Source organism: Polaribacter sp. SA4-12, assembly GCF_002163675.1.
GTDB lineage: Bacteria > Bacteroidota > Bacteroidia > Flavobacteriales > Flavobacteriaceae > Polaribacter.
The window spans coordinates 3,123,257-3,180,927 of record NZ_CP019334.1 but is presented as its reverse complement, the minus strand read 5'-3'; the positions used below and the strand labels follow the sequence as shown (position 1 = coordinate 3,180,927).

Genomic DNA, 57,671 nt, shown 5'->3' with positions numbered 1-57,671 from the left:
GCAATTAGATTTACCAGTAGCACGTTTACGAAAAGAAATTTAGTGAAGTTTTATAAATTCATATCAATAATGTTACATCCAATTGTAATTCCTACAATTGGTGTACTATTGTACTTTATATTAATACCTAATGTCTTTAATAGCGATCAACGATTAGCTGTTTTGGGCTTAATATTTGCAACTACTTACATTGTACCTTTAGCAGTTTTAATTCTTTTTAAGAGACTTAAACTAATAAAATCTTTTAAAGCAGATACTATTGGAGAAAGGAAAGTTCCTATTGCAATGATGATTGTGTTATTCTATTTGTTAGGTAATACAATAAAAGGAATTCCTAATCTTACAGACATTGGCTTACTATTTTACGCAACGACTTTAGGTTTAGTATGTGTATATATACTATTCTCATTTAAATTAAAGACAAGTATTCATTTACTTTCATTAGGTATTACTACAGGATTCTTTTTTGTATTAAACGCTATATATAATAAAAATTTGATTGCTGTAATTATATGTTCATTGCTACTTTCTGGTATTCTAGCAAGCGCAAGATTATATTTAAAAGCACACACACAGACTGAAGTCTATTTAGGGTTTATTTTAGGGTTTCTATCTCCAATTATTGTTTTCTATTTTTTATAGAATATAGAAAATAAGTCCAAATTTTAAAATTTTAGTATTAATTTCTTCCCCATCTATCATACTGTTTTTAAAAACAGGCGTTAGACCATAAAACAGATTAATATTGAATTCATCATAACCCGCAGAAAGAGTTAAACCATATTGAAATTTATTGTAATTAGAAATATCCGAATACTTAAAAGTAGTATTACTTGCGTCTTCAAACTGAAAATTATTAGAGATATTATAGAAGAATTTAATCCCTGTATATACTCTCCAAAAATCATATTTATTAGCATTAGAAGTTCTCCATCTTAACTCTAGAGGGAATTCTAAATTATGTGATTTAAATAAATTACCACTTATTGTATCATCACTACTAAAAACAGTTGTATTGTTACTTTCTTCAACTTTTAATTTATGATTAAAAAAATCGACCCCATAACCAATACCAGCTGCTATAGAAATATTTCCTTGTTTATTTAAAATTAAATCTTTTATAAAACCAGCAGATAGGGAATAAGAGAAGTTACTTTTAGAAATTGGTGTTGGTTGATCAAAAAACTGACCATAAGAAACAGCTATATAAACCTGATCATCTGCATATCTATCTCCAATATTTAGTGAATCTTTTTGAGCAAAAGAAACACCTACTAAAAACATAAAGGAAAAGAAAGTGGCTATTATTTTCATGATAAAGTTAAACGTATCATAAAGATACAATATTTCATTTTATAGTTAATAATTCAAAATAAAACATAAAAAAAAGGATAACTCAAAGAGTTATCCTTTTTTTTTATTATAATATACTAATTAATCTGCCGTTTTAGATGCAGAGTAACTAATTTTAAGAGCATTTACATCTCTTAGTTTTAATCTAATATCAACTATAGTACCTACACTAGATTCTTTATCAGCTTTAATAGAAGTTGTCATAAATGGTACTTCTGCATCAGAAACTTTAGATCTTGCATTTATAATAAAGGCAGGAACATCATCTGCAGATGCTATTTTATCATTCAACTGGATTCTATTAAAACTAGTTCCGTATTTAGTATCTTTTGCTTTACCAACGTAAATAGTAGTTACCAAACTTTTATGTTCTAACTTTTTTACTTCTAATGCAGAAGGTAACCTTGGTGCATCAATTTGTAAAGAAGTTTCTCTCATAGTAGTAGTTACCATGAAGAAAAATAACAACATAAAAACAATGTCTGGTAAGGCAGCAGTATTCACTGCTGGCATTCCTTTTTTCTTTTTTCTAAACTTAGACATATTGTTAAATTTTAAAAATTAATTTGTTGGTTCTGCATCTGAAATAATTTGAGGATAACTAGTTTTGATAAACTCAACCTTTTTCTTCAAACTTTCATTGCTCTTATCATCTTTGTAAGCATCTTCAAGTTCAGTAAAAGGTATTTTATACTTAGCCATACTTAACCTATTCCTCAAAGCAGAATAAGCTCTTAACAATTGATCTTGAACTGCTAGATACGTTCCATATTCTGTTAATCTGTCACTCTGTACCGATATAATTGCTTTGTTTGGGTGATCCGAAGAAGATTCACTTCTTTCACCTTTACAATAATTACATGGCCCAGTTGCAACACCATTTTCAACTTTACCTTCACCTCCACCATTGTCTATAAATGCAATAGCAGCTTCTTTTAGGTTTTTAATATCCATTCTTTCGCCTTCAACTAAAAGCTCATTATTTCTATTAATACCAACCTCAAAAATGTTTTTTTCTTTAATAACAGGTGGCACATAATCTGCCGGTGGTTTTTCAGACAGTTTTTTTGAAACTCCTGAATCAACATTCATTGTTGTTGTTACTAAGAAAAAGATTAACAGCAAGAATGCAATATCTGCCATAGAACCTGCATTAATTTCGGGATTCTCTCTTCTTGCCATATTTTTATGATTTTACTAGTCCTTTTAATAAATCGTATACAAAGAATAAACTTGCAACTAATCCTAAAGCAATACTATACCAGATTCCAGTACCAACCCATTGGTTTGTAGTTGAACCCGCTTCTCCTCCTTCAAGAATTTTACCAGCTGTATCTAAAACAGCATTACTATCTGCTAAGAAATAAGCAAATACTAATACTACACCTAAAACGGCAAGTCCTAATAAAGTCTTTTTTAAATTTTCAGGATTTCTAAAAAGCCCAATTAAAGACAAAATTACTGTTGCTCCTACTGCAAAATAAAGCAGTATCGTAGAAAACGAAACGATGTTTCCTACAGAACCATTCAATGCTTCTACATCATCTCCATCAGTCATAAAAATTCTGACAAAGAGAAAAGCACCAATCAAAGCAACTAGTGCAATGAAGATATTTAAAATTTTTGATAAATTATTTTTCATAATATATCTTATTTTTTATATTTTACTAATAAGTCTATTAATTGAATAGATGCATCTTCCATATTATTTACAATACTATCGATTTTAGAAACGATAAAATTATAAAAAATTTGTAAAATAATAGCTACAATTAAACCAAATACAGTTGTTAATAAGGCAACTTTAATACCTACTGCTACAACTCCTGGAGAGATATCATTTGCTACAGCAATCATATCAAAGGCTTTAATCATACCAATTACAGTACCCATAAACCCAAGCATTGGTGCTAATGCAATAAATAAAGACAACCAAGAAATATTTTTCTCTAAAAGTCCCATTTGAACTCCTCCATAAGAAACAACTGCTTTTTCTGCTGCTTCAACTCCTTCATCTACTCTATCTAAACCTTGGTAAAAGATAGATGCTACTGGTCCTTTAGAATTTCTACAAACTTCTTTTGCAGCTTCAATACCACCTGAACTTAAAGCATCATCAACATTTGCTACTAATTTCTTAGTATTAGTTGTTGCCATATTTAAATAAATAATTCTTTCAATTGCAATTGCTAAACCTAATATTAAGGCTACCAATACAATTCCCATAAATTCTGGGCCACCTTCAATAAAACGAAGTTTTAATTCTTGGTGAAAAGTTCTTGCTTCCTCAGTTCCTGCTTCTTGTGCGAAAGTTGATTGAATAGCTCCAAAAAACATAAATCCTGTAACGGATAGGACATTTACTACTTTTTTCATCTTTGTTATAATTAATTTTAATAGTTAACGGATTATAGATATAAATTTTTTAATCTCAAAGAACAGCAGAAAAGCCAATTTCCCTATAATTATAGAAAGATTCAACCTCTTTTGTACTTTTGAGACTGCCAAGTAACAAAAAAATATTGAGGATTTAAAAAAAAAATCAATCTATTTATGCATTAAACGTTGATTTTCTTCAATTATACAACTAAAAATGATATTTATCAGTTAATTCACCTCTTAATGAATTTTCGAAAAATATTTTAAAATCTTCATTTGATAAATCTTCATTTAAAAGATACATCAACTTTGCAATTGCAGATTCTGTAGTAATGTCTTTACCATTAATAACACCTATTTCCCTGAGCAGCAAACTTGTATCATAATGCCCCATCATAACACTTCCACTTTTGCATTGTGTAACATTTATAATTTTAATTCCTTTTTCAATTGCTTTTTTCAATAAAAATATAAAATTCTCTGAATTTGGTGCATTACCAGATCCATAGGTTTCTAACACGACTCCTTTTAAATTTCGAATATTCAAAATACTTTCAACAACCAATTTCGAAATACCTGGAAACAATTTTAAAATAACAACTTCATCTATTAAATTCTTTCGAACAATTAGATTCTTTTCTCTGTTTTTTGGTTGATAAATTAAATGTTCATTAAATTTAAGATGCACACCACTTTCTGCAAGTGGAGAAAAGTTTAGTGATGTAAACGCTTCAAACTGTTCTGAACTTATTTTGGTTGTTCTATTAGCTCTGTATAATTTATATTCAAAATATAAACAAACCTCAGAAATTACTGGTATTCCTTTTTTGTTAGCACTTGCAACTTCTATAGAAGTAATTAAATTCTCTTTAGCATCTGTTCTTAAATCGCCAATTGGCAGTTGAGAACCTGTAAAAATAATAGGTTTTCTCAAATTCTCTAACATAAAACTAATTGCTGAAGATGTGTAAGACATAGTATCTGAACCTGTTAAGACGACAAAACCATCAAAATCCTTATAATTTCCTTCAATGATCTCAACAATGTCTACATAATACTTTGTATTCATATTTGATGAATCAATAGGTTCATCAAAAGAAATACTTGTTATATTACAGTTTAACTGTTGCAATTCTGGAATTTTCTCTACAATCTGACTAAAATCAAACGCCTTTAAAGCATTCGTCTTATAGTCTTTAATCATACCAATAGTTCCACCAGTATAAACAAGTAATATATTTGGTTTGTTTGTCATTTTGTCTTTTTTTATTCCAAAACAAAAATTGGAATAGTTTATGTTGTAAATTTATCAAACAAAAATGAAATACAATTTTAAAACAATATAAATTATGATAGGATTCTATATTTTAATTGGCGCAATATCTTTAGTGAGTTGGTTAATTAGTAATAAATTAAAAAGTAAATTTAAAAAATACTCGAAAGTTCAGTTAAGAAACGGAATGAGTGGAGCAGAAATTGCAGAAAAAATGCTTGCTGATAATGGTATTTTTGATGTAAAAGTAATTTCGACTCCTGGTAGATTAACAGATCATTACAATCCAAAAGACAAAACTGTTAACTTAAGTGAATCTGTTTACAACCAAAGAAATGCTGCCTCAGCTGCTGTTGCTGCGCATGAAGTTGGTCACGCAGTTCAACATGCAAAAGCATATAGTTATTTAACAATGCGATCTCAATTAGTGCCAATTGTTAGTGTTACTTCTAAATTCTCTCAATGGTTAGTGATTGGTGGTTTAATATTAGGAGCTGCCTCTGGAACTGCTGGAATTGGTTTTTACATTGCTATAGCTGGTTTAATTTTTATGGGTTTTGCTACACTTTTTAGTTTTATTACTTTACCCGTAGAATATGATGCTAGTAACAGAGCATTGGCTTGGTTAAAAGGAAAAAACATGGTTTCTCAAGAAGAATTAACAGGTGCAACAGACGCACTTAAATGGGCTGCAAGAACGTATTTAGTTGCTGCCTTAGGTTCTTTAGCAATGTTATTATATTGGGGCTTACAGATTTTAGGTGGAAGAGATTAACATCGCAGATACTTTTAGTCTTTTACGCTTGTAAAAATTTATAAAACACTCTTGATTATTTATCGAGAGTGTTTTTTTTGTAACGTTTTGCCGTTTTAGTGCGTCTTTATATTTATAGGATAAAAATTTAACCAAAATTTTATTGCTAACCAACTCATTTATCCTGATAAAAAATATAAAGATGAAACCAACCATTACAACTGTCTTACTATTATTCTTAGGTCTATTTTCAGCAGCAGCACAAAACACAATTAGTGGAAAAATTGTTGATGAACAAAACCAATCATTACCTTTTGCAAACATTATTTTACATAAAATAGGAAGTGAAGAAATTCCTAAAGGAGTTATTTCTGATGATAAAGGTGAATATAAAATTGAAAATATTTCTTCAGGAAAATATAAAATTGAAATTTCAATGTTGGGTTTTGAAACTCAAAACATAAAAGAGTTTGAATTAAACACCAACAAAATATTTAACTTCACTTTAAAAGAAGAAAGTCAGCTTTTAAATGAAGTTGTTGTAAAAAGTAAACGCCCAGTTATTAAACAAACAGCAGAAAAACTGATTGTAGATTTAGAAAAATCTGAAATGACAAATACCAGTTTGCAAGATGTAATGCGTAAAATACCTGGAGTATTGGTTACTAATAATGGAATTTCAATTGCGGGAAACAGAGGCGTTCGTATTTTGATTAATGGAAAAACTACAGAATATATGGATGTAGAAACTTTATTACGCGATTTTCCTGCGGATAATATTTCTAAAATTGAAGTTGTAGAACAACCTGGTGCAGAATATGAAGCTTCTGGTTCTGGTGCAATTATCAACATTATTTTAAAGAAAAATGTTCGTTTAGGAACTCACGGTAGCACAAATGCTTGGGTTGGTGAAGATGAAGGTTTTGAATACGGAACAGGTTTTTCTATTGCTAGTTACAAGAACAAATTGAATTGGCAATCGAGTGTAAATTTTTCGCAACCAACTTGGAGAGAAGATTTATTTTTAGACAGAACTGTAGGTAATGAAACGTACGATCAAGAAACGATAGAACCTTATAACCCAACAAATTTTAGAATTGGCGGTAGTATAGATTATTATATCAACGATAAACATTCTTTTGGAATTGGTGGACGTATTAGTACAAGAACTTCGGATAGAATTACAAGTAGTAAAACCATTATTTCTGATGTAAACAATACAAATACATTGTTCTCTGAAAATAGATTTGATAGAGATAGAAAGAACTTTAATATCAATCCTTATTACGAATACAAAACTGACACAGATAAATTAGTTATCGATTTTAATTATGTAGATTTTACAAATGATAACACTAATATATTAGCTGATGTTGCTGGTAGTACAATTGACTATGATGACAGAAAATACATTCAAGATGGAAAATATTCTATAAAAACCTACAAAGCAGATTATACAAAAACGTTTTCAGATAATTTTAAATTAAGTGCAGGAACAAGATTAGCAAATGTAGAAACTGATAACGATTTACAATCTTTTAGTCATAATAACAGTGGTGTTTTTGAGTTTAATGAAGATGAAAGTAGTCAGTTTTTAATTAGTGAAAATATTTTCGCCTTATATTCTAAAATAAATGCAACTTCAGGAAAATGGTCTTTTTCTGGAGGTTTACGTTACGAAAACAGTAATACAGATGGTACTTCTATTTATATGTTAAATGGTTCAGAAAAAATTGAAGTTAAGAAAAGACCCATTAAAAAAGTTTTTCCAAGTGCATCAATTAGTAGAAAATTGACTGAAGAATTAGGTGCAAGTTTATCTTACAGTTATAGAATTCAGAGACCTTCTTATAATACTTTAAATTCTTTTGAAACGTATTTAGATCCTTATTCTGCCGGTGAAGGAAATCCGAACTTAACACCTTCTTACACTAATAATTATCAGTTTAATTTAACATATGATGGTCAACCCTTTTTTACAATTGGTTATAGTGAAACTGATGATGTTATTTTTGATCTAATAAGACAAGATAATGCTACAGCACAAATTAGACAGCAAGAAGTAAATGTAGAAAATAATGCAAATTGGAATTTTAGATTATTCGCGCCTTTAAGTTTCACAAAAGGGTTGGAAGGTTATACTGGCGTTATTGTTACGAATACAGATTACAGATCTTCTACTTTTAATGTAGATTTAAATAAATGGAACTTAATTTGGTTTGTTCAGGCGAGTTACGAATTACCTTGGGACATCAATTTTGAATTGAGTGGAAACTACGGAACAGGAGCTTTAGAAGGTCAAATTGAAGTAGATTGGCTAGCTGGCTTAGATTTTTCTTTTGGTAAAAAGTTTTTAGATGATAAACTAAAGGTAAATCTTGGTTTTAACAAAATGCTAAACAGAGGTTTTGTTGGTAATATTGATTACGGAAACGGAATTGCCGCTGTTGAAAGCAATGATTCTAGACAAAATATTCAGTTGAAATTCGTTTATAGTTTTGGTTCTAAATTTGGAAAAAAGAAATCTGGAAGAAACTCTAATAATGATGAAGAAGATAGAATTAGAGATGGTAATTAAGATTACTGCTTTCGCAGGATAAACAAACAGACTGGGAAATAAATATAAACCTGATTGAAATCGTTCGAATAACTGTTGATACTATTAACCTTATTATTGCTTTTTAATATGCGTCATCCTATGTTTGTAAAAATAAGGATCTGTTTTTAAAAAGCTTAAATTAGATTTAATATTTAACAAGAAAAGTAAGGGTAAAGGAAAAGATTATAGTCCGTCATTTGTCATTAAAGACCGTTCGCAATGCTAATCACTTTACCCCTTACTACATAAACTTGAACAGATCATTAGACCATCAAGTCTGTATTTAGGATTGATAAGTAAATGTAGTAATTTTTCTATAAAAACATTTGATATGAGTAAAATTATAGGAATTGATATTAGTAAGCAAACCTTTGATGTTTCTTATTTAGAAAAAGATAAATGGATTCACAAAATTTTTAAGAATCAAAATACAGGTTTTGAGCAATTTATTAAATTGATTAGTGCATCAGACTGGATTGTAATGGAGGCTAGTGGTCCTTATTATGTTCAGTTAGCAACTTTTTTACATGCATCTAGTTTTAATGTATGTGTATTAAATCCTTTGATAATTAGAAGATATAGTCAAACAAGATTATATAGAGCAAAAACAGATAAAAAAGACGCAAAGACAATTGCCGAATATGGTGCTCAATATGAGTTAAAAAGATGGTGTCCAGAGAGTAAACCTAGTATAGAAATTAAACAACTTTACACAGCTTTAGAATTACTAAAAAAACAAAAACATCAAACAAAAAGACAATTAGAATCCTTTGAAGCAACAGGTTTGTTGAGTTCGGATCTTAGAAAAGAATTAAAACAAGTACTAATATTATTAATAAGACGTATTGATAAGTTTGAAAAAAAGGATAGAGCAAATAGGAAGATTAGCTTATAAAGACACGGTTGAAAGAATAAAAACGATACCAGGAATCGGGCTAAAAACGGCTATTATGATGAGTGTTATTACAGATAATTTCACAAAATTTGATAACTATAAACAACTGACAGCTTTTGTAGGATTTAGTCCAAGGCTATATCAATCAGGAACAAGTGTAAAAGGTAAAGGACATATTTGTAAAATGGGCAAACCTCAAATTAGAAAACTTTTGTATTTATGTAGTTGGTCTGCAAAAAGAGTAAATAAAAATTGTATCGAAATGTATGAACGACTTAAAGAAAAAGGAAAACCCGAGAGAGTAATTAAAATTGCAATAGCTAATAAATTAATAAAGCAAATTTTTTCTATTGCGACTAACAAACAAATTTACAATGAAAATCATCAAAACTTATATTTTCTGAAATAAAAGAAATTTTAACAATAAATAATAGTTTTTTAACACAGATCATTGCGAGGAACGAAACAATCTGTTTCTAATTATGAGATTGCCACAGTTTACAAAAAAGTAAACTTCGCAATGACAGCGATAAAAAGAAACAGCTGCAAATAAAAAATTATCTTGATTTTAAAGGAATAACTATTTGTTAGCAAACTAGTCTAGCCCAGAGTAACTCCGCTTTAATATTTCTTTTGAGTCGTTGAATGCTCCGCATTTGAAACGGTTTGTTTGAGCTCTTTTTTATTTCTTTTTAAAATAAAAAAAGCGAGTAGTGAAAGCTGGAAATAGCTTCAAATAAAAAACCTTCTTGATTTCTCAAAAAGGTTCTGTCTTGTATCTTGATTCTAAAAATCTAAACGTCTAAAAATCGAATTATCTAATTTAATCATTCAACTTTAAAACTGCCATAAATGCTTCTTGTGGAATTTCTACATTACCAACCTGACGCATTCTTTTCTTACCTTTTTTCTGCTTTTCTAATAACTTACGTTTACGTGAAATATCTCCACCATAACATTTTGCAGTAACATCTTTACGCAACGCTTTTGTAGTTTCACGTGCAATAATTTTTGCTCCAATTGCTGCCTGAATAGGAATATCAAACTGTTGTCTTGGTATTAATTCTTTTAGTTTTTCAACTATCTTTTTACCAATTGTATACGCATTATCTGCATGTAAAAGTGCAGAAAGTGCATCTACTCCAGAACCGTTTAATAAAATATCTACTCTAACCAATTTAGATTCTCTCATACCAATCGGAGAATAATCGAAAGAAGCATATCCTTTAGAAACTGTTTTTAAACGATCGTAAAAATCGAAAACAATTTCTGCCAAAGGCATATCAAAAGTTAATTCTACTCTTTCTGTTGTTAAGTAGGTTTGATTTGTAATTTCTCCACGTTTTTCGATACACAAACTCATTACTTGACCAACAAAATCTGATTTTGTAATGATAGAAGCTTTAATAAAAGGCTCTTCTACTCTATCTAATCTTGATGGATCTGGTAAATCTGTAGGATTATTTAATAAAAGTAATTCATTTGGATTTTTCTTAGTGTAGGCGTGGTAAGATACATTGGGAACCGTTGTAATAACAGTCATATTAAACTCACGCTCTAAACGTTCTTGAATAATTTCCATGTGTAACATTCCTAAGAATCCACAACGAAAACCAAAACCTAAAGCTGCAGAACTTTCTGGTACAAATACTAAAGAAGCATCGTTTAATTGCAGCTTTTCCATTGAATAACGCAATTCTTCAAAATCTTCTGTATCAACTGGATAAATACCTGCAAAAACCATTGGTTTTACATCTTCGAAACCATCAATAATTTCTGTTGTAGGATTCACTGCATCTGTAATAGTATCTCCTACTTTTACTTCTTTTGCTGTTTTAATTCCTGTAATTAAATAACCAACATCACCTGCTTTTACAGATTTTCTAACAACTTGCTCTAATTTTAAAGTACCAACTTCATCAGCAAAATACTCATTGCCAGTTGCCATAAATTTAATACGTTGTCCTTTTTTGATTTCTCCATTTAAAACACGGAAATACGTTTCAATTCCTCTGTAAGAATTGTAAACTGAATCGAAAATTAAAGCTTGTAATGGTGCATCAACGTTTCCTTTTGGAGCAGGAACTCTATCTATAATTGCTTCTAAAATGTTCTCTACACCAAAACCAGTTTTTCCACTTGCGTGAATAACATCTTCTGGGGCACAACCTAATAAATCTACAATATCGTCTGTTACTTCTTCTGGGTTTGCAGAAGGTAAATCTACTTTATTTAAGATAGGAATAATCTCTAAATCGTTCTCTAAAGCTAGATATAAGTTAGAAATTGTTTGTGCCTGTATACTTTGCGCTGCATCTACAATTAGTAAAGCACCTTCACAGGCAGCAATTGAACGAGAAACTTCGTAAGAAAAATCTACGTGACCTGGAGTATCAATTAAATTTAAAACATATTGTTCTCCTTTATGCTCAAAATCCATTTGAATAGCATGCGATTTTATGGTAATTCCGCGTTCGCGTTCTAAATCCATATTATCTAATAACTGATCTTTCTTTTCACGATCTGTTACAGAGCCTGTATATTCTAATAATCTATCTGCCAACGTACTTTTACCATGATCAATATGTGCGATAATGCAAAAGTTTCTAATGTTCTTCATACTTCGTTTTCTAACTGCGTTCAACTTACAAAGATATGCTATTTACAGACCTTCTCAAATAAAAAAAGTACAATGAGATTCATTGTACTTTTTTTTTGGAAATATATTCTTTTATAAATCTCGTTCTAATTCTTCAATTGCGACTTTAAACTCTTCCCAGTTTATAGTATCATCACTAGATTTATCGTAGCCTTTTAATAGTTCTTTAGCAACAACACCTCTTATAAAACCATTTACTGCAGCACTTTTTAGTAATTTTTTTATCTCAGATTTCTTTAACCTTCCATCTTTGTCTGAGTCAAAAAAACTAAAAGCTTCTTCTGGTGAATCGAATTGATTGGTAATTAAAATTCTAATTTTTCTTAAAATATTTTCTTTTGCCCCCATATTTTTTCTTTTTAAATAAGTAGGGTATTAAGATAATAAATAAAGTTGATTTACATAATAAAAATAAACTATTTTGAACATTTTATATTACAAAAAGAAACAAAGAGACTTGTATAGCTTATAAAACATTAATTTGACGTTCTAACTCATCATTTAAACCAAAACCAATAATTCTATAAATAATAAACCAACTTAAGGTTAAACTTTAAAACCATTTTATCTATATTCTCATAGAATTCAATAAGTTATAATAATTCTCTAATTTTGTAAAAAATAACATTATGAAAAATATCCTATTTTTAATCTTTTTCTCTTTTATAGTTTCTTGTAAACCAATAATTAATCAAGAAACTAGAATTAAAGAAGATGTATTATTTTTAGCTTCGGATAAATTAGAAGGAAGACAAACCGGTACAAAGGGCGAAAAAGCTGCTGCCGATTATATTCAAAAAAGATTTAAAGAGTTAAACTTACAAGCAAAAGGAACGAAAGGTTTCTTACAACCTTTTACTTTTAAACCTAAAACAAACCCACATGATGAAGTGAAGTTTGATGTAATGGTGATGGAACAATTACTGGAAATAACGTTATCGGTTTTGTAGATAATAAGGCAAAAAACACTGTAATAATTGGAGCCCATTTTGATCACTTAGGTTTTGGAGGCGAAGGTTCTTTATACAGAGATTCTATAAAAGCAATTCATAATGGTGCAGATGATAATGCTTCCGGAGTGGCTATTTTATTAAATTTAGTTGCAAAACTGAAAAAGAAAAATACAAAGAATAATTATCTATTTATTACTTTTTCTGGTGAAGAAATGGGACTTCTTGGTTCTAATTATTTTGTAAAGAACCCAACTATTGATACTAAGAAAGTTTCTTACATGATTAATATGGATATGGTTGGAAGATTAAAAAAAGATACTGCTTTAGCTGTTTATGGAACTGGTACTTCACCTATTTTTAAACAAACTTTAAAATCTCATAACGACAGTTTTAAACTAATTCAGCAAGAATCTGGTGTTGGACCAAGTGATCATACTAGTTTTTATTTAGCTGATATTCCTGTTTTACACTTTTTTACGGGTCAGCATGAAGATTATCATAAACCTGGAGACGATGCTGAAAAGTTGAATTACGAAGGGATGGAAACCATCAGTAATTACATCTTTAATATTATTTCTGATTTAAATGATAATGGAAAATTAGTTTTCAAAAAAACAAAAAATGAAGGTAAAAACTCCCCACGTTTTAAAGTTGGCTTGGGTGTAATTCCCGATTATATGTTTGATGGAAAAGGAATGCGAATTGATGGTATCTCTGAAGATAAGCCAGCACAAAAAGCTGGTTTACAAAAAGGTGATATTGTTATTAAACTAGGTGATAGTTTGGTAACTAATATGATGAGTTATATGAGAGCTTTATCTGTTTTTGAAAAAGGAGACAAAAGTAAGGTTATTGTAAAAAGAGGCGAAAAAGAAGTGGAAAAGGAAATCAACTTTTAATTTAAAATGATAAATACAAAGCAAGACTTCATTCATAAAATTCATTTAATAATTTCTGTTCTAATTGTAGTTCCTGTTTCAATATTTTACGGATTTGATCCAAGTTCTCAATTCGACATTCATTTAAATACAATAGATGAGCATAATTTTTTTAAAGCAATTATGGGATTATATATAGGGTTTTCAACTTTATGGATTTTAGGAATCTTTAAACCTACTTACTTAAAAACTGCAATCTTAACAAATATGATTTTTATGCTAGGTTTAGGTTCTGGAAGAGTGATAAGTCTGTTTTTAGACGGAACCCCAACTTTTGGCTATATCTTTGGAACTTTTGCAGAATTATTTTTAGGTTTCTATAGTTTTTGGCTTCTGACAAATAAAAACACTAATTTCGCAAAAAATTAAACAGTTTTGGTAAAAATAGGCAACATAGAACTTCCGGACTTTCCATTATTATTAGCACCAATGGAAGACGTATCTGACCCACCTTTTAGAGCATTGTGTAAAGAACATGGTGCAGATGTTGTGTATACAGAATTTATTTCTTCTGAAGGATTGATTCGCGATGCTGCAAAAAGCATTATGAAGTTAGATATTTACGAAAAAGAACGTCCTGTAGGAATTCAGATTTTTGGCGCCAATTTAGAATCGATGTTAAAAACAGTTGAGATTGTTGAAAAATCGAATCCAGATATTATTGATATTAATTTTGGATGTCCTGTAAAAAAAGTAGTTTCTAAAGGTGCTGGGGCAGGAATTTTAAAAGACATAGATTTAATGGTTTCACTTACAGAAGCCATGGTAAAACACACCAATTTACCTGTTACTGTAAAAACTCGCTTAGGTTGGGATCATGATTCTATTAGAATTGTAGAAGTAGCAGAACGCTTGCAAGATGTTGGTTGTGCGGCAATCTCTATTCATGGTAGAACGCGTGCACAAATGTATAAAGGTGAAGCAGATTGGAAACCAATTGCTGAAGTAAAAAACAACCAAAGAATGCACATTCCTGTTTTTGGAAATGGAGATGTAACTTCTCCTGAAAAAGCTATGGAGATGAGAGATTCTTATGGATTAGATGGTTGTATGATTGGTAGAGCTGCTATTGGTTACCCTTGGTTTTTTAATGAAATAAAGCATTATTTTAAAACGGGAACCTATTTAGCAAAACCAACAATTGCACAACGTGTAGAAATGGCAAGAAGGCATTTACAAATGGCTATTGATTGGAAAGGACCTGTTTTAGGTGTTTTTGAAACAAGAAGACATTACACGAATTACTTTAAAGGAATTCCGCATTTTAAAGAATATAGAATGAAAATGGTAACTTCTGATGATGCAAAAGATGTTTTTGCTACGTTTGATGAAGTTGAAGCTAAGTTTGGGAATACTATTATTCCACAATTTTAAATATTTTACTTTTCCTCTACTTTAAACGATTGCACTATTTTTTCTACTTCGGATAAAAAAACATCATAATAATTATCTAAAGCTGAATATTCGATTGCGTATCCATAGTTTTTGTAAAAAAACAAGAAAGATGCATTTGTATAATTATAAGTTCTAATATCTTTAAATTTCACCAAATAAGATTTACCATATCTAGTATGCTTTATATCAATTATATTATTTTTAAAATCTTTATATTTCCCTTTAAGTTTTACAAATCGCTCTAAATAATCTTCAATACTAATTGGTTTCTGCCAACCTTTATTTACTCGATTGCTATGTATATTAATTGAAACTGTAGAATAATTTGATGGAACACTATCTCCTGCAACTTTTATATAATAGTAAAGCGCTCCAAATTCAGGTGTAATTTTGTTGTGCGACAACCAGTTTTTACCGTCTATTTTAACAGAATAATTTATAATTCTTTTTGTTTTTTTTAAACTATCCAATTTTTCGAATGCTCCATCTTTTTTAATACTATTTTGATTAATAGAAGCACATGAAAAAATCAATAGTAAGCAGAAAAAAAGAATGATTAACTGTATATAATTTTTCATGAAATTATCTTTCAATAAACTCTTTCGTAATTCTACTACTTGCAATTTTAGATGCTATAAAACCTAAAACTGTAATTGTAGCAATCACAATAAAAAGATTAGAAAATCTAAATTCTACTGGATAAGGTAAATTTTGAGTTATCATAAATAATCCAAACTGTTTTTGAATAATAACTAATAAAACGCCCAATGTTAAACCAATTAACATTCCTAAAAAAGTCAGCAAAAAACCTTGCATTACAAAGATTTTTTTAATTTCTTTAATGGTTGCTCCCAGACTAAAAAGGGTTTTTAAGTTTGATTTTTTATCGATAATCATCATAATTATCGCTCCAATTACATTGAATAAAGCAATGATTACAATCAATGTAAAAATAAGATAAGACACAAAATTTTCTGTATTTATCACCTTATAGAAAACTTCGTTTAATTGTTGTTTGGTTTGCACTTTAAATTGACTACCTAATTGTTCTTGAAGTTCTTCTGCAAACAAATCAGCTTCTGAGGTATCTTTTAATTTAATTTCAATTCCTGTAAATTGATTTTCTTTATACTTCAATAGATTCTTAGCGTCATTTATTGAAACAAAAACAAACTTATTTTCAAAATCTTCAGTTCCTGAATATAACCCAACAATTTGTACATCCATTTTATAGAATGCATTATTTGGATTTATAAAACCAACTCCAGGTTTCGGAACCATAATAGATAAAGGTGCTCCAAAATTCAAAATACCTAAAGACAGTTTTCTAGAAATACCGTTACCAACAACTGCTGTTTTTGGCAACTCTTTATCTAACCAATTCCCTAAATTTAAAACGGAATCTATATGTGTAATCGAATTATAATTCTCTTCTACTCCTTTTATAAAAGCGATTTCACTTTTGTCATTATACTCTAAAAAAACACGTTCTTCAACAATTTTAGAAAAAGCATCAATTGAAGTATTATTTTCTAAATTCTGCTGAACATTTTTTGTATACAGAAAGGTTTTTCCTTTACTAGCTGTAATTTTAATATCAGGATCTGAAACATCTAACAAACTATAACTAAAAGTACGCAACCCAGAAAAACCAGAAAGAATTATAAACAAAGCTAAAGCGCCAACAATTACTCCAAAAGAAGCAATTATTGTAATAATGTTTATGGCATTATTACTCGTTTTTGAAAATAAATATCTTTTGGCTATGTATAAAGGAAAATTCAAATAAGTTCTCTGAATTTATTGTTTTTTACGTCTAGGTAAAACACTAGGGTTTTTAATAGGATTCTCGTCATCTCCTTTTAAAGACTTATCAATACCTTCATTATAATCTAAAGTGTCATCACCATAAAACAATAACTCTGGCATTCTACGTAGTTGGTGTTTCGTTCTAGACGCCATTTCATAACGTATTGTAGCAGTATTAGACTGCACACCTTTAATAATATCTTCTCTTTTATCTGAAGGAAAAACACTTAAATATACTTTAGCGATTCCTAAATCTGAAGTTACATGAACTTTAGATACAGAAATAATTACTCCTCTCATACCATCTTGTGCTGCCTTTTGCAGAACGTCTACTAAATCTTTTTGTAATACCCCTGCAATCTTTCGCTGTCTATTCGTTTCTTCCATGCTGCAAATTTACACTTTTTTTATGGAGTGTAAATTTTATTTTTAATAGCATACATGACTAATCCTACTCTATTTTTTACATTCAGTTTTGTAAATAAAACATCTCTATATCCGTCTATCGTTTTTGGACTTAAACACATTCTATCTGCAATTTCTTTATAGGTTAATTCAGAACAAGCATGTTTCATAAAAGTAACCTGTCTATCATTTAATAGAATTTCTTCTTTTCCATTACCAGAAAGTGATTTCATTAATAAATTTGTCACACTTTTTGTGTGATAAAATCCGTTTTCAACTATTTCTACCAACGCACTTTCTAAAACCGCTTTTTCTGTATCTTTTAACAAATACCCAATAGCGCCAACTTTTAGCATTTTTAGAATCGTTGCTTCTTCATCTTCAACAGAAAGCGCCATTACATTAACTTCTTGGTGGTTTTTAGTAATCCATTCTGTAGTTTCAATTCCGTTCATTATTGGCATATTAATATCCATTAAAACTACATCAGGAATAAATTTGGGAGATGATGAAAATTTATCAATTAATTCTTGTCCGTTTTTACAAGTATATAACACTTTAAATTTACTGAATGTATTAACCATTGCAGCTATTGCTTGGGAAAGCAATGTATGATCATCTACAATAACAACTGAATATTTTATCATAACTTATATACTATATTTAAGGATGTTCCTTTATTTATTTCGGATATAAAAACAGCAGTAGCCCCGATTAATTTTGCTCTATTTTTAATATTTTCTAATCCAATTCCGGTAGGTTTATTTTCTTCGGATGAAAAGCCAACTCCATCATCTTTTACTAAAATATATAATACACCTTCATTAAATGATATTTCAACAAATAAATTAGAAGCTTTCGAATGTTTAATCGTATTTGAAAAAAATTCCTGCAATATTCTAAAAATAATAATACTCGCTTTTTCGTTTATCTTTTGCTCTTTACCAGTTACTATTAAAGTTGATTTGATAAAATTTAATCTATTAAATCGGTCAATTTCTAGTTGAACAGCGTCCTTCAGGTTTATATTTTTTATTGCTTCTGGATTTATCAATTTTGATAAAGCTCTTACTTCTGTTAAACCTTTTGTTATCGTTTCAGAAACATCATTCAAATTATCAACTGTAGCACTTTGCAATTGAATTTTTGCCAACGTTAATAACTGACCAATATTATCGTGCAACTCCCAACTAATATTTCTTAGGGTTTCTTCTCTAATCTCTATTTGAGTTTCAGCAATTTCTCTTTCAAAACGTTTTTTATTTTCCGCTTGTTGTTGTAGCAATAAATTTTTCCTTTTTTGAAAAAACCCAAATAACAAAACTATAAAAATAACGAACAATACTATTATTAATGTTGTTGCATAAAGTATTATTTGACTCGCTTTTGACTCCATAAGGCTCCGAATATAAAACAACAATACATAAATATTGTTAAAAAAAATTGAACTTTAATCAAATATATTTTACTTGATTGTGGAATATAATTCAAAAAATTAATTATGCTAGTAAAAGGAATTGTTCCTAAATAATAAAACAACAAACCAAAAGAGATCCAAAAAGAAAGAGTTTTCCTATAATTTAAAATTTTATCAGAATTTAAAAAATCTCTAAAAAACAAAAATATAACTATTGATATTAAAAAACTTCCTGAAATTGACGCAATAGAGTTATAAGTTACAAAATAATCTTCTAACCATAAATAATATATATTAGTTAGAATATAAATAGTATTGAAGATGTACACTATATACAATACTATTTTTTTAATTTTTATTGATAAAATAACCCCTATTAAAAAAAAGAATAAACAATTAAACTCAATAAAGGTAAGGCTGTTATAAACCCACAAATTATCATATCCTAGATATTTAACATACTTCGCAATAACCTCAAGTAAAAACATAAAAAACAAATATGCTGAAAAATATCTTAAATTTATATCGAAAGATTTTCTAAAATAGAAAACGACATAAATTAATGTAGATATGAATGATAATAAATAGATAATATTGATTAACATATTACATTGGTGGTGTAGGATCTAATCTATTTGCTCCAGAACTAAGTAATAATTTAACCTGTGTATTCATAAATGGAATAAAAGAAGCTCTATTAACTTGTTTCGTTTCTTTGCCACTATATTTATCTAAAAATTCTGTAAACTGAATAGGTTGTCCTTTTTCAGAATATAAAGGTTCAAAAGCAACATCATATTTATCACCAATTTTTGCAGTTGGCATAAAAACTAAAGTGTGTCTTCCTCTTAAAGATCTATCTGAATGCTCTCTTGGGTATGCTGCTGAGAAAATTCTTATTCCTGTTAATTTTATTTCTTTTTCTTTTGATAATTTTTCTAAATAAGCAATGTATTGCTTTAAATCATTTAGTTCATAAAAGTGAGAAATACTTTCAATTGCATCTTTAGGATCTTTTGTAAACTCTCCTCTATATTTATCTAACACCTTTTTCTGGCCAATATCGTATTGATTAAACATACTTGCCATTTCTTGATAACTGATTGCGTTAGAAGGTCTAGAATCATTAATTTTATGATCTTCATGATTGCATTCAGTTTTACAACTAAAAATGAATAATGAGATAAATAAGATTGAAAAAAAATTATAAGATGTTTTCATAAATAAAAATTAGATTAATTTCTATGAAAATACAATATAATTAGAACTTACAAAAAATAAAAAATAAAAACACACATAAAACACTATATACCTACACTTTAACCCTAAAAAACCAACTTAACACTTTCTTAAAAAGGGTGTTTTACCTGTTTAATTATCATGGTTTACACTGATGCATTATTGAAGAAGAATAATCAATTTTGTAATAGAAATTAAGAAAAAGTAGTCAGGGGAAATTGCGCAAAAACACCTTACTATAAAAGTGTTTTAATTAAAAAAGGTCTCAAAACATAATTGTTTTGAGACCTTTAATTTATAATTATTTTAAGAATTTAATCTGCTAAAATAATTGCTTTATTATCATTTAATTCTAATGTTCCAGAATTAATAAGTAGTGTTAAAATTTTATCATCAGCTCCATCAGGAATTAACTTTCCATCCAACTCATCTAATTTTAAATTAGTTTGAGAATGAACGTGAATTTTAACTGTTCCTTCTATTAAATTAGAAACAACTGGCGCGTGATTATTTAGCATTTGAAACTCTCCATCTACTCCAGGAACTGATAAAGAATCAACTTCTGATGAAAATAAAATAGCTTCTGGTGTTACAATCTCTAAATACATATAGTATATTTTAAACGATTACTATGCTTCTGCTAACATTTTCTCTCCAGCATCAATTGCATCTTGAATTGATCCTCTTAAGTTAAATGCTGCTTCAGGATATTTATCTAACTCACCATCCATAATCATATTAAATCCTTTAATAGTGTCTTTAATATCAACTAAAACTCCTGGTATACCAGTAAATTGTTCAGCTACGTGGAAAGGTTGAGATAAGAAACGTTGTACACGTCTAGCTCTATGAACTACAAGTTTATCTTCTTCAGATAATTCTTCCATACCTAAAATTGCGATAATATCTTGTAACTCTTTATAACGTTGTAAAATTTCTTTTACAGCCGTTGCAGTGTTATAATGTTCATCACCTAAAATATCAGCAGATAAAATTCTTGAAGTAGAATCTAAAGGATCTACTGCAGGATAAATACCTAATTCTGCAATTTTACGAGATAATACTGTTGTAGCATCTAAATGCGCAAACGTTGTTGCTGGTGCTGGATCTGTTAAATCATCTGCAGGTACATAAACCGCTTGTACAGATGTAATAGAACCTTTTTTAGTTGAAGTAATACGTTCTTGCATTGCCCCCATTTCAGTTGCCAATGTTGGTTGGTAACCTACTGCTGATGGCATACGTCCTAAAAGTGCTGACACTTCAGAACCTGCTTGAGTAAAACGGAAAATATTATCTACGAAGAAAAGTACATCTTTTCCTTGTGCTTCTCCTGCTCCATCTCTAAAATATTCTGCTATAGTTAAACCAGATAATGCAACACGTGCACGTGCTCCAGGTGGCTCATTCATTTGTCCAAATACGAAAGTAGCTTTAGAGTCTTTCATTCCAGGTTTATCAACCTTAGATAAATCCCATCCTCCTTCTTCCATAGAATGCATAAAGTCATCACCATATTTGATAATTCCTGATTCTAGCATTTCACGAAGTAAATCATTTCCTTCACGAGTTCTTTCACCAACACCTGCAAAAACTGATAAACCACCATGTCCTTTTGCAATATTGTTAATTAACTCTTGAATTAGTACTGTTTTACCTACTCCAGCTCCTCCAAATAATCCAATTTTACCTCCTTTTGCATAAGGCTCAATTAAATCGATTACTTTAATTCCTGTAAATAATACTTCTGTAGATACTGATAAATCTTCAAATTTAGGTGCAGATCTGTGAATTGGCAAACCATCTTTACCTTCTTTTTTCAAATTCCCTAAACCATCAATAGCATCACCTGTTACATTAAACAAACGACCATAAATATCGTTTCCAATTGGCATTTGAATAGGACTTCCTGTAGCGACAACTTCTGTCCCTCTACTTAATCCATCAGTAGCATCCATTGAAATAGTTCTAACTGTATCTTCTCCAATATGTTGTTGTACTTCTAGTACTAAAATAGAACCGTCAGCTTTTTTGATTTCTAAAGAATCGTAAATTTTAGGAAGTTCATTTTCAGTATTGAATTCAACATCAATTACTGGCCCTATAATCTGAGAAACTTTACCTGTTATTGTAGACATTATGTATCTAATTAAAGTTATTATTTTATTTACGAGACTTAACTCTCATTTTCAGGATGCAAAGGTAATTTTTTAGAATGAAACTAAAAAGTTTTTTTACTTTAAAACGAAAATTATGAATATAAAAAAAAGCCTCATCAAATTGATGAGGCTTTTAAATTTTATTTAAAAAAGATACTAGTTAGTAACTTTAATCTCAACTCTTCTGTTGTTAGCTCTACCTGCTCTAGTTTTATTAGAATCAACTGGGAATCCTTCTCCGAATCCTTTTGCTTCTAATCTAGTAGCATCTACACCTTTTCTAACTAAGTAATCTCTAACAGCAATTGCTCTTTTATTAGAAATATTTAAGTTAACTGATGCAGAACCAGAACTATCTGTATGACCTCCAATAGCAAATGTTGCTCTTGGGTTTTTATTCATAATAGCTACAATAGCATCTAATTGTTTAGTAACTCCAGATTTAAATGAAGATCTTCCAGTATTAAATAATATAGATTTAGCTGTAAATGCAATTGCTGCACTAGCTTCTTTAGTTATTACTTTTTCTGGACAACCACCCTCAGAAGCAACACCTGCAACATTTGGACATTTATCATCTTTATCTAAAATGCTATCTCCATCAGTATCTGGCCAAGGACAACCTGCATTAGCAGCTGGTCCAGCTATAGAAGCACATTTATCATCTTTATCAACAACACCATCTCCGTCAGTATCAGGACAACCTTTGTTAGCTTTAGTTCCTTTAGAATTAGCACACATATCATCTTTATCAGCTACACCGTCTCCGTCAGAATCAGGACAACCATTCATAGCTGCTAAACCTGCAACATTAGGACAAGCATCATCAGAATCTTTTACTCCATCGCCATCAGCATCAGGACAACCGTTAAATTCTTTTAAACCTGCAACCTCTGGACAAGCATCATCTTTATCATATACACCATCAGAATCAGTGTCTTTTCCGCCAAATTTAATTACTAAACCTAAAGCAGTTTGGTAATGAGATCTAACATTATCAGAAAAACCTACTTTTGTTCCTGTTTGAAAATTTAACCCTAGGTTTTCATTAAACCAAGTATTAAAACCAAAACCTACGTTAGCCATTCCTTCACCATTAGAATCAACAGAAGTATAACCTCCACCTAAATATACATAAGGATCAAACCAAGAAGTATCACCTACTAAGTTATTTAAATCATACTTAACAATTGCATCAAAAGCCCAATAAAGAAAATCAGAATCATCTTCTATACTTACAGTTTCTATTTTATTTATAGACCCAGCTAATTGTAAAGAAAAACCTTTATCTAAATATTTTTCTCCAGAAATTCTAGATATAGAAGGTAAGATATTCCAATCTTTATTCCCTACTAAATCTTCAAGTTGTTTAGTAAAATCATCTCCATTATAGAAATCTACTATGTTTACACCAAATCCTACAGCCCAAGGGTTGTTTTCATCTTGTGCGTTTACGTTACTAACTGTTACCAACGTAAACAAAGCTATCACAGCTAATTTTAATTGTTTCATTATCAAATTTTTAAATTAAAAGTTCGTTATTATTATAAGCAAAAGTAAGTTCTTAAAACTTATCTACAAAGATAAATCTATAAAATATTACTAAAACCGCAAGTTTTTATCTATTCTAAATTATTTTCAACTCCCTACCCACTTCAATAAAGGCAGTAATAGCTTTATTTAGATGATCTTTGGTATGAGCAGCTGATAACTGCACCCTTATCCTCGCTTTTTCTTTAGGAACAACAGGAAAAAAGAAACCAATAACATATATTCCTTTTTCTAATAACTTATTTGCCATTACTTGAGACAATTTAGCGTCATATAACATAACAGGAACAATTGCTGCGTCTGCACCAACTAAATCGAAACCTGCTTTTTCCATTTCTGTTCTAAAGTAATTGGTATTCCATTCTAATTTATCTCTAAGTGAAGTATCATCAGAAATTAAATCGAATACTTTTAAAGTTGCCCCTACAATTCCAGGTGCTAAAGAATTTGAAAACAAATAAGGTCTTGATCGTTGACGTAAAATTTCAATAATTTCTTTTTTACCAGTTGTATAACCTCCCATTGCACCTCCTAAAGCTTTCCCTAAAGTACCAGTTACAATATCAACCCTGTCCATTACATTCTTTAATTCAACAGTTCCTCTTCCTGTTTTCCCTATAAAACCAGTTGCATGGCATTCATCAACCATAACTAAAGCATCATATTTATCTGCTAAATCACAAATCTCATCTAACTTAGCGACAATTCCATCCATTGAAAAAACACCGTCAGTAACAATAATTTTAAATCTGTGATTTTGTTTATTTGCTTCAATCAATTGTTCTTCTAAAGAAGTCATGTCATTATTATTATAACGATAACGTGCAGCTTTACACAAACGAACTCCGTCAATAATTGAAGCATGATTTAAACTATCAGAAATAATTGCATCTTCTTTAGTTAACAAAGGTTCAAAAACACCTCCATTTGCATCAAAAGCTGCTGCATATAATATCGTGTCTTCTGTTGTGTAGAAATTAGCAATTGTTTTTTCTAGCTGCTTGTGAATATCTTGTGTTCCGCAGATAAATCTTACAGACGACATTCCGAAACCATGCGTATCCATAGTATCTTTTGCTGCTTGAATTACTTCTGGATGATTTGACAACCCTAAATAGTTATTGGCACAAAAGTTAATTACCTCTTCGCCAGTAGAAATTTTTATAACTGCATCTTGTGATGAAGTTATAATTCTTTCAGACTTATATAAACCAGCATCCTTTATTTCTTGAATCTCTTTCTTTAGAGTATCTTTAATTTTACCGTACATTTTTTATCAAATTAAGAAATGCGAAGTTACAAAGTTTATTTTTTTTGATTATACTTCAACTACATCAATTTCATTATTAATATATATTAGTATTTTTTTTCCAACTTTATAATTCATCGACATTAAAACTCTTTCATATTTTAAAAGCTGTTGATGATGTTCTGTTGATGGATTTCCTGTCTTATAATCAATAATTACAACTTCCCTTTTTGCAGTAAAAACGAGTCTATCAGGAATAATCACTAAATTGTCTATATCTACAATTTCTCTTTCATTAAAAACCACAACATTATCAGAGAAGTAAATTGCTAAATCTGGGTGATTTACAACATCATAAATACTTTTTTTGATAAACGCTGTTTGATCATCATCTAAAACACCTTGCTGATTGTATTGAGAAACAACACTATCAACATCTTTTTTAGTGATAATTTTAGCAAATATTTCATGAAATAAATTTCCAAAATTAATAGCCTCACCTTGTTCTGTATTCCATAATTTAGAAGAATTCGCTAATAAAACGATATTATGTTCTTGCCAAGGTGTTGAAATAAATTTCTCGTGAATTTCAGCTACAGAAGTTTCTGTTTCATTTTTACTCACTCTTTTTTCATCACCAAAAGAATATTCTAAAACCTCATCATTCCAAAGATCTTGTTGTTTTAAATAATTAATAAAAACACCTGAATAGAAATTTGCATTCTCTTCACCTTTGGAAGATAGTTTTTTCTCAGTTATAACGTGTAATTGCTCTACAGCTCTAGTTAAAGTAACATATAATAAATTAAAATTATCTAGTTCTAATTCTTCTCTTTGATGATTATAAATATCCAAACCTCTTTCGCTCACAATACTTAAACTCTTACTATAATCTACCAAAAGTTCACTAAAACCATCATAAGATTCTGGCAATTCATTTAGCCACGATTTTGGTTTTATTTGTCTATAAATATCAACATCACAAGGAAAAATAACGACAGGAAACTCTAATCCTTTAGATTTATGAATCGTCATTATCTGAACAGCACTTGCGCTTTCTGGCGCAACAATACTCAATCTATCTTTTTTGAGTTCCCAAAATTCTAAAAACTCACCAATATCAGTTCCATTTCTTTGTCGTTCTAAAACGACATCTAAGAAAAACTGAATATAAGCATCCGAAGAATTAACCAAATTAAAACCTCTAATTATCTCTTCTATTTTTTCGTAAAATGGTAATTGATGAAAAGACGAAGCATCAAACGAAACTCCGTAACTTTTTAAATACTCTAAAATAGTTTGATTATCAGCTTTAGAAAATTCTTTAAAAAAATCATTTTTAGGACCTGCTATTTCTAAATGTTGATGTAAAAAATAAAGCATTTCAAAACGAGACTCTTCATCACTTGGGTTTTGAAAAACCTTTAGAATGTCAATAATAAAAGAAACCTTTCCACTATTTTGAAGCAACAATGTTTCTGAAGAAACAATATTCACACCTTGCTTTGAAAGATAATTTGCAACAGCAACTCCATCTTTTCTTGTTCTTGTTAAAACACAGATTTCATTTAAAGAAAAGCTCTCCTTTAATTGATTTATTTTTTCTAAAACTTTCTGTGGATATTTTACTTTCTCAATGTCTTTATCTTCATTTTTATCAAGAAAACTTAACGAAACATAACCACCTTTTTTAGAATTTTCTATTTGCTTATTCCCTTCTACAAACAAATGTTTATACGATTCATTTTGAAGGAAATTAGCAGTATGCTGAAAAAATGTATTATTAAAATTGATGATTTCGGAATAACTCCTGAAATTGGTTTCTAAGTTTTTAATTTCTTTTGAAACATGAAAAGGATTTACTCTATCTGAACCTAACTCAATAAACTGTTCTGCTTTTCCTCCTCGCCATCTGTAAATTGCTTGTTTACCATCGCCAACCAACAATAAATTACTATTTTCTTGCGCTAAAGTATTATCAATTAACGGAACTAAATTTTGCCATTGTAACACAGAAGTATCCTGCATTTCATCAATAAAATAATGTTGAAATCGCTGCCCAATCCTTTCATAAATAAATGGCGCTGGTTGGTCTTTTATGTTATCAGAAATAAGCTGATTAAACTCTGCGTTCAATCGAATGTTATTATCTTCTTTTATAGTTTCTAATTCAGAATTGATATTATTTAAAACAGCTAAAGGAATGATACTTTTCAACGCTAATTTATTCATTGAAAATTGCTGAAAAATTAACTCAGACTCTTTAAATAATCGGATAATATCAGGAATTATTTGTTCTATGGAAGCTGCAACAGCATCTAAAGTCGATTTTGAATAATATTGATTATTATCTATCGCCTTTTTGATTGTTTCACTTCGTTTGATAAAATCAATATTGACAGATTTTGTACTTAAGTCGTTAAAGAATTTAGGAATAGTTCCTCGCATAAAATCTTTATGCTCTAAATCATTATTCTCAATAATTTGAAGACATTCTGCACCAATCTCTTTAATCGATTCTTTTAATTCTTTCTGTTGATTATAGAGCTTCGTCTTTAAATTTGTAAAATCGTCTAATTGTTTATCTGCTAAACTTCTAAAGTGTTTTACGTCATCTTCATTTAGTAAAATTCTTGCAAACTCACTTAAATCTCTAGAAATATCCCAAGATTTATCATCATCAGTTTTATCTAAAGAATAATCAATCAATAGATTTGTCAGTTTTTTATCTGTTCCAATTTTAGAAATTAACACATCTACAGCTTCGTTAAGTAAAGAAACTGCATCCATTTCTACTTCAAAATTAAGCGACAAACCTAAATCGAAAGCAAAGCTTTTAATGATTTTATGTGTAAAACTATCAATAGTTGTAATTGAAAAAGCAGAATAATTCTGTAAAATCGCGTCTAGTATTCTCTTACTTCTTTCCTGAATTAATGATTTATCAACAGAAATTTCCTTGATTAGGATATTAAATAAGTCATTTTCTTTACCATCAGCAAAATCTTCTAAGCTAGACAAAACACGCTCTTTCATTTCACCAGCAGCTTTGTTGGTAAACGTAATTGCTAATATTTTTTGAAACGAAAAAATATCATCAGAATTTAATAAAACTTTTAAGTACTCTTTTACAAGTGTAAACGTTTTACCACTTCCTGCTGAAGCATTATAAACTTGAAATGTAGATGAATTTTGCACAGAACTATTTTTACTGCAAAATACAAAAAGCCAAACAGTTATTGTTTGGCTTTATAATTATATTTTTTAATTAAGCTCTATCCTAAACCTACATCTAAAGACATCATCACAATAAATCCACCAATAAAACCAAGTGTAGCAATATCTGTATATTTATCTCTTTGTGTTTCTGGAATCACTTCTTCAACAACTACAAAAATCATTGCTCCTGCTGCAAATGCTAAAGCATAAGGTAAAATTGGTGTAAAAAATGATACTGCTAATGCTCCTAAAACAGCTGCAACTGGTTCTACAACTGCAGATAATTGTCCATACCAAAAACTTTTTAACCTACTAACACCTTGTCTTCTTAACGGCATTGCAACTGCAAAACCTTCTGGAAAATTCTGAATTCCGATACCAATTGCTAATGAAATTGCAGCAATTACCATTTCTGTTTGCTCCACTCCTACTAAGGTTGATGCTGCTCCAAACAAAACTCCAACTGCCAAACCTTCTGGAATATTATGTAATGTTATTGCTAAAACCAGTAAAGTGGATCTATGTAATTCTGTTTTAACACCTTCTGCTTCATTTTCTTTAAAGTTGATATGTAAATGCGGTAAAATTTTATCCATTCCGAAAAGAGATAAAGCTCCTAAACCAAAACCAATTGCTGCGGGTAAAACTTTAACAAAACCTTCTCCAGGACTGTTATCTATTGCTGGTGCTAATAAACTCCAAAAACTTGCAGCTACCATAACTCCACCTGTAAAACCTAACATTCCGTCTAAAACTGCTCGATTTAATTTTTTAAAAAAGAATACTAATGCTGCTCCTGCAGCTGTTAACCCCCAAGTAAAAAGAGATGCATATAATGCAGCCCAAATTGGATTTTCTTTAGCGTACTCTACTAATTGATCAAATGTACTCATAATATTAAATCTACTTATTTTATTTATTACCCATTATGGGCTTTTTGTATATATAAATTGTTAGCAATTTTATTTGAAATTGAAAGCCTCTTATTATCTATTTGAATTGATAAAGAATCATCAAAATCTTCTTTTTCTAATACTATAATTTGTTTTCCTAAAGTGATTCCTTTTTTGTCTAAGAATTTTAAAAATTCTGATGAAGAATCATTTACACCAACACAAATTCCGATTTCATTTTTCTCTAAAGTTGACAATAAACTTTTTTCAATCGTTTTTAAATTCCCATCTTTATCAGGAATAGGGTCTCCATGAGGATCATGTGATGGAAAACCTAAAAAAGCATCTAATTGATCTACTAATTTTGGAGATTTAATATGTTCTAATTGCTCAGCAACATCATGTACTTCATCCCAAGAAAAATTTAATTTTTCAACTAAAAAAACTTCCCATAATCTATGTTTTCTTACAATATTAGCTGCCGTTTTCTTCCCAAAATTCGTTAACGTTACACCTTTATACTTTTTATAAATCACAACTTCTTTTTCAGATAATTTCTTAATCATATCTGTAACAGAAGAAGCTTTCGTTTCTATTTTTTTAGCAATTGCATTTGTACTGATTCCTTTATCAGCATCTAATTCTAGATGATAAATTGCTTTTAAATAGTTTTCTTCAGAAAGTGTAAACATCTATAAAGTTTAGACAACAAATATATACTTTTTATTTTTATTAAAATAAATTTTTAGACAAGTCTAAAAATTAAATTATATTTGCTGAAAAATATTTTTTTTCATATTCAAACATTAAAATGATAAAGCACATTACACTTGTAATTTTATTGATAACTATTACAATAAATAGTCAAACAATAACAGGGAAAGTAACTTCTACAAAAGGAGAAATACTTCCATTTGCTTCAGTATCAATTAAAGGAACACAAATAGGAGCAACTACTGATGAAAACGGATTTTATCAACTTAAAAGCAATAAAAATAAAATTGTTTTAATAGCTTCATTTACTGGTTTTGTATCTCAAAGAAAAGTAATTACAATAAATTCATCAGAAGAAAGTAGCGTTAATTTTAGATTGACAGAACATTCTGAAATGTTAGATCAAATTACGGTAACAGGAACGAGAACTGATAAAAGAAGAACCAATAGCCCAGTAATTGTAAACGTAATTAATAGTGTTACTTTAGACAATGCACAAGCATGTAATTTATCTGAAGGTTTAAAATTCCAAACAGGTTTACGTGTAGAAACCGATTGCCAAACTTGCAATTACACACAATTAAGAATGAATGGTTTAGCTGGTGGATATTCTCAAATTCTAATTAATGGTCGCCCAATTTTTAGCCCATTAACTGGTTTATATGGTTTAGAGCAAATACCTACAAATATGATTGACAGAATTGAAGTTATTCGTGGTGGTGGTTCTGCTTTGTATGGATCTAGCGCTGTTGGTGGAACTGTAAATGTAATTACTAAAATACCGAAAAAAAATAACTATTCTATTGGCTATACGTATCAAAATATAGATGGAATTTCTGATAACATTATTACTGGAAATGCGACTGTTATAAATGAAGATAGAAATGCTGGAGCTTCGTTTTTTATCAACAACAGAACTAGAGGTTTGTATGATGCAAATGGAGATAACTTTTCGGAATTACCAGAATTAAAGAACAATTCTTTTGGTACAAATATTTTCTTTTTACCTACTGATGATCAAAAACTGGAAATCAACTTCAGTAAAATGAATGAATATCGTTATGGTGGAGAAATGGTAGATGGTGCTCCCCATTTTGCATTGCAATCGGAAGAACGTACGCACGATGTTTATGTTGGTAATGTAGATTATCAAATTAATTTTAATGATGATAAAAGTTCTTTAATTACTTATTTCGCTACTCAATATACAGGGAGAGAACATTACACAGGTATTCGTCCAGATGTTGGCACGCCAGAAGACACAGCTCATTTAGCAAATCCTCCTTATGGAGATTCTGAGACTACAACGTATCAGGGTGGAATTCAATACAATCATAAAGTTGAAGATTTTTTTAAAGGAAATAACTTTTTTACAATCGGAACTGAATTTGTACAAGATGATGTTTTTGATGAAATTCCTGCTTATAATTACGAAGTAGACCAATTAACTAAAAACTACGGATTCTTTTTTCAGAGTGATTGGGAAATCACAGAGAAAATAAATTTATTAACAGGAGTAAGATTAGACAAACATAATTTGGTTGATAATGTAATTGCGAGTCCAAGAATTTCTTTTTTAGCAAAACCTTTTGGAAACGCTCAAATTAGAGCAACATACGGAACAGGTTTTAGAGCCCCTCAATCTTTTGACACCGATTTACATATTGCTTTTGCAGGTGGAGGAATTTCAAGAATTTCTTTATCGGATAAATTAAAAGAAGAGCGTTCTAAAAGTTATAACATCTCTTTTAATTATGACAGACCTACAGAACATTATATCTATGGATTTACAATTGAAAGCTTTTACACACATTTAAACGACGCATTTACACAAGTAAATATTGGAAGTGATAAATTTGGCGAATTATTTGAAAAACAAAACGGAGATGGAGCAACAGTAAAAGGGATTACCCTAGAAGCTCGTTTAAATTATGATGGAATTTTTCAAGTAGATATAGGCTTTACGCTTCAATCAAGTGAATTTGATACTGCTGTAGAAAACTCAGATATTTTAGACCCTAAAAAGAAATTTTTAAGAACACCTAATACATATGGTTATGCAACATTGACTTATACACCGAATCAAAAATTTAAGACATCAGTAAACTTAGTTTATACAGGTAAAATGGATATTCTTCATTTGGCTTCACCTCAAAATTTAATTACAGATGCATATTTCACGTCCCCTACTTTTGCTGAAGTTGGTTTTAAATCTAGCTATACATTTAATGTTGAAAAATTGAATACCAATATTGAATTATTTGCCGGAGCTAAAAACCTTTTTGATGATTATCAAACCAGTTTTGATATTGGTAAGGAAAGAGATAGTAACTTTATTTACGGTCCGGCAACACCAAGAACAATATTTGTTGGTTTAAAATTCGGTAATTAATAGTATTGGTGTTTTAAGCGTTGATTTAAATCCAAACTTTTAATTAAATTTAAAAGAAATGATTATTCAACAGATAAAAAAGTTTTATTATTATAAACTAAGATTAGGCTAACGATTGCTATTCCAAAGTCTTGGAACAAGGGAGCGCCCTTTAAAACTATAAACCAGTCCTAATGAAGGCATTATATGTGACTTCTGACTAGCAAATTTATCTTGAGAATATTTATACATCATCTGAATATTTAATCCATATTTATCAGAAAACCAAAAAGTATTACCAGCTCCAAAGTCAAGAGTAGGTGTTAAAGACGCAGCTTTAATAAAACTACCTCCAATAAAGATATAAGGCACTACATTATTTTGAGATGTTCCAAAATCATAACGAGCAATTCCGTCAAAAGTTGTATATTTTTGATTATCTCCTATTGCAGTAGAAACCGACCCAACAAAAGTTATTCCAGAAAACATATACTTTGCCAAAGAAAATCTAGGTGTTTGACTTATAAAGGAACCTCCAAGATTTGCACCATCAGCATCTGAGTATTTAACAGAAGCTAAATCTAAACCGAAAGTCCACTTGTTATCTGCACTTTGACTATAAAGTGACATTGTCAAAAATAAGAAGAGAATATTTAAGTAATTAAATTTTATTTTCATTGCATATAGGGGATTAGTAAACAATATTAAAACTTCCTAAACGCAAATATATTGTATTATATGAGAAAACATAATAGTTAATGGTTTTTTATTTACATAGATATACTTTTGAATAGTAAGCTATTAATAAGTAACTCCGTAAAGTATTTTTCTTATAAATGATAAAAAGCTAAAATTAAAACGAAATACAACCCCTACTGTAAACTAAAAATAAGAACGTATACTTTCAAATCTATTTTTGGAAATCTATAAATAGATTATGTACTTATTCCAAACATTTTATAAATAACAAAATCAAATTAATATCTTTGAACAAAATATTTCAGGTTGAGTACCCAGAACATTGTAAATCAATATCAAAATTCTGCGAATGTTTCGCAGATAATTAAAGCACTTCAACAAGACAAAAACCATTTTCAAATATCGAATTTGGTCGGCTCTTCGTTGTCTTTTGTTATATCAGAAAGTTTCAAAAAAGCAGACAAACCCTATCTTTTAATCTTTAATGATAAAGAAGAAGCTGCTTATTACTTAAATGATTTAGAGCAATTATTAGGCGAAAAAAATGTACTATTTTACCCTGGCTCATACAGAAGACCTTATCAAATTGAAGAAACTGATAATGCAAATGTTTTATTACGTTCTGAAGTTTTAAATAGAATTAACTCTCGTAAAAAACCTGCAGTAATAGTTACTTACCCAACTGCTTTATTTGAAAAAGTAGTTACCAAAAAAGAATTAGAAAAGAACACCTTAAAAGTTACGGTTGGCGAAAGTTTATCGCTCGATTTTGTAAACGAAGTTTTATTCGAATACAAATTTAAACGCGTAGATTTTGTTACAGAGCCTGGAGATTTCTCTGTACGTGGAGGAATTATAGATGTTTTTTCTTTTTCTAATGACGAACCTTACAGAATTGAATTTTTTGGTGATGAAATAGATAGTATTCGTTCTTTTGATGTAGAAACACAGTTATCTAAAGAAAAACTGAAGAAAGTTTCTATAATGCCTAATGTTGAAAACAAAACATTAGAAGAAAATAGAGAAAGTTTTCTAAAATATATTTCTTCAAAAACAGTCATTTTTACGAAGAATATCGATTTATTAGTTGGTAATTTAGATACTTTCTTTGAGAAATCTAAAGAAGCTTTTAAAGATTTATCCAAAGAAATAAAACACGCAAAACCAGAAGAATTATTTTGTAATGGAGATTTTATTAAAAAACAATTACAAGATTTTACCTTGGTTAATTTTGGAAATCAAAAATCAGAAAACCAAAAAATTGAATTCAATACCATTGCACAACCTTCTTTTAACAAGCAATTCAATTTATTAATTGAAAACTTAGAAGAATATCATAAAGGAAGATTTACCAATTATATTTTTTGTGCAAATGAGCAACAAGCAAAACGTTTTCACGATATTTTCGATGATGCTGAACAAGAAGTTCATTATGAAACTGTTGTTTTTTCTTTGTACAAAGGTTTTGTAGATGTCGATAATCGATTAGTTTGTTATACAGATCATGAAATTTTTGAACGTTACCATAAATTCAGATTAAAAAATGGGTACGCTAAAAAACAAGCAATCACAATTCAAGAATTAACCAAACTAGAAATTGGCGATTATGTAACACATATGGATCATGGAATTGGAAAGTTTGGTGGTTTGCAGAAAATTGATGTTCAAGGAAATAAGCAAGAAGCAATAAAACTTGTTTATGGAGAAAGAGATATTTTATACGTAAGCATTCACTCGCTTCACAAGATTTCTAAATTTAATGGAAAAGACGGAAAAGCACCTAAAATATACAAATTAGGTTCTGGAGCTTGGAAAAAAATCAAACAAAAAACAAAAGCCAGAGTTAAACATATTGCATTTAATTTAATTCAATTATATGCAAAAAGAAAACTACAAAAAGGATTCGCTTTTGGTCCAGATACTCACATTCAACATGAGTTAGAAGGTAGTTTTATGTATGAAGATACGCCAGATCAATTTACATCTACTCAAGATGTAAAAAATGATATGGAAAAAGAACAACCAATGGATCGATTGGTTTGTGGTGATGTTGGTTTTGGTAAAACAGAAGTTGCTGTAAGAGCTGCTTTTAAAGCAGTAGATAATGGAAAACAAGTCGCAATTTTAGTACCTACAACAATTCTTGCCTTTCAACATTACAAAACCTTTACAGAAAGATTAAAAGATTTTCCTGTTAGAATCGATTATTTAAATCGCTTTAGAACTGCAAAACAAAAAACGGAAGCCATAAATGGTGTAAATGATGGTTCTGTAGATATTATTATTGGAACACATCAATTAACTAATCAACGTTTAAAATTTAAAGATTTAGGTTTATTAATTATTGATGAAGAGCAAAAATTTGGTGTTGCTGTAAAAGACAAGTTAAAAACACTAAAAGAAAATGTAGATACATTAACGCTAACTGCAACTCCAATTCCAAGAACGTTACAATTCAGTTTAATGGCGGCAAGAGATTTATCTGTTATAAAAACGCCACCACCAAACAGGCATCCAATAGATAGTAATGTAATTCGTTTTTCTGAAGAAATAATAAGAGATGCTATTTCTTACGAAATTTCCAGAGGAGGTCAGGTTTTCTTTATTCATAATAGAATAGAAAACATTAAAGAAGTTGCTGGTTTAATACAGAGGTTGGTTCCTTCCGCTAAAGTTGCCATTGGTCACGGACAAATGGAAGGTAAAAAGTTAGAAGGATTAATGCTCAGTTTTATGAGTGGCGAATTCGATGTTTTAGTTTCTACAACAATTATAGAAAGTGGTTTAGATGTACCAAATGCCAACACTATTTTTATTAATAACGCCAATAATTTCGGACTTTCAGATTTACACCAAATGCGTGGTAGAGTTGGTCGTTCTAACAAAAAAGCGTTCTGTTATTTTATAACGCCTCCTTATCATATGATGACCGATGATGCCAGAAAACGTATCGAAGCATTGGTTTTATTTTCAGATTTAGGAAGCGGAATTAATATTGCCATGAAAGATTTAGAAATTCGTGGAGCAGGAGATTTATTGGGTGGTGAACAAAGTGGATTTATCAATGATATTGGGTTTGATACATATCAAAAAATACTACAAGAAGCAATTGACGAGCTTAAAGAAAACGAATTTAAAGAATTATATCCTACAGACGATTCTAAGCCAAAAGAGTATGTAAAAGACGTAACTATTGATACTGATTTCGAAATTTTATTTCCAGATGATTATATCAATTCAATTACAGAAAGATTGAGTCTATACAACAAATTAGGCGAGCTAAAAACGGAAGAAGAATTACTAGTTTTCGAAACTGAAATTATAGATCGTTTTGGCGAAATCCCTACACAAGTAGAAGATTTATTAAATTCTGTTCGTATAAAATGGTTGGCAAAAGAACTCGGTTTAGAGAAAGTTATTTTAAAGCAAAAAAGAATGATGGGTTATTTTGTTGCCAATCAACAAAGTGATTTTTACCATACAGAAGCGTTTACTAGAATGTTAGAATACGTTCAGAAAAATGGAAAAAGCTGTGTTATGAAAGAGAAAGAAAGCAAAAACGGTTTGCGTTTATTAGTTACTTTTATTCGAATTGATAGCGTAAAAACTGCCTTAGATATTTTAACGAAGATTTAAATTAATTTTTAGAAGCTATTTCCTGCTTTCCACTGTATCTTTTTATGAAAAATAAAAAGGATGCCGTTTCAATCAGGGCTAAACTTGTTTGGAAACTTCTGTCATCCTATGTTTGTAAAAATAAGGATCTGTTTTTAAAAAGCTTAAATTAGATTTAATATTTAACAAGAAAAGTAAGGGTAAAGGAAAAGATTATAGTCCGTCATTTGTCATTAAAGACCGTTCGCAATGCTAATCACTTTACCCCTTACTACATAAACTTGAACAGATCATTAGACCATCAAGTCTGTATTTAGGATTGATAAGTAAATGTAGTAATTTTTCTATAAAAACATTTGATATGAGTAAAATTATAGGAATTGATATTAGTAAGCAAACCTTTGATGTTTCTTATTTAGAAAAAGATAAATGGATTCACAAAATTTTTAAGAATCAAAATACAGGTTTTGAGCAATTTATTAAATTGATTAGTGCATCAGACTGGATTGTAATGGAGGCTAGTGGTCCTTATTATGTTCAGTTAGCAACTTTTTTACATGCATCTAGTTTTAATGTATGTGTATTAAATCCTTTGATAATTAGAAGATATAGTCAAACAAGATTATATAGAGCAAAAACAGATAAAAAAGACGCAAAGACAATTGCCGAATATGGTGCTCAATATGAGTTAAAAAGATGGTGTCCAGAGAGTAAACCTAGTATAGAAATTAAACAACTTTACACAGCTTTAGAATTACTAAAAAAACAAAAACATCAAACAAAAAGACAATTAGAATCCTTTGAAGCAACAGGTTTGTTGAGTTCGGATCTTAGAAAAGAATTAAAACAAGTACTAATATTATTAATAAGACGTATTGATAAGTTTGAAAAAAAGATAGAGCAAATAGGAAGATTAGCTTATAAAGACACGGTTGAAAGAATAAAAACGATACCAGGAATCGGGCTAAAAACGGCTATTATGATGAGTGTTATTACAGATAATTTCACAAAATTTGATAACTATAAACAACTGACTGCTTTTGTAGGATTTAGTCCAAGGCTATATCAATCAGGAACAAGTGTAAAAGGTAAAGGACATATTTGTAAAATGGGCAAACCTCAAATTAGAAAACTTTTGTATTTATGTAGTTGGTCTGCAAAAAGAGTAAATAAAAATTGTATCGAAATGTATGAACGACTTAAAGAAAAAGGAAAACCCGAGAGAGTAATTAAAATTGCAATAGCTAATAAATTAATAAAGCAAATTTTTTCTATTGCGACTAACAAACAAATTTACAATGAAAATCATCAAAACTTATATTTTCTGAAATAAAAGAAATTTTAACAATAAATAATAGTTTTTTAACACAGATCATTGCGAAGTTTACTTTTTTGTAAACTGTGGCAATCTCATATTAAAAATAGAATACTTCGTTCATATTAATGACGTTAATTTAAAAAGAACATAAAAGGTTAGACTTGTTTGCTTATTACTTTAATCGTTGAGTTATTAAGGATTATAAACAAGCTTACTTATGGATTCCTGCCTTCGCAGGAATGACAAATAGAAATACTTATTATTTTAAAAAAGAACAATCGCTAGCAAACAAGTTTAGCCCTGATTGAGCGGTTTGTTTGAGCTCTTTTTTAGTTGTCAGTTCGAGTGAATTTTCTTTTTTGAAAATTTGTATCGAGAACACAACTAAAAAAAGCGAGTAGCGAAAGCAGGAAATAGCTTCTAGACAATTTCCATTTTCTTCAACAAAAAAGAAGCATTCATATTTTTACAAATTCCGTTTTTAAGCGTGTAATCGAAATGCAATTCATCGTCTATAATTTCTGCATCAAAATAGTAATTTTTGATATCTGAAAATTCGTTTTCTAATTCACATAAACTCACATCATGCGTTGCAATGATTCCTGTAGATTTCGATTTCGTTAATTTCTCTACAAACTTTTTAGAACCAATTGCCTTGTCTTTACTATTTGTTCCCTTTAAAATTTCATCTAAAATGATAAAATAATCTGTTGTTTTAATTTCATCAACAATAAATTTTAGACGCTTTAATTCAGAATAAAAATACGACTCATCTTCTGTTAAAGAATCTGTAGTTCGCATACTTGTAATCAGTTTTATTGGCGAATATTTAAAACTTTCTGCACACACAGGCAAACCACAATTCGCCATCACAATAGACAAAGAAATGGTTCTTAAAAAAGTACTTTTCCCTGCCATATTTGCACCAGTAACAATAAAAAACTGCTCTTTATAAATGGTAAAATCATTATCAATTCTTTTATCAACCTTTAATAAAGGATGTCCTAAATTAGTCGATTTGATAATTCCTTTTTGATCTGTAATTTCAGGAAAAACAAAAGCTGTATGATTAAAATGAAAATTTGCTAACGAGTTTTGAGCATCAAAAAAAGCAACCACAGAAAACCATTTATCTACAGTATGTTTATATTGAACAATCCATTTTTCAACCTTGCAAGCATTAAAAATATCAATTAGAAAAAGTCCATTTCCAACAACTGCAATTAAAATATTATTTCGTTGATCGAACGCATCTAAAACCCTAGAAAACTCTTTAAAAATAACTGATGCTTTTTTGGTTTCAGAATTGATAATTCCTTGTTTTTCTTTTAGAGTTTTGGATGAAAAATTTTCATTCTCGATTTCATTTAACAAAACATGATATTGCTTAAATGTTTCTCTTACTTTATCAGTATCTGAATATAAGTTATTGGTTTTCTTCAAAAACCTTCCCGTAACAAAAAGCCCTATAAAAAACCAAATTAGTATAATTGAAAACGGAATAATTCCAAAGGAAACCAAACCAATTAAAGTTAAAGAAATAAGAGAAAATAAGATTTGAATTTTAGATAAAACTGGAGTATAATTATGTACCCAATCTGTAATAAAACCTGAAGTATCTTTTGTGGTAATTAAACTCGCTAAAGCAGAAAAATGTTGTCTCCACTTAACTTTAGCTGCTAATTCTTTAATGGTATTTTGTTTTTCTACAATTCCATCTGTACTATTTTCTGTGAATGCATTTGCAAGTAGTTTTTTACCTTCAAGAGTAACAGTTCTGTTTGCAAACTGAAAAAAAGAACCTACACCAAACAAATCAATATCATTACTATAATAATGAGTAGGGTTTACAAATTCTTCTCCTGATTCTAAGTGATGAAAGTCTCTTTGTAAAACTTTCAGTTCTGTTTTATTAATGTTAATTTTAGAGGTTACGATTGCTCTTTCTCTTTGTAAACTAACATGTTTTACAACTAAAAAACTAAATAATAAAATACCTAAAAAGGCAATTATAAAAACATCGGGATAACTACCAAAAGTCAGATACATTAAAAAACAAGTCGTTAAAAATACCCCAAACCTAAAAATACTTAAGTTTACAGATTTACGTTTTAATTGCTTTGCTTCTATTTCTAATTCTGACTTTTCTTTACTATAAAAATCGAAAGGATTTTTCATTCTTTAATTTCTTTCTAAAAATTTAATTTCTAAGTTTTTGGCTAAATCTCTACCGTAATCAACCGCATTATCTATTTCTTCAAAAACAGCAATCTTATATCTTTTGTTTCTTATATCCCAAATATTAACTTCGCATTCTTCTCGTAAATTTAGAAAAGTAGAAACTCTGTCTAATTTCTTGATATCTTGCCATTTTCCAACCCCAAAAGGTCCAACAGACAAATAAACTCTATACTTCATTAAAGCAAAATCAAAATGATGATTAACCACATAAGAAAATCGAATTCCGAAACTAATCACAATAATTAGCGATGATAAAATTCGAAAGCTTTTGATATAGTATTTTTCTGAAAAAGAAACTGAGTTATTTAAATAAAACAAGAAAATTACATAAACTGCAACTGAATAAAAAACAGCAGCTAAAAGTCTCTCATACCAAGCTCGTTTTTCAGAAACGATTTTCAAAACACCTTTTCTTTTCATTTTAATAACCTGAAATCCCTCCAGTTAAACTTAAAACATTTAACTCTGGATATTTTGCTTTCAACATTTTTGTTGCTTTGTAACTATTAAAACCTCTTTGACAAACCATTACATAAGTTTTGGTCAAATCTACTTTAATTTTATCGACATCAAATTGTTGAATAGGAATTGTTTGATTTACCTTAAAAGGTAATTTTAAATTTGGTAAAACAGCAATAATTTCTAAACTTCTCGACTGCGCTCGAAGTGACAATTGCTCTTTTAATGCAGCTGAAGATATTTGCCAATCTGAATTTTGAGTAGCACAAGCAGCATCAAAATAGGTTTGTATTTTAAATAATTTTGCAATCTTATCTTTTAAAACTGTTGGTTTTAACTTCATCTTTAACTGTGTATTTTGAAGCGAATTGTAAATCAATAATTCATTTGCTAACGGTTTTCCAATTCCTGTTATCAACTTTAAAACTTCGTTTACTTGTTGCGTGGCAATCATACCAACAATAGAGTTCATTGTACCAGCTTCTGAGCAATTAGGTACATCTGTTGCCATTTCTGGAAAAGCGTCTCTTAAATTAGCTGAATAACTTCCATCATTTTGCAAAACATTAAAACTTGCAACATAACCATCAAACTTATACAAAGATCCATAAACCAATGGTTTGTTTTCAATCACACAAGCATCATTCAATAAGTATTTTGTAGGTAAAGAATCTGTACCATCAACAATAATATCAAATTCAGAAATCAGGTCAAATACGTTTTCTTTTGTTATTGGTTTATTGGTAAAACTAACGTCTGTAAAAGCTGCTCTTTTTTTTATAAATTCTGATAAAACTGCTGCTTTAGATTTGCCAACATCATCTAAACTATAAAAAACTTGCCTGTGTAAATTAGAAACATCTACAGTATCAAAATCTACTAAATGAATTTTTCCTATCCCACTTGAAGCTAAGTATACAGCAATCGGACTTCCTAAGCCTCCACAACCAACAACTAAAACAGATGCGTCTTGTAGTTTTTGTTGCCCGACTTCACCTATCTCAGATAAAGTAATTTGACGTTTAAAAAGTTGATTTTTTGTTACACTCATTCAGCTGACAAGATAGTTAAATAAAAAAAGCCATTGCAAAATTGCAATGACTTTTAATTATATCTGAGATCTATTTTCTTATTTATATTTTAACTTCATAAAAATTAAATATAAAGCTAAAATTGCAGTAATCGAATTCGCTAAAATTATTGATAAACTGTTTATATAAATACCATAAACTGACCATAAAACAACTCCAATAAAAAAGACAATGTACATGGTTAATGAAAGTCCAGATGTATCTTTTGTTTTATATGTTTTAAAAACTTGTGGCAAAAATGATGCGGTTGTAAGAACAGCTGCAACTAAACCAATAATTTCATTAAAATCAATCACTATTTTATATTTTTTACTTAATTAGATTCTTAATTCTTTTCTACAAAGGGAAAGAATTAAGAATCTATAAAAACTTATAATTAATGAGATTTCTCAATCGCCTAAAAAGGCTCATTTCGAAATGACAGATTTGATAACTTTTTATTTACAAAGAAAAGCACACTAAGTATACTAGATTACGATGTTTATAATTTTACCAGGAACAATAATTACTTTTTTAGGAGATTTACCTTCTAATTGAGCAATTGTCTTTTCATTTTCCATTACTGTCTTTTCTATTTCTTCTTTCGATAAATCTAAAGGAAGTTCTAATGTAAAACGCATTTTTCCATTAAAAGAAATAGGATAATTCTTAGCACTTTCTACCAAGTGACTTGCCTCAAAAACTGGGAAACCAGCTGTAGAAATACTTTCTTTATGACCTAGTAAACTCCATAATTCTTCTGCAATATGAGGAGCATAAGGAGATACTAAAGTTGCTAAAGGCTCTAAAATTGCACGTTTGTTACATTTTAAAGCAGTTAATTCGTTTACTGCAATCATAAATGTAGAAACCGATGTGTTAAATGAGAAATTCTCAATATCTTCTTCTACTTTTTTAATTGTTTTATGTAAAGTTTTTAATTCGTCTTTTGTTGGTTCTGCGTCTGAAACCTCAAACGTTTCTCCATTAAAATATAATTTCCATAATTTCTTTAAGAATGATGAAACTCCAGAAATACCAGAAGTTTTCCAAGGCTTCGCTTGTTCTAAAGGGCCTAAAAACATTTCGAATAATCGTAAACTATCTGCTCCATATTCTTCACAAATAGCATCAGGGTTTACAACATTATATTTAGATTTAGACATTTTTTCTACTTCACGCCCTACTTTATAAACTCCGTCTTCTAAAATAAATTCGGCATTTTTATAATCGCTATTTAAAGCATGATTCTTAAATCCATCAACATCTAATTCATCAGAAGCATTCACCAAAGAAACATCAGCATGTAAAGCAGTTTTTGTAATCATTACTAAATCTGCAAAATTAGGATCTAAAAACTTATTATCTAATAAGTAATTTTTAACCACTGTTTCAAATTCATCATCAGAATTAAATAAATTTTTCGAAACTATTACTGTAGGTATCTTCGCTATAACATCATCATTAGATTTTTCGTCAGAACAACCACAACCATTTTTTACAAAAGGAGTTGCTTTATAAACAAATGCAGAAGTTCCTAAAATCATTCCTTGATTAATCAACTTTTTAGCAAACTCATCTACAGGTACAATTCCTTTATCGAATAAGAATTTTTGCCAAAAACGCGCGTACAATAAATGTCCTGTCGCATGTTCAGATCCTCCGATATATAAATCTACTTCTTTCCAATATTCTAAAGATTCTTTGCTTGCAAATTCGTTAGAATTTGTTGCATCCATATATCTATTAAAATACCAAGAACTTCCTGCCCAACCAGGCATTGTGTTTAATTCTAAAGGATAAACCGTTTTGTTTTTTAACTTATCGTTAGAAACAACTTTCTTTCCTCTAGAATCCCAAGCCCATTCTGTTGCGTTCCCTAAAGGTGGTTTTCCATCTTCAGTTGGCAAGTATTTTTCAACTTCTGGCAACACAATTGGCAAGTGTTCTGCATCAATCATTTGTGGCATTCCATCCTTATAGTATACAGGAAATGGTTCTCCCCAATAACGTTGTCTGCTAAAAACCGCATCACGCAATCTGTAGTTTATTTTTCCATAACCAAAACCACGTTTCTCCATTTCAAAAATGGCCAGTTTTAGTGCTTTCTTGTATTTTAATCCTGATAAAAAGTCAGAATTTGCAATTTTTGTTCCGTCTTTACCTGTATGTGCAGCTTCAGAAATATCTACACCTTCAAAAATATTCGGAATCGGAATTCCAAAATGTTTTGCAAAGTCATAATCACGTTGATCTCCACAAGGAACTGCCATAACTGCACCCGTTCCATAATTTGCTAAAACGTAATCTCCAATCCAGATTTGTACTTTTTCACCAGAAAAAGGGTGAATTGCATACGCGCCTGTAAAAGCACCAGAAATGGTTTTTACATCTGCCATTCTATCACGTTCAGAACGTTTTGCTGTTGCAGTAATATAAGCTTCAACTTCAGATTTTTGAGCATCTGTTGTAATTTTAGAAACCAACTCATGTTCTGGAGCTAATGTCATAAAACTTACACCGTAAATTGTATCTGGTCTTGTTGTAAAGACATCAATTTTATATTGATTTTCTTCTTTAACTGCAACTTCTTTTTTCTCAGTTTTTTCAATTGCTTTTGGAAATTGAATTGCTGAATTAATTTTAGAAACTACGCCAAGTACATTTTCAATTACTTCTTCGTTTGTAAAACGGATTACATTAAAACCTTCATTATTGAAAAATTCAGTTCTTGCTGCTTCATCTTCTTTACCAGAAAATTCAACAATTATATTTTTTGAGATACATACATAATCTACTAAAAATGTACCAATTGTGTACTTTTTTCTAAATTTTGATGCTCCTTTTTTATTCTTTAATTCATCCCAAAGCCTTGATTCTGCTTTTGATAAATTCTGACGTAATTCTTTTAAAGCTTCTAGTTCTTTATAAGTTAATTTTACTTCAGAAGATGATTTTTCAGCACCATTATCAACATTAAAAGAAACCATTGCTCCTTGAGAACGTCCAATCCAATTGGTTTGAGAGTCTTTTAAAGGTTGTGGCCAATCGATTTTTTCTAATCCATCTAACAAACGTTGTGCATAAGCAGAAATTCGCATAGACCATTGTGTCATTTTTTTACGAATAACAGGATGACTTCCTCTTTCTGAAACTCCGTTTACAATTTCGTCATTTGCTAAAACGGTTCCTAAAGCAGGACACCAGTTTACTTCTGTATCAGACAAAAATGTTAAACGGTATTGTAATAAAATTTCTTCTTGTTCTACTTTCGAAAAAGCTTTCCATTCATCTGCAGAAAAAATAGTAATTTCTTCATCTGCAACTGCATTTACAGTCGCATTTCCTTCTTTTTTAAAGATTTTAATCAACGTAGAAACATCTTCTGCTTTGTCTGTGTCTTTATTATACCAAGAATCAAAAAGTTGAATAAAAATCCACTGAGTCCATTTATAATACTCAGGACTTGAAGTTCTCACTTCTCTGCTCCAATCAAAAGAAAAACCAATATTATCTAATTGTCTTCTGTAAGTTGCAACATTTTCTTCCGTTGTTTTTGCTGGATGTTGTCCTGTTTGAATTGCATATTGTTCTGCCGGTAAACCGAAAGAATCGTACCCTTGAGGATGCAAAACATTAAAACCTTTATGACGCTTGTAACGTGCATAAATATCACTTGCGATATATCCTAAAGGATGCCCAACATGTAAACCTGCTCCTGAAGGATAAGGAAACATATCTAACACATAATATTTAGGCTTCTCCGATTCATTACTGGCTTTGAAAGTTTGGTTTTCTGCCCAAAATTTCTGCCATTTCTTTTCTATATCTAGGTGATTATATTGCATTTTTTCTGCTTTTAAGGGTGCAAATTTACGTTTATTCTACAAAAGAGTCTTATTTATAAACAACAAAGACCTTATCTATTTTAATTGAGTATTAAAATTGATGAGGTCTTTAAAAAAAACATGAATTTCTACTCTACTTTAAATAGAAATTCTCTTGTAGATTCTTCTATATATAACCAAGAAACAGCTTCACAATTTAGAAACCCTATTTGTTTTGGATGTCTATCTATTGGATATGCTTCTGAAATAGATAAGTTTCTTTCTACATTTTGAATTTCACCATCTAAACCACTAATAACAAAATCTCCTGTGAATTTTGGTTTTAAGCCTAATTTGTAAGTATAAAATAATTGATCTTTATCTAAAATAGCATCCGCAAATAATTTTGAATTTTCGCAAATTCCAAGAAAAGAAAACTCACCAACTTCGTAAATTAATTCAAAACTATCAATTGCATCTTTGGCATTTGAATGCTCTGTTGGTGTTATAAATTTAGATATATAAAATGAGTTGGCTTGATTGTTATCATTAAAGATAGAGTCATTAATTGCTGTATCAAAAGCTTTTGCAGAAATTCTACCTTCTACCCAAATAGTATCGTTTAAAGAAAATGTTTTTTTTGGTGTTATCTTAATACTGTATGTATTGTATTCGATTGTAGATATTAACTCATCATCACATTGAAAAGCCATTAAAAGTGGCGTTAAAAAAAGGTATTTAATTAACTTTTTATAATTATTGAACATCATTTTTGAATTAAAAACAGAAAAATAGGATCTATACTTTTTAAAATACTGCTTACAAACAGTCTTTATAATTTGAGTTTCTTTTGTAAAGTGTAGTATTTACTTCTTCATCTTTTAAAAATTCTACAATAGTATTGTCGCAAGAAAACCTTATTTCATAAGTAGCTACGTTACCAAAATTAAAATCTAACGTTAAAAGTTCTCCACTAACTGTATAAACTTGTGTTCCAGGAATCGCTTCATCTGTAAATTCATTATCAGTACCATAATATGTAAGTCTTTCGCCTGCAACAAATGTATGCATTACTCTGTCTTCAAAACCTTTTAATAGCCATTCACTACTTTCTAACAACTTTACTTTGTTTTGAATGTTTAATTCTAGAGAATTATCATCTGAGTTATTACAATTTGTAAATGCTATTGTACTTACTAAAGTGATAAAAAAGAATATTTTGTTTAAGATAGTTTTCATAATTTTTAACTTAATGGTTATTATTTTATTTCATACAAATAAAGCATATGAAAGGCTTTTTCGAAATAAAACTTTATTAAAAGGGTGAAAAACACCTTTAAAAAGGAAAAAAACCATCTAAAAATTAGATGGTTTTAAAAATTATTGAAAATAAAATTATTTGATAGATACAGAAACTACTGTATTTGCCCAACCCATTTTTAATGTCATATCATCAGCAAATAGCATAGAAAATGCTTCTATACTTTTTTCTGATGTAGAAACTGTTCCTGAAACTCTAACAACGTCTTGGTTTTCTTTATAATAATAAGAACCCCAAACATTCTTCGCTGTACTTAAAATAACTGTCCAATCTCCTTCTGTTTTTGGTATTGTAAATAAAGAATAAGTTCCTGCTTTTACAGCTTTACCACCGAAAGTTACATCTTTATAAAATGTAATTTCTGCAGCTTCATTTGCACCAGTTCTCCAAACTTTATCAACTGGGGCTAATTTACTTAATGCTCTTCCTTTTAATTGTGGTCTTCCGTAAGTTACTTTTACAACTTTGTCAGAAATTTTATAACTACTTGGATATGATGCTGCATCCATTGGACTTTTATCTAAGTCTTTAAATTCTTGACCTGTTACTTCTGTTGAACTAATTAATGTGATTGCAAAAATAGCAATTGCTAAAATAGATTTTTTCATTGTTTATATGTTTATATTGATTGAATAATAGTCAAGTCTTTCAAAAAAAGGAAACCTTACAATTGCTATTACTAATTTTGTGTTAATATTTCATTTTGATAAAAACCATAAAGACTTCTCTATATCAATTATTGAATATTTTAAATAAAGCGCATAAAAAAAGTCGAGATTTCAGCATGCTGAAATCTCGACTTAGTATATAAGTTTTGAAATTACTATTTCAATTTCTTCTTAACTGCTACTTCTTTATAAGCTTCAATTACATCACCTTCTTCAATGTCGTTGTAGTTTTTAAGTTGAAGTCCACAATCGAACCCTTTACCAACTTCTCTAACATCATCTTTAAAACGTTTTAACGATGTTAAAACTCCATCATGAACTACAATTCCATCTCTAATAATTCTAATTTTAGAATCTCTAAAGATTTTACCAGACATTACCATACAACCTGCAATGTTACCAACTTTAGATATTTTATAAACTTCTCTAATTTCTACATTACCACTAACTTCTTCTTTCATTTCTGGAGATAACATTCCTTCCATGGCGTCTTTTAAGTCATTGATAGCTGCATAAATAATAGAGTATGTTCTAATATCTACTTCTTCTCTATCTGCTATTGCTCTTGCATTTCCTTGCGGACGTACATTAAACCCAATAATAATTGCATCTGAAGCTGTTGCTAATAACACATCACTTTCTGTAATGGCTCCAACACCTTTATGTAAAATATTAACTTGAATTTCTTCGGTAGATAATTTCTGGAAAGAATCTGTTAAAGCTTCTACAGAACCATCTACATCTCCTTTTAAGATAATGTTTAATTCTTTAAAGTCTCCTAACGCAATTCTACGTCCGATTTCATCTAACGTTAATGTTTTCTGAGTTCTTACAGATTGCTCACGTTGTAATTGAGATCTCTTAGAAGCAATTTGTTTCGCTTCTCTTTCATCGTCAAAGACAACAAATTTATCTCCTGCTTGTGGCGCTCCGTCTAATCCTAAGATTGATACTGGTGTTGATGGTCCAGCTTCTTTTAAATTAGTTCCTTGGTCATCAAACATTGCTCTTACTTTACCACTGTGTTTACCTGCTAACAAGTAATCTCCAATTTTTAAAGTTCCAGCTTGTACTAATATCGTAGAAACATATCCTCTACCTTTATCTAGTGAAGCTTCAACTACTGCTCCAACTGCATTTTTATTAGGATTCGCTTTCAATTCTAAAATTTCAGCTTCTAATAAAACTTTTTCTAATAATTCAGGAACTCCTGTTCCAATTTTTGCTGATATATCTTGAGACTGAATGTTTCCACCCCATTCTTCAATCAACAAATTCATTTGAGATAATTGTGTTTTCACATTATCTGGATTCGCATTTGGCTTATCAATTTTATTGATAGCAAATATGATTGGAACTCCTGCCGCTTGTGCGTGAGAAATAGCTTCTTTTGTTTGTGGCATTACATCATCATCTGCTGCAGCTACAATAATTACTAAATCCGTTACTTGCGCACCACGTGCTCTCATTGCTGTAAAGGCCTCGTGACCAGGTGTATCTAAAAATGCTATTTTTTGATCTCCAACATTTACTGAATATGCTCCAATGTGTTGTGTAATACCTCCACTTTCACCTTCGATTACATTTGCTTTTCTAATATAATCTAATAAAGAAGTTTTACCATGATCTACGTGACCCATTACCGTAATAATTGGTGCACGAGTTACTAAATCTTCTGGTTTATCAATAACTTCTTCTATAGACTCTTCTACTTCAGCTCCTATAAACTCTACTTTATGATTGAATTCTTCAGCAACAATTACTAATGTCTCAGCATCTAAACGCTGATTCATTGTAACCATCATTCCTAAAGACATACATGCAGAAATAATGTTGGTTACTGGAACCTCCATCATTGTAGCAACTTCACTTACAGTAACGAACTCTGTTACTTTTAATATTTTATTATCTAATGCTTGAGCTTCTAATTCTGCATCAGAATGTTCTCTATGCGCATCTCTTTTATTTCTACGGTATTTTGCACCTTTTCCTCTAGAAGATTTCCCTTGAAGTTTCTCAAGCGTTTCTCTAACTTGCTTTTGAATTTCTGCTTCTGTTGGTTCTTCTTTCTTAACTGCTGCTGGTCTTGCAGCACCTCTTCCACCTCTATTAAATGGAGGCCTACCACTTCCACCTCTGTTTTGTGCTGGCCTAACAGGTCTAGCTGTTGCAGAACCTGGCGCTCCTGCTTTAGTTACAATTCGCTTACGTTTCTTTTTATCTGCGTTTGCGTCTTTTTTAACTTCTGGCTTCTTTTTCTTTGGTCTCTCAAATTGTTTTAAATCAATTTTCTTACCTGTAAAGTTTGGGCCGTCTAGTTTTTTATACTGAGTTTTGATAGCTTCCGCATTTTCTGGCGTAACATCTTCAGCTTTTTCCTCTGCTCTTAAAGCTTCTTTTTTACTCTTAGGTTTATCTCCAACCTTAGAAACTTCTTTTTCAATTTCAGAAACAGATTTCTTAACTTCTGGCTTTGCAGCTTTTGATTTTTCAACAACTGGTACTTCAACAACCGGAGTTTCAACAACTGCTTTCTCTTCAACTGATTTTTCCACTTTAGGCTCTTCAGCTTTAGCTTCTTCAATTTTAGGTTCTTCAGCTTTAGGGGCAACAACAACCTTTTTAGGTTCTTCTTTTACCTCTTCAACTTTAACTACAGGTTTTTTACCGATATTATCAATATCAATCTTACCTACAGTTTTAAGTTCTAATTTATCTGCTTTGGCTTTTAAAACCTCTTCCTTCTTAACCTCTTCCGCTCTTTTTTTCTCTAACTTAGCTTCTAGATCTAAACGAATTGCTTCTTTCTCTTTACGTTTTTCCTCTCCAACTTCTTTAGATGCCGCTTTCTTGTTAGCATCTGTTTCAAAGCCATCAAGTAAAACTTGATAAACATCACCCGGAATTTTAGTGGTAGGTCTCGCTTCTATTTCGTGACCTTTATCCGCTAAATATTCGACTGCTCTATCAAGAGAAATATTTAACTCTCTTAAAACTTTATTAAGCCTCATTGTTTTGCCTACAGACATATATTCTTTTTAACTTTATACTTGTAAAAATATAATTTTTACTTTACTTCTATACTATACTTAGTCTTCAAATTCTTCTTTAAGAACTCTCTGAACATCCATAATTGTTTCTTCCTCTAAATCGGTTCTTTTCACCAACTCAGCAACACTAGTTTCTAATACGCTTCTTGCAGTATCTAAACCAATCTTTTTGAATTCAGTAATAACCCAATCTTCAATTTCGTCAGTAAATTCTGTTAACTCAACATCTTCTTCCTCCAAACCTTCTCTTTGAACGTCTATTTCGTAACCTGTTAACTCACTCGCTAAACGAATATTTACACCACCTCTACCAATTGCTTTAGAAACTTCTTCTGGTTTTAAAAGAACTTTTACGCGTCCTTTTTTACCATTTTTCTCTTCATCATACATTTCAATTTCCATTGACGTCACTTTTGCAGGACTCAATGCTCTTGAAATGAATAATTGTTCGTTCTTGGTATAGTTAATAACATCTATATTCTCATTCCCTAACTCACGAACTATACCGTGAATTCTTGAACCTTTTACTCCTACACAAGCTCCAACAGGATCGATTCTATCATCATAAGAATCTACCGCTACTTTTGCTTTTTCACCTGGTATTCTTGCAACTCCTTCTACAGTAATTAAACCGTCAAAAACTTCTGGAATTTCTTGCTCGAATAATTTATTTAAAAACAATGGAGATGTTCTAGACAATATAATTGCAGGTTTATTACCTCTTAATTCTACTGTTTTTATAACACCTCTAACAGAATCTCCTTTTCTAAAAAAGTCTGACCTTATTTGTTCACTCTTAGGTAATACAATTTCATTTCCATCATCATCTAATAGAATAATTGCATTGTGACGAATGTGATGCACTTCTGCACTATATAACTCGCCTTCTAATTCTTTAAATTGCTTAAAGATATTTGTACTATCGTGTTCGTAAATTTTAGAAATTAAGTTCTGACGTAATGCCAAAATAGCTCTTCTTCCTAAATCAATTAACTTAACTTCTTCAGATACATCTTCACCAATTTCAAAATCTGGCTCAATTAATCTTGCTTCTGCTAATTCTATTTCTTCATTATCATCTTCAGAAAAACCATCTGCAACAACAATTCTATTTCTCCAAATCTCTAAATCTCCCTTATCAGGATTAATAATAATATCAAAATTATCATCAGACCCAAACTTACGTTTTAAGGTAGCTCTAAAAACCTCTTCTAAAATAGACATCAATGTTACTCTGTCTATACTCTTGTTATCTTTAAATTCTGAAAACGAATCAATTAATGCTATATTCTCCATTACATTTTTTACTTAAAATACAATCTTCACTTTTGCTTCTATAATATCTTTATAGGCTATAGTTGCTGCTTTACTTACAGTAACTTTTCCTTTCCCTATTGGTTTTGGCTCTCTAGCCTTCCAATTTAAAACAATTTTATCTTCATCTGCTTCTACTAAAGTCCCTTCAAATTCTTCTACCGAAGTTTTCACTTTAAGTATTCTGTTGATGTTTTTAATATATTGTCTATTTACTTTTAATGGATGTGCAATATCAGGTGTAGAAACTTCTAACGAGAAATCTTCTTCTTCTCTATCAAAATTATTATCTACGCTTCTACTAATTCTTATACATTCACTTAATGGAACTCCATTATCACCATCTACTGTTATCTGAATCTTATTGTTTTCTGATATTACGAAATCTATCAAATACAACGATTCATTCAGTGCTAGTGCTTCATCTACTAAATCTCTTACCTTTGTTTGGTCCATTTTTAATCTTAAAATAAAGTATAAAAAGAGGGGACTCTTAGTCCCCTTCCTTCTTCATTTACTGTAAATTTCGCTGCAAAGATACTAAATGTTTGGGATTTACCAAACTAAGTTCAAGTCAAATATTTTTCGTAACTTTAGATACATTGATATTAACCTTTAAATTTTTGTAAGATGAAATCGATTTTAGTTCCTACAGACTTTTCAAAAACATCTGAATACGCTTGTAAAATAGCAGCAAAAATTGCTAAAAAAACAAACGCAACAGTTTATCTTATTCACTTAATTGAACTCCCAAAAGGAGTAATAGACATGACAGCAAGTAGTAAATTCAGCATTCCTGAAAGCATGTTATATTTAAGAAAAATTAGAGAAAAAATATTGAATTTTAAAGATACTTTATTTAGTAAAGATATTAATGTAGAGTACTTTATAAAACTAAACAACCCTTTTGATGGAATACAAAAATATGCAGATAAAATTGATGCAGATTTAATAATAATGGGGTTTAAAGGTCATTCTGAACTTGAAGAAATGATCATTGGATCTAATACCGAAAAAATAGTACGAAGTTCTAAAAGACCTGTAATTGTCGTAAAACAAGATAGCAAAAATTTTAAATTAGAAACCTTAGTTTTCGCTTCTAACTTTAAGGAAGAAAACAAAGAAGTATTTGGTAAATTTGTCGATTTCGCAAATACTTTTAAAAGTAAAATTCATTTATTAAAAGTAAATACTCCCGCTAACTTTCAGTCAACTGCTGAAGCAAAACAAAAAGTAAAAGATTTTATCTCAGGTTTTAATCTACCCAAACACAAAATAAACGTGTATAGTGATGTTTCAGTAGAAAAAGGTATTTTAAATTTTTCTAAAGATATTAATGCAGATTTAATTGCTTTAAGCACTCATGGAAGAACTGGTTTAGCACATTTATTTACAGGCAGTGTTACCAAAAACTTATCTAAAAACGCACTAAAACCCATGCTAACCATTAAGGTTTAACGACTTAGGTAATTATTGATTATATAATATCAATATTGTTAAATATCATTTAAAACGGATAACTATACATCAATAACATAAACTCAAGTATATTGCAATAATAAATTACAATTATGAAACTAAACTTATTGTCTTGTGATACTCAAAGACCAGATAGAAGAGCAATAGCCAAATGTATTTCAGAAATCTCATCTAACATTAGCGATTCCTTATCAAATGAACTTACAGACATTCTTTTAGAAGGAGACACTGTAGAAATTGAAGTCGAAGATAAAAACGCTGGCTCTGCCTTAAGATCTTTACGGAAATTAAGCATTGACTACGAAATTATAGAATAAAAACTTGTTCTTAGAATTTCATAAAAAAACCTCCATAAATGGAGGTTTTTTTATTTTATATAAATTTCTAATTATTCTTACAAAAGATAATCTGTATTGATAAAATTAGAAGCCTTTTTATCTAATAGCTCTTCTAAAATAGCATTATTATAAGGAGTATCTTTAGACGCTACAAATGTTCTAATAGAAAAAGAACGTAAAGCATCATGCACACTTAAAGTTGCAACTGCAGAATCTTTTCTTCCTGTAAAAGGATACACATCTGGCCCACGTTGAGCAGCACTATTTAAGTTTACTCTACACACCAAGTTTACTAAAGTATCAATTAATGGAGCTAACGTTTTTACTTCACTACCAAAAACACTTACTTGTTGTCCGTAATTAGATTCTGCCATATCATCTAAAGGCTCTTGAATATTTTTAAAAGAAACAATTGGAGTAACTGGTCCAAATTGTTCTTCTTGAAATACTCTCATATCTTTAGAAACTGGGTATAAAACTGCTGGAAAAATATAATTATCCGTAGTTTTCCCTCCTTTTTTATTGATCACTTTTGCTCCTTTTGCACTAGCATCATCAATTAATTCTTGAATATATGCTGGTTTTCCTGGTTCTGGCAGAGGAGTTAACTTAACACCACTTTCCCAAGGGTTTCCAAATTTTAAACTATCTACTCTTTCTGCAAATCGTTTGTTAAATTTATCTACAATATGCTCATGAACATACATAATTTTTAAAGCTGTACAACGTTGCCCATTAAAAGACGTTGCTCCAGAAATACACTCATCTATTGCTAAGTCTAAATCTGCATCTGGCAATACAATTGCAGGGTTTTTAGCTTCTAAACCTAGAACTAAACGCAATCTATTTTTAAAAGGATGATTTGCTTGAATTGCATTTGCAGATTTACTATTACCTATTAAAGCTAATACATCTACTTTACCTGTTTTCATAATAGGAGTTGCTAAAACACGACCTCTACCATAAATTACATTTACCACACCTTCAGGAAAACTATTCTGAAAAGCTTCCAATAACGGAGACAATAATAAAACTCCATGTTTTGCGGGTTTAAAAACAGCTGTATTTCCCATAATTAAAGCAGGAATCAACAATGCAAATGTTTCATTTAAAGGGTAATTATAAGGCCCTAAACACAAAACTACACCTAAAGGACCACGTCTAATATGAGCATGAACTCCACTACTTTTTTCAAACTTCGCAGAATCTCTGTCCATTTGCTTGTAGTCTTCAATAGTATCGTAAATGTAATCAATGGTTCTATCAAATTCTTTTTCAGAATCTGGCAATGCCTTTCCAATCTCCCACATTAATAATTTTACAACCTCATCACGCTTGGTTTTCATTTGCTCTGCAAACTCTTCCATACATTCAATTCTATCAACAACTCTCATTGTTGGCCACAAACCTTGCCCTTTATCATAAGCTCTGTAAGCAGAATTTAAAGCATCTAAGGCTTCAGTTTCTCCCAAATCTGGCACAGTTCCTAATAAAGTTGGTTTATACTCTTTAGTTGATGAAATTGTAGAATAAACCTCAGCAACATCGCCTTTCCACTCTTTTAATTCACCATTAACTAAATATGTTTTTTGATGTAAAAGTGAACTGATTTTATATGCTTCTGGAATTTCCGTAAATTGTTTCTTCATAAAATGTTTTTAAAATTAAAACTCTGAAAAACAGAATTTAATTAATTAATTTTTTCAAACTACTAAGTCCAAATTAACGAAAAATAACACTAAATTACCTTTGTAATTAGATTTAAATAGTCATTTATTCACGAAAAGGATTTCGAGGTTTTCGTTGATTTCCTTATAAAAAGGAATAAATATTATACCAAAAATTGAAACAAATCTGGCTTATCATTTAGGTAGTCGCCAAAGAAATTACTTTCTTTCATTCTATTTATTAATGGTTGTAAATCTTCAGAAGATTTTAACTCTAAACCAACAACAGCAACACCATTTGTTCTGTTATTTTTTTTTGTATATTCAAAATGAGTGATATCATCATTTGGACCTAAAATTTCTGCCACAAACTCTTTTAAAGCTCCTGCTCTTTGAGGAAACTTTACGATAAAATAATGCTTTAAGTTAGCGTACAATAAAGCTCGTTCTTTAATTTCTGGAGTTCTTGTAATATCATTATTACTCCCACTTACAACACAAACAACATTCTTTCCTTTAATTTCATCAGAAAAAAGATCTAAAGCAGCAATACTCAAAGCACCTGCAGGTTCAACCACAATTGCATCTTTATTATAAAGATCTAAAATTGTTTGACAAATTTTTCCTTCAGGAACCGTAATTACTTCCGTTAAGTTTTTCTGACAAATAGCAAAGTTTAAATCTCCTACTTTTTTAACCGCTGCTCCATCAACAAAAGCATCAATAGTATCTAAAGCTGTATTTTTTTTATTCCTGATTGATGTTAGCATAGAAGGTGCTCCTTCTGGCTCAACGCCTATTATTTTAGTTTCTGGTGATAAATATTTAAAAACAGATGAAAGTCCTGCTGATAAACCTCCTCCTCCAATAGGAACAAAAACATAATCTATTTTTTTATCAGTTTGACTCAAAATTTCTAAACCAACTGTTGCCTGACCTTCAATAACTTTTTCATCATTAAAAGGATGGATAAAAACTTTCTCTTTTGCATCACACTCTAACTTCGCTGCATTAAAAGCATCATCAAAAGTATCGCCTTCAATAACAATATTGATAAAATCTTCACCAAACATTTTTACTTGGTTAATCTTTTGATTTGGCGTTGGAGACGGCATAAAAATAGTTCCTTTTATCTGTAATAATTTACAAGATAAAGCAACTCCTTGCGCATGATTTCCCGCACTTGCACAAACAATTCCGCGTTGTTTTTCATCCGAAGTTAAAGAAGACATTTTATTGTATGCTCCTCTAATTTTGTATGAACGAACAACTTGTAAATCTTCTCTTTTAAACAAAATTGTTGCGTCTAACTCTTTAGAAAGATTAAAGTTTTTAGCTAACGGAGTTTCAATAGCAACTCCTTTTAAGTTCTCTGAAGCAGCTTTTACGCTATCTAAACTTGGATAATAATTTTGTTCTGTTTGCATGGGCCGAATATAAAAAGAAAACCTGTCAGATTTTGAAATCTGACAGGTTTTTATAAAAGTTAAAATTTCACTTTATTTATGCCGATTTAATCACTTTCATTGCTGTCATCGCTGTTCTTAATTTTGTACCAACGATTTCTACTGGATGATTTCTAATAATCGCGTTAATTTTAATTAACTCTTGATTATCAACTCCATTTTCTGAACTAAATGATTTACCGATAACGTTTGTATTAACTGTTTTCATAAAATCAGTTAATAAAGGCTTACAAGCATGATCGAATAAGTAACAACCATATTCTGCAGTATCAGAAATTACACGGTTCATTTCAGCTAATTTCATTCTTGCAATTGTATTTGCAATTAACGGAGTTTCGTGTAAAGACTCATAATAAGCAGAAGCATCAATAATTCCTGATTCTGTCATTGCCTCGAAAGCTAATTCAACACCAGCTCTTACAAAAGCAACTAATAAAGTTCCGTGATCAAAGTATTCTTGTTCTGGAATTTCTTGATCAGTAACTTTTTGCTTTTCGAATGCAGTTTCTCCTGTTGCAGCTCTCCAAGTTAATAAGTTTTTATCATCATTTGCCCAGTCTTCCATCATTGTTTGAGAGAAATGACCAGTCATAATATCATCCATATGTTTTTGGAACAATGGACGCATAATATCTTTTAATTCTTCTGATAATCTAAAAGCTTCTACTTTAGCAGGATTAGACAATCTGTCCATCATGTTCGTGATTCCTCCATGCTTTAAAGCTTCAGTTACAGTTTCCCAACCATATTGAATTAATTTAGCAGCATAACCAGCTTCAATTCCTTCTTCAACCATTTTATCAAAAGATAAAATTGCTCCTGTTTGTAACAAACCACATAAAATAGTTTGTTCTCCCATTAAATCAGACTTTACTTCAGCAACAAAAGAAGATTGTAAAACTCCGGCTTTATGAC

The 57,671-nt window shown here is 30.0% G+C and carries 49 protein-coding genes and 1 pseudogene (2 of these 50 running past the window's edge); 14 read left to right on the top strand and 36 right to left on the bottom strand.

The genetic code is table 11. The annotated features are described in order from the left end of the window. Positions 1 to 43 carry the final stretch of an RNA polymerase factor sigma-54 gene (gene rpoN / locus BTO07_RS13810; protein ID WP_087521788.1) on the top strand. It extends 1,415 nt beyond the left edge of the window, so only the last 43 of its 1,458 coding nucleotides appear in the window; its start codon lies off the left edge, out of view; its stop codon occupies positions 41 to 43. A gap of 26 nt (positions 44 to 69) precedes the next feature. Then, positions 70 to 642 carry a hypothetical protein gene (locus BTO07_RS13805; protein WP_232457035.1) on the top strand — a complete coding sequence of 191 codons (573 nt, stop codon included), beginning with the start codon at positions 70 to 72 and terminating at the stop codon, positions 640 to 642. Here BTO07_RS13805 and BTO07_RS13800 read toward each other — a convergent pair. From BTO07_RS13800 to BTO07_RS13775, 6 genes are all read right to left on the bottom strand, one after another. Further along, positions 637 to 1,314, bottom strand: coding sequence for a porin family protein (locus tag BTO07_RS13800; protein WP_087521786.1), 678 nt, complete (start codon positions 1,312 to 1,314; stop codon positions 637 to 639). The genes BTO07_RS13805 and BTO07_RS13800 overlap by 6 nt on opposite strands. Positions 1,315 to 1,434: 120 nt before the next feature. Beyond that, on the bottom strand, positions 1,435 to 1,896 hold the full coding sequence (locus tag BTO07_RS13795; RefSeq protein ID WP_087521785.1) for an ExbD/TolR family protein: 462 nt from the start codon (positions 1,894 to 1,896) through the stop codon (positions 1,435 to 1,437). An 18-nt stretch (positions 1,897 to 1,914) separates the two neighbouring features. Continuing rightward, positions 1,915 to 2,535 (bottom strand): ExbD/TolR family protein, encoded by a 621-nt coding sequence (locus BTO07_RS13790; protein ID WP_087521784.1) that lies wholly within the window; start codon positions 2,533 to 2,535, stop codon positions 1,915 to 1,917. 4 nt (positions 2,536 to 2,539) lie between these two features. Continuing rightward, positions 2,540 to 2,995: a hypothetical protein gene (locus BTO07_RS13785; RefSeq protein WP_087521783.1), complete on the bottom strand. Its 456-nt coding sequence runs from the start codon at positions 2,993 to 2,995 to the stop codon at positions 2,540 to 2,542. 8 nt (positions 2,996 to 3,003) lie between these two features. After that, entirely contained in the window at positions 3,004 to 3,729 is a 726-nt protein-coding gene (locus BTO07_RS13780; RefSeq protein ID WP_087521782.1) for a MotA/TolQ/ExbB proton channel family protein, read from the bottom strand. 211 nt (positions 3,730 to 3,940) lie between these two features. Next, positions 3,941 to 4,987 (bottom strand): asparaginase, encoded by a 1,047-nt coding sequence (locus BTO07_RS13775; protein ID WP_087521781.1) that lies wholly within the window; start codon positions 4,985 to 4,987, stop codon positions 3,941 to 3,943. 94 nt (positions 4,988 to 5,081) lie between these two features. Between BTO07_RS13775 and BTO07_RS13770 the strand changes: the two genes are divergently transcribed. The 4 genes from BTO07_RS13770 to BTO07_RS13755 all read left to right on the top strand — a co-directional run bounded on the left by BTO07_RS13770 (position 5,082) and on the right by BTO07_RS13755 (position 9,662). Next, positions 5,082 to 5,780 (top strand): zinc metallopeptidase, encoded by a 699-nt coding sequence (locus BTO07_RS13770; RefSeq protein ID WP_087521780.1) that lies wholly within the window; start codon positions 5,082 to 5,084, stop codon positions 5,778 to 5,780. Positions 5,781 to 5,961: 181 nt separating this feature from the next. Then, positions 5,962 to 8,337: an outer membrane beta-barrel protein gene (locus BTO07_RS13765; RefSeq protein ID WP_087521779.1), complete on the top strand. Its 2,376-nt coding sequence runs from the start codon at positions 5,962 to 5,964 to the stop codon at positions 8,335 to 8,337. A 352-nt stretch (positions 8,338 to 8,689) separates the two neighbouring features. Next, positions 8,690 to 9,253 carry an IS110 family transposase gene (locus BTO07_RS13760; RefSeq protein WP_087521778.1) on the top strand — a complete coding sequence of 188 codons (564 nt, stop codon included), beginning with the start codon at positions 8,690 to 8,692 and terminating at the stop codon, positions 9,251 to 9,253. Then, positions 9,213 to 9,662: a transposase gene (locus BTO07_RS13755; protein WP_087521777.1), complete on the top strand. Its 450-nt coding sequence runs from the start codon at positions 9,213 to 9,215 to the stop codon at positions 9,660 to 9,662. The genes BTO07_RS13760 and BTO07_RS13755 overlap by 41 nt, the downstream gene beginning before the upstream one ends. Positions 9,663 to 10,076: 414 nt before the next feature. Here BTO07_RS13755 and lepA read toward each other — a convergent pair whose 3' ends face one another. Both lepA and BTO07_RS13745 read right to left on the bottom strand, forming a co-directional pair. Next, complete coding sequence (lepA, locus tag BTO07_RS13750) at positions 10,077 to 11,873, bottom strand: translation elongation factor 4 (protein ID WP_087521776.1); 1,797 nt, start codon at positions 11,871 to 11,873, stop codon at positions 10,077 to 10,079. Between the two features lie 111 nt (positions 11,874 to 11,984). Further along, positions 11,985 to 12,260 carry an EF-hand domain-containing protein gene (locus BTO07_RS13745; RefSeq protein ID WP_087521775.1) on the bottom strand — a complete coding sequence of 92 codons (276 nt, stop codon included), beginning with the start codon at positions 12,258 to 12,260 and terminating at the stop codon, positions 11,985 to 11,987. Between the two features lie 281 nt (positions 12,261 to 12,541). On the opposite strand from BTO07_RS13745, the pseudogene BTO07_RS13740 reads away from it, so the two are divergent. The 3 genes and pseudogenes from BTO07_RS13740 to dusB all read left to right on the top strand — a co-directional run bounded on the left by BTO07_RS13740 (position 12,542) and on the right by dusB (position 15,177). Further along, positions 12,542 to 13,764, top strand: a pseudogene (locus BTO07_RS13740) (M28 family peptidase). 6 nt (positions 13,765 to 13,770) lie between these two features. Beyond that, positions 13,771 to 14,172, top strand: a complete 402-nt coding sequence (locus BTO07_RS13735; protein WP_087521774.1) for a DUF4345 domain-containing protein — start codon at positions 13,771 to 13,773, stop codon at positions 14,170 to 14,172. 6 nt (positions 14,173 to 14,178) lie between these two features. After that, on the top strand, positions 14,179 to 15,177 hold the full coding sequence (dusB, locus tag BTO07_RS13730; RefSeq protein ID WP_087521773.1) for a tRNA dihydrouridine synthase DusB: 999 nt from the start codon (positions 14,179 to 14,181) through the stop codon (positions 15,175 to 15,177). A 5-nt stretch (positions 15,178 to 15,182) separates the two neighbouring features. On the opposite strand, the gene BTO07_RS13725 is transcribed toward dusB, so the two are convergent. From BTO07_RS13725 to BTO07_RS13660, 13 genes are all read right to left on the bottom strand, one after another. Beyond that, positions 15,183 to 15,776, bottom strand: a complete 594-nt coding sequence (locus tag BTO07_RS13725) for a hypothetical protein (RefSeq protein WP_157663354.1) — start codon at positions 15,774 to 15,776, stop codon at positions 15,183 to 15,185. Positions 15,777 to 15,780: 4 nt separating this feature from the next. After that, complete coding sequence (locus tag BTO07_RS13720) at positions 15,781 to 16,983, bottom strand: ABC transporter permease (protein WP_087521771.1); 1,203 nt, start codon at positions 16,981 to 16,983, stop codon at positions 15,781 to 15,783. Between the two features lie 15 nt (positions 16,984 to 16,998). Then, the gene (gene rbfA, locus BTO07_RS13715; RefSeq protein WP_087521770.1) at positions 16,999 to 17,394 is read right to left on the bottom strand and encodes a 30S ribosome-binding factor RbfA; all 396 of its coding nucleotides are present in this window, start codon (positions 17,392 to 17,394) and stop codon (positions 16,999 to 17,001) included. A 20-nt stretch (positions 17,395 to 17,414) separates the two neighbouring features. Further along, the gene (locus tag BTO07_RS13710; RefSeq protein WP_087521769.1) at positions 17,415 to 18,059 is read right to left on the bottom strand and encodes a response regulator transcription factor; all 645 of its coding nucleotides are present in this window, start codon (positions 18,057 to 18,059) and stop codon (positions 17,415 to 17,417) included. Continuing rightward, positions 18,056 to 18,697, bottom strand: a complete 642-nt coding sequence (locus BTO07_RS13705; RefSeq protein ID WP_335682121.1) for a sensor histidine kinase — start codon at positions 18,695 to 18,697, stop codon at positions 18,056 to 18,058. The genes BTO07_RS13710 and BTO07_RS13705 overlap by 4 nt, the downstream gene beginning before the upstream one ends. A 738-nt stretch (positions 18,698 to 19,435) precedes the next feature. Beyond that, the gene (locus tag BTO07_RS13695) at positions 19,436 to 20,050 is read right to left on the bottom strand and encodes a hypothetical protein (protein WP_087521766.1); all 615 of its coding nucleotides are present in this window, start codon (positions 20,048 to 20,050) and stop codon (positions 19,436 to 19,438) included. 332 nt (positions 20,051 to 20,382) lie between these two features. Next, positions 20,383 to 20,676, bottom strand: coding sequence for a FoF1 ATP synthase subunit delta/epsilon (locus tag BTO07_RS13690; RefSeq protein ID WP_087521765.1), 294 nt, complete (start codon positions 20,674 to 20,676; stop codon positions 20,383 to 20,385). Positions 20,677 to 20,697: 21 nt separating this feature from the next. After that, positions 20,698 to 22,206 carry a F0F1 ATP synthase subunit beta gene (gene atpD, locus BTO07_RS13685; protein ID WP_087521764.1) on the bottom strand — a complete coding sequence of 503 codons (1,509 nt, stop codon included), beginning with the start codon at positions 22,204 to 22,206 and terminating at the stop codon, positions 20,698 to 20,700. Between the two features lie 177 nt (positions 22,207 to 22,383). Then, positions 22,384 to 23,739, bottom strand: coding sequence for an OmpA family protein (locus tag BTO07_RS13680; protein WP_087521763.1), 1,356 nt, complete (start codon positions 23,737 to 23,739; stop codon positions 22,384 to 22,386). A gap of 115 nt (positions 23,740 to 23,854) precedes the next feature. Next, complete coding sequence (gene kbl, locus BTO07_RS13675) at positions 23,855 to 25,048, bottom strand: glycine C-acetyltransferase (protein ID WP_087521762.1); 1,194 nt, start codon at positions 25,046 to 25,048, stop codon at positions 23,855 to 23,857. 48 nt (positions 25,049 to 25,096) lie between these two features. Further along, positions 25,097 to 28,225: a UvrD-helicase domain-containing protein gene (locus tag BTO07_RS13670; protein ID WP_087521761.1), complete on the bottom strand. Its 3,129-nt coding sequence runs from the start codon at positions 28,223 to 28,225 to the stop codon at positions 25,097 to 25,099. Between the two features lie 77 nt (positions 28,226 to 28,302). After that, positions 28,303 to 29,139: a ZIP family metal transporter gene (locus BTO07_RS13665; RefSeq protein ID WP_087521760.1), complete on the bottom strand. Its 837-nt coding sequence runs from the start codon at positions 29,137 to 29,139 to the stop codon at positions 28,303 to 28,305. A 26-nt stretch (positions 29,140 to 29,165) separates the two neighbouring features. After that, a complete protein-coding gene (locus BTO07_RS13660) occupies positions 29,166 to 29,831 on the bottom strand; it encodes a metal-dependent transcriptional regulator (protein ID WP_087521759.1) in 666 nt (221 codons plus the stop codon). A 119-nt stretch (positions 29,832 to 29,950) separates the two neighbouring features. On the opposite strand from BTO07_RS13660, the gene BTO07_RS17640 reads away from it, so the two are divergent. Further along, positions 29,951 to 32,245: a TonB-dependent receptor gene (locus BTO07_RS17640; protein ID WP_087521758.1), complete on the top strand. Its 2,295-nt coding sequence runs from the start codon at positions 29,951 to 29,953 to the stop codon at positions 32,243 to 32,245. Positions 32,246 to 32,353: 108 nt separating this feature from the next. Here the strand turns inward: BTO07_RS17640 and BTO07_RS13650 are convergent, their stop codons facing one another. Beyond that, a complete protein-coding gene (locus BTO07_RS13650; protein ID WP_087521757.1) occupies positions 32,354 to 32,854 on the bottom strand; it encodes a hypothetical protein in 501 nt (166 codons plus the stop codon). A gap of 375 nt (positions 32,855 to 33,229) precedes the next feature. Here BTO07_RS13650 and mfd point away from each other — a divergent pair, with 375 nt between their 5' ends. Together mfd and BTO07_RS13640 are read left to right on the top strand one after the other, a co-directional pair. After that, positions 33,230 to 36,559: a transcription-repair coupling factor gene (gene mfd, locus BTO07_RS13645; protein ID WP_087521756.1), complete on the top strand. Its 3,330-nt coding sequence runs from the start codon at positions 33,230 to 33,232 to the stop codon at positions 36,557 to 36,559. A 340-nt stretch (positions 36,560 to 36,899) separates the two neighbouring features. Then, positions 36,900 to 37,871, top strand: coding sequence for an IS110 family transposase (locus tag BTO07_RS13640; RefSeq protein WP_087519519.1), 972 nt, complete (start codon positions 36,900 to 36,902; stop codon positions 37,869 to 37,871). 405 nt (positions 37,872 to 38,276) lie between these two features. On the opposite strand, the gene BTO07_RS13635 is transcribed toward BTO07_RS13640, so the two are convergent. The 11 genes from BTO07_RS13635 to rimP form a co-directional block, all read right to left on the bottom strand. Next, positions 38,277 to 40,034 carry a MutS-related protein gene (locus tag BTO07_RS13635; protein ID WP_087521755.1) on the bottom strand — a complete coding sequence of 586 codons (1,758 nt, stop codon included), beginning with the start codon at positions 40,032 to 40,034 and terminating at the stop codon, positions 38,277 to 38,279. A 3-nt stretch (positions 40,035 to 40,037) separates the two neighbouring features. Then, positions 40,038 to 40,517, bottom strand: a complete 480-nt coding sequence (locus BTO07_RS13630; RefSeq protein ID WP_087521754.1) for a hypothetical protein — start codon at positions 40,515 to 40,517, stop codon at positions 40,038 to 40,040. A 1-nt stretch (position 40,518) separates the two neighbouring features. Then, positions 40,519 to 41,607, bottom strand: a complete 1,089-nt coding sequence (locus BTO07_RS13625; RefSeq protein ID WP_087521753.1) for a HesA/MoeB/ThiF family protein — start codon at positions 41,605 to 41,607, stop codon at positions 40,519 to 40,521. A gap of 78 nt (positions 41,608 to 41,685) precedes the next feature. Further along, the gene (locus BTO07_RS13620; RefSeq protein WP_335682120.1) at positions 41,686 to 41,943 is read right to left on the bottom strand and encodes a SemiSWEET family sugar transporter; all 258 of its coding nucleotides are present in this window, start codon (positions 41,941 to 41,943) and stop codon (positions 41,686 to 41,688) included. Between the two features lie 171 nt (positions 41,944 to 42,114). Beyond that, a complete protein-coding gene (locus BTO07_RS13615) occupies positions 42,115 to 45,474 on the bottom strand; it encodes a leucine--tRNA ligase (protein WP_087521752.1) in 3,360 nt (1,119 codons plus the stop codon). 128 nt (positions 45,475 to 45,602) lie between these two features. Further along, a complete protein-coding gene (locus BTO07_RS13610) occupies positions 45,603 to 46,223 on the bottom strand; it encodes a hypothetical protein (protein ID WP_157663353.1) in 621 nt (206 codons plus the stop codon). 49 nt (positions 46,224 to 46,272) lie between these two features. Beyond that, positions 46,273 to 46,692 (bottom strand): hypothetical protein, encoded by a 420-nt coding sequence (locus tag BTO07_RS13605; RefSeq protein ID WP_087521750.1) that lies wholly within the window; start codon positions 46,690 to 46,692, stop codon positions 46,273 to 46,275. A gap of 156 nt (positions 46,693 to 46,848) precedes the next feature. Further along, on the bottom strand, positions 46,849 to 47,382 hold the full coding sequence (locus tag BTO07_RS13600) for a DUF2911 domain-containing protein (protein ID WP_087521749.1): 534 nt from the start codon (positions 47,380 to 47,382) through the stop codon (positions 46,849 to 46,851). 215 nt (positions 47,383 to 47,597) lie between these two features. Further along, entirely contained in the window at positions 47,598 to 50,471 is a 2,874-nt protein-coding gene (infB, locus tag BTO07_RS13595) for a translation initiation factor IF-2 (protein WP_087521748.1), read from the bottom strand. A gap of 60 nt (positions 50,472 to 50,531) precedes the next feature. After that, positions 50,532 to 51,788 carry a transcription termination factor NusA gene (gene nusA, locus BTO07_RS13590; RefSeq protein ID WP_087521747.1) on the bottom strand — a complete coding sequence of 419 codons (1,257 nt, stop codon included), beginning with the start codon at positions 51,786 to 51,788 and terminating at the stop codon, positions 50,532 to 50,534. Between the two features lie 12 nt (positions 51,789 to 51,800). Beyond that, positions 51,801 to 52,262, bottom strand: coding sequence for a ribosome assembly cofactor RimP (gene rimP / locus BTO07_RS13585; protein WP_087521746.1), 462 nt, complete (start codon positions 52,260 to 52,262; stop codon positions 51,801 to 51,803). A 174-nt stretch (positions 52,263 to 52,436) separates the two neighbouring features. Between rimP and BTO07_RS13580 the strand changes: the two genes are divergently transcribed. Both BTO07_RS13580 and BTO07_RS13575 read left to right on the top strand, forming a co-directional pair. Beyond that, positions 52,437 to 53,264: a universal stress protein gene (locus BTO07_RS13580; protein ID WP_087521745.1), complete on the top strand. Its 828-nt coding sequence runs from the start codon at positions 52,437 to 52,439 to the stop codon at positions 53,262 to 53,264. 113 nt (positions 53,265 to 53,377) lie between these two features. Beyond that, entirely contained in the window at positions 53,378 to 53,602 is a 225-nt protein-coding gene (locus BTO07_RS13575; protein WP_087521744.1) for a hypothetical protein, read from the top strand. 77 nt (positions 53,603 to 53,679) lie between these two features. Here the strand turns inward: BTO07_RS13575 and BTO07_RS13570 are convergent, their stop codons facing one another. From BTO07_RS13570 to ilvC, 3 genes are all read right to left on the bottom strand, one after another. Beyond that, positions 53,680 to 55,272, bottom strand: coding sequence for an NADP-dependent glyceraldehyde-3-phosphate dehydrogenase (locus BTO07_RS13570; RefSeq protein WP_087521743.1), 1,593 nt, complete (start codon positions 55,270 to 55,272; stop codon positions 53,680 to 53,682). Between the two features lie 182 nt (positions 55,273 to 55,454). Then, a complete protein-coding gene (gene ilvA, locus BTO07_RS13565) occupies positions 55,455 to 56,717 on the bottom strand; it encodes a threonine ammonia-lyase IlvA (protein ID WP_087521742.1) in 1,263 nt (420 codons plus the stop codon). 76 nt (positions 56,718 to 56,793) lie between these two features. Then, positions 56,794 to 57,671 carry the 3' portion of a ketol-acid reductoisomerase gene (ilvC, locus tag BTO07_RS13560; protein WP_087521741.1) on the bottom strand. Its footprint extends 598 nt past the window's final position, so only the last 878 of its 1,476 coding nucleotides appear in the window; its start codon lies off the right edge, out of view; its stop codon occupies positions 56,794 to 56,796.

What these genes read in the sequence shown, in the direction of transcription:
- BTO07_RS13805 (WP_232457035.1), top strand. Translation starts at nt 70, where the DNA reads ATGTTACATCCAATTGTAATTCCTACAATTGGTGTACTATTGTACTTT.
- BTO07_RS13800 (WP_087521786.1), bottom strand. Translation starts at nt 1,314, where the DNA reads ATGAAAATAATAGCCACTTTCTTTTCCTTTATGTTTTTAGTAGGTGTT.
- BTO07_RS13795 (WP_087521785.1), bottom strand. Translation starts at nt 1,896, where the DNA reads ATGTCTAAGTTTAGAAAAAAGAAAAAAGGAATGCCAGCAGTGAATACT.
- BTO07_RS13790 (WP_087521784.1), bottom strand. Translation starts at nt 2,535, where the DNA reads ATGGCAAGAAGAGAGAATCCCGAAATTAATGCAGGTTCTATGGCAGAT.
- BTO07_RS13785 (WP_087521783.1), bottom strand. Translation starts at nt 2,995, where the DNA reads ATGAAAAATAATTTATCAAAAATTTTAAATATCTTCATTGCACTAGTT.
- BTO07_RS13780 (WP_087521782.1), bottom strand. Translation starts at nt 3,729, where the DNA reads ATGAAAAAAGTAGTAAATGTCCTATCCGTTACAGGATTTATGTTTTTT.
- BTO07_RS13775 (WP_087521781.1), bottom strand. Translation starts at nt 4,987, where the DNA reads ATGACAAACAAACCAAATATATTACTTGTTTATACTGGTGGAACTATT.
- BTO07_RS13770 (WP_087521780.1), top strand. Translation starts at nt 5,082, where the DNA reads ATGATAGGATTCTATATTTTAATTGGCGCAATATCTTTAGTGAGTTGG.
- BTO07_RS13765 (WP_087521779.1), top strand. Translation starts at nt 5,962, where the DNA reads ATGAAACCAACCATTACAACTGTCTTACTATTATTCTTAGGTCTATTT.
- BTO07_RS13760 (WP_087521778.1), top strand. Translation starts at nt 8,690, where the DNA reads ATGAGTAAAATTATAGGAATTGATATTAGTAAGCAAACCTTTGATGTT.
- lepA (WP_087521776.1), bottom strand. Translation starts at nt 11,873, where the DNA reads ATGAAGAACATTAGAAACTTTTGCATTATCGCACATATTGATCATGGT.
- BTO07_RS13745 (WP_087521775.1), bottom strand. Translation starts at nt 12,260, where the DNA reads ATGGGGGCAAAAGAAAATATTTTAAGAAAAATTAGAATTTTAATTACC.
- BTO07_RS13735 (WP_087521774.1), top strand. Translation starts at nt 13,771, where the DNA reads ATGATAAATACAAAGCAAGACTTCATTCATAAAATTCATTTAATAATT.
- BTO07_RS13725 (WP_157663354.1), bottom strand. Translation starts at nt 15,776, where the DNA reads ATGAAAAATTATATACAGTTAATCATTCTTTTTTTCTGCTTACTATTG.
- rbfA (WP_087521770.1), bottom strand. Translation starts at nt 17,394, where the DNA reads ATGGAAGAAACGAATAGACAGCGAAAGATTGCAGGGGTATTACAAAAA.
- BTO07_RS13710 (WP_087521769.1), bottom strand. Translation starts at nt 18,059, where the DNA reads ATGATAAAATATTCAGTTGTTATTGTAGATGATCATACATTGCTTTCC.
- BTO07_RS13695 (WP_087521766.1), bottom strand. Translation starts at nt 20,050, where the DNA reads ATGAAAACATCTTATAATTTTTTTTCAATCTTATTTATCTCATTATTC.
- BTO07_RS13690 (WP_087521765.1), bottom strand. Translation starts at nt 20,676, where the DNA reads ATGTATTTAGAGATTGTAACACCAGAAGCTATTTTATTTTCATCAGAA.
- atpD (WP_087521764.1), bottom strand. Translation starts at nt 22,206, where the DNA reads ATGTCTACAATAACAGGTAAAGTTTCTCAGATTATAGGGCCAGTAATT.
- BTO07_RS13680 (WP_087521763.1), bottom strand. Translation starts at nt 23,739, where the DNA reads ATGAAACAATTAAAATTAGCTGTGATAGCTTTGTTTACGTTGGTAACA.
- kbl (WP_087521762.1), bottom strand. Translation starts at nt 25,048, where the DNA reads ATGTACGGTAAAATTAAAGATACTCTAAAGAAAGAGATTCAAGAAATA.
- BTO07_RS13665 (WP_087521760.1), bottom strand. Translation starts at nt 29,139, where the DNA reads ATGAGTACATTTGATCAATTAGTAGAGTACGCTAAAGAAAATCCAATT.
- BTO07_RS13660 (WP_087521759.1), bottom strand. Translation starts at nt 29,831, where the DNA reads ATGTTTACACTTTCTGAAGAAAACTATTTAAAAGCAATTTATCATCTA.
- BTO07_RS17640 (WP_087521758.1), top strand. Translation starts at nt 29,951, where the DNA reads ATGATAAAGCACATTACACTTGTAATTTTATTGATAACTATTACAATA.
- BTO07_RS13650 (WP_087521757.1), bottom strand. Translation starts at nt 32,854, where the DNA reads ATGTCACTTTATAGTCAAAGTGCAGATAACAAGTGGACTTTCGGTTTA.
- BTO07_RS13640 (WP_087519519.1), top strand. Translation starts at nt 36,900, where the DNA reads ATGAGTAAAATTATAGGAATTGATATTAGTAAGCAAACCTTTGATGTT.
- BTO07_RS13635 (WP_087521755.1), bottom strand. Translation starts at nt 40,034, where the DNA reads ATGAAAAATCCTTTCGATTTTTATAGTAAAGAAAAGTCAGAATTAGAA.
- BTO07_RS13630 (WP_087521754.1), bottom strand. Translation starts at nt 40,517, where the DNA reads ATGAAAAGAAAAGGTGTTTTGAAAATCGTTTCTGAAAAACGAGCTTGG.
- BTO07_RS13625 (WP_087521753.1), bottom strand. Translation starts at nt 41,607, where the DNA reads ATGAGTGTAACAAAAAATCAACTTTTTAAACGTCAAATTACTTTATCT.
- BTO07_RS13615 (WP_087521752.1), bottom strand. Translation starts at nt 45,474, where the DNA reads ATGCAATATAATCACCTAGATATAGAAAAGAAATGGCAGAAATTTTGG.
- BTO07_RS13610 (WP_157663353.1), bottom strand. Translation starts at nt 46,223, where the DNA reads ATGATGTTCAATAATTATAAAAAGTTAATTAAATACCTTTTTTTAACG.
- BTO07_RS13605 (WP_087521750.1), bottom strand. Translation starts at nt 46,692, where the DNA reads ATGAAAACTATCTTAAACAAAATATTCTTTTTTATCACTTTAGTAAGT.
- BTO07_RS13600 (WP_087521749.1), bottom strand. Translation starts at nt 47,382, where the DNA reads ATGAAAAAATCTATTTTAGCAATTGCTATTTTTGCAATCACATTAATT.
- infB (WP_087521748.1), bottom strand. Translation starts at nt 50,471, where the DNA reads ATGTCTGTAGGCAAAACAATGAGGCTTAATAAAGTTTTAAGAGAGTTA.
- nusA (WP_087521747.1), bottom strand. Translation starts at nt 51,788, where the DNA reads ATGGAGAATATAGCATTAATTGATTCGTTTTCAGAATTTAAAGATAAC.
- rimP (WP_087521746.1), bottom strand. Translation starts at nt 52,262, where the DNA reads ATGGACCAAACAAAGGTAAGAGATTTAGTAGATGAAGCACTAGCACTG.
- BTO07_RS13580 (WP_087521745.1), top strand. Translation starts at nt 52,437, where the DNA reads ATGAAATCGATTTTAGTTCCTACAGACTTTTCAAAAACATCTGAATAC.
- BTO07_RS13575 (WP_087521744.1), top strand. Translation starts at nt 53,378, where the DNA reads ATGAAACTAAACTTATTGTCTTGTGATACTCAAAGACCAGATAGAAGA.
- BTO07_RS13570 (WP_087521743.1), bottom strand. Translation starts at nt 55,272, where the DNA reads ATGAAGAAACAATTTACGGAAATTCCAGAAGCATATAAAATCAGTTCA.
- ilvA (WP_087521742.1), bottom strand. Translation starts at nt 56,717, where the DNA reads ATGCAAACAGAACAAAATTATTATCCAAGTTTAGATAGCGTAAAAGCT.